Here is a 56729-nt window from a genome sequence, read left to right on the forward strand (position 1 = left end):
AAAATTGTTCAAAATCCAGTGGAAACTCACGCAGAATTGCCTTGCTATCCTGTGTTTTCAATGGCCTAATGTACACTGCCAAAGGGCAAAAAACACAGAGAAAGCGAGGAAAAAGCGCAATGCTTACAACGAGATTTGGAATCGAGGTAGAATTGACGGGGATTACAAGAAAACAAGCGGCAAAAACTGCAGCAGCTTTTCTTGGAGGGAGGGTTGAATCCAGCGGAGATTATTACGATACCCAAAAGGTTATTGCACCGGATGGACGGATATGGAAATTCATGAGCGACGGGAGCATCCGGACTCAGAAAAAGGAAAACGGCAGGATTGTGGCGGCTGGCCGGGAATATAGCGTCGAGTTGGTAAGCCCGATACTGACATACTGCGAAGACATTGAAACCCTGCAGGAATTGATAAGGAGGCTTCGCAAGGCTGGAGGTTTTGCAAACACAAGTTGTGGAATTCATATCCATATAGACGGTGCAGACCACACACCGCGAAGCATCCGTAATTTTATCAACATTATCGCCAGCAAGAATGACCTTTTCTATAAAGCATTGCAGATTGAGCCGGACAGGATGCGGTTTTGTAAAAAGATGGATGCGGCACTGGTTGAGAAGATGAATCGGCGTAAGCCCAAAACCATGGCGGCGATTGAGAGCATCTGGTACGAAGGTTACAGCGAAAGCCGAAGCACCCATTACCATAATAGCAGATACCACTTTTTGAACCTGCACAGCTTTTTTAATGGCAATGGGACAATTGAGCTTCGAGGCTTTAACAGCGAACTTCATGCGGGAAAAATTAGAAGCTACATAGTGCTTGCCCTTGCGTTAAACCATCAGGCGTTAACGCAAAAATGCGCTTCCAGCAAGAAACCACAGGTTGAAAATGAGAAGTTTGCCATGCGGACATATCTCAACCGCATAGGACTTATTGGTGATGAGTTCAAAAACTGCCGGGAGCATCTTTGCAAACACCTTGATGGTAACGCTGCATGGCGGTTTCGGGCAGCATAGATAGACAAGCGCAGGGGTGGATCTCCGCCTCTGCCTTGGTAAATACAAGGAGGATGATACGATGAGCAAAGAAAAAGGAACCATATATTTAGCATACGGAAGCAATCTGAACTTAAGGCAGATGGCATACCGCTGCCCAACGGCAAAAATGCTGGGGAGTGCAAAACTCACAGGATACCGGCTGTTATTCAGAGGAGGGAATGGCGGCGCAGTAGCGACAATAGAAAAACAAAAAGGTGAAAGTGTACCGGTAATGCTTTGGAGAATCATGCCTAATGATGAGAAGGCGCTGGACAGATATGAAGGTTATCCGCATCTATACCGGAAAGAAACGGTTAAGGTACGTTTCAAAGGGCAGTGGGTACCCGCAATGGTGTATATCATGAATGAAGGTAGACCTTTGGGAGCACCGGGTCGTTACTATTACGAGGTGATTCGGCAGGGCTATATAGATGCGGGTTTTGATATTTCGTTTCTCAATAAAGCGGTAAGAGATTCAATTTCAGCGGCAGAGAAGTCAGAGGTGTAGGACATGGGTAACGAGAATCTGATAGCTGATAAGATTTATCGGCAGATTATGGCCATACGGGACAGCGGTGCCTGTAATATGTTTGACTTGCCAAGAGTACAGGAAGAGGCATATAAAATGGGGTTTTATGAATTAGTAGTATTTCTTAATGAACACAAGAAAGAATATGCCGAGTTTATCCTGACAGGCAAACGATAACGGTTATAACGTAACAAGTTTCATAGAAATCCACTAAGGAGAGGAACTTCATCCATGAGGTTCCTTTTTTCTTGCTCAATTTTAGGAAAGGAGGCGGCAAAGCTGCGGAAGTTAAAACGATATAAACCAACCAAGTTTATGGCGGAAGGTTCTCGATATGACAAGGAAGCGGCGGATGCCGCTGTTACTTTTATAAACTGCCTGAAGCATACCAAGGGTGAATGGTATGGAATGCCTTTTGAATTAATTGACTGGCAGGAACAGATTGTCCGGGACATATTCGGAATTTTGAAACCTAATGGATACAGGCAGTTTAACACTGCTATATAGAAATTCCAAAAAAGCAGGGGAAACAGCTTGCCCTAGACACGCCTATCCCCACGCCGGACGGCAGTTCGTAGGACACTCCCGTCAAAACCGTTGAATATTCCTATTACAGACAAACCCACTTCCATATCTGGCTGTGGGAACATATCAATAAAACACTATTCTATTCAGTTTTATTGGTTTCGTCTAAATATAACTGTAATCGTTGTACCCTTTCCAGGCTTGCTCATCAATCGAATCTTTGCATTATGGAATTCGGCACTGTGCTTTACAATAGAAAGGCCCAGACCAGTTCCACCGGTTTCCCTTGAATGGGACTTGTCAATTCTATAAAAGCGTTCAAACACGCGGCTTTGGTGCTCCCTCGGAATGCCAAAGCCATTATCGGCTACGGTTAGTACAACCTGGTCGGAGAAAGTTTTTACATTTACATCAACCTTGCCGTTTTCATAATTGTATTTGATTGCGTTATCACAAAGATTATAGATCATCTCCTCCAGAATTTGTCTAACACCAAAAATGATCGCGTTATCACCGCCGACTGATAGCTTTATCCGTTTCTGCTGTGCAAGGGAAGATAATCTGCCGACTGTTTCTTTTGCCAATTCCAATAAATCAATCTCTTCAAAGGGGAGCTGAACATTTTTTTCATCCAGTCTGGAGATCCGTATCACATCTTCTATCAAGTCTATGAGATGCCTTGCTTCGTTGTATATGCGGTCGGAAAACTCGGAAATGTCTTCAGGTTTTACCATGCCGCTTTTCATAAGCTCTGCGTAACCTAAAATGGAGGTGAGAGGCGTTTTAAGTTCATGCGACACATTAGCGGCAAACTCACGGCGCATTTTTTCGGCGGATTGTTTTTCTGTTACATCCAATATAAACAGAATAACTCCTTTGACAACCACTTCATCCTTAACAGGGCTAGCCAGTAAATTAAAAGAATTTTCACCTATGGCAAATATATCCTCAAATAAATGCCCTCCCATAGCTGTCTCTATTGCCTTTTGAAGAGTTATGCTTCGATCAAGTGTTAATATATGCTTGTTAATTATATCCTGAGTACTGACATTGAATATGTCTGCGGCACTTTTGTTTATGAATAATATCAAGCCTTTGTTGTTTAAAACTATGATTCCCTCTCTAATATTCTCCGTAATTGCATTAAACTCTTCCTTCTGCTCTTTCAGTTTTTTGAACTGACTTTTAATCTGATCATTCTGCTTAGCCATGCGAGTTAGCAATGGAGATAATTCGTCATAGACATCATTGGACAACGGATCCTCCAAATTTAAGTTGTTCAAAGGAAAAATGATTTTTTTCGTCAACAGATTGGCAATGATCATAGTCAGCAAGATAACCATCAATGTAATTAAAGCGACATACGGGAAAAAACCTAAAACAGATTTAAAAACACTATTCGTTGTGGTTGATACTCTCAGTACTGTGCCGTCATTAAGTCGGACAGCCCAATAAAAGGTCTGAGTTCCTAGAGTTTTAGAAAGGTGAACTGCTTCACCAAATCCGTTTTTCAACGCATCGGCAATTTCCGGCCTATTGAGGTGATTTTCCATCTGTTCTGCATCAGTGAAATTATCAAACAAAACAGTACCGTCACTTGCTACCCAAGTGATTCTGCTGGAGTTTTCTTGATCAGCAAAGCGGGAAAAGAACTCTTGTCCGATTAGATTGTAAGCGGATGATATAAAAATGGCTTCATTCCTGATTTCTTGCTGCATCCTGAGATAGAATGCCCGGTACATCACTCCGGTTATAAGAAACGAGGTAAGTAAAATAGTTGTAAGGGCCAATACCAGCATGCTTTTATAAATACTCTTTTTCATGCCTTTCCTCCGATCTTATAGCCAACCCCTCTCACCGTCTCAATAATCGCTCCCGCTTCTCCAAGCTTCTGCCGCAGGGTACGGATATGCACATCCAAAGTACGAGTTTCGCCTTCATATTCATATCCCCATACTTCCTCCAGGAGCTTATCCCTTGTCAGCACAATGCCAGCATTTTCCATCAAATATTTCAGAAGCTCAAATTCTTTGAACGTAAGAGCAACCTCTTTCCCGTCTGCTATAACAACATGCTTGTCAATATACATCGTTAGCTGTCCAACAGATATTTCAGATGAATTACTTACATTTCCTGATCTTCTGAGAACTGCTTTGACACGGGAAAGGAACTCCATAATACCAAAAGGCTTGGTAATATAATCATCTGCTCCACTGTCCAGCCCTAAAACCTTGTCATATTCTGCGCTTTTTGCAGTAAGCATGATTACCGGAATATGCCGTAGTTTCGATGATGCCTTTAGTTTTTTCAATATTTTAATACCATCTTCGCCGGGCAACATGATATCAAGCAATACTAAATCGGGTAGCTTATTTTCCAATTCTTTATAAAATGGCTCAGCTTTGTCAAAACCAATAGCTTCATAACCAATGGATTTCAGTGCATATATGACAAGCTCCCGAATGCTTCTATCGTCCTCTACACAATAGATCATTGTTCTTCCTCCACATGCTTGCCGGTAATGGAAAATACGACCCATTCTGCGATGTTCGTAGCATGATCACCTATTCGTTCGAAGTATTTGGAAATCATTATCAGGTCAATAGCAAATTCGCCATTTTCAGTATCTTCATTAATCAGCCTAATCATATCCGCTTTTACATCATTAAACAGATTGTCTACTACATCATCGTAATCTATTACCGCTTTTGCAAGTTTTAAATTCTGTTGGACATACGCATCAATACTGTCGGTAACCATTTTTATCGTAGCCTTTGCCATGTCTGCTATATGACTTGTGTTATTTGCAGCCTTTATATTTGCAAGCATGATAATTTCTGAAATATCTGCAGCTTGGTCTCCAATTCGCTCCATATCTGTTATCATCTTTAGAGCAGAAGAAATCTGCCGCAAATCCCTGGCAACCGGCTGATACTGGAGAAGCAATTTGAGACAGATGCTTTCAATCTCCTTTTCCTTATGGTCTATGTCCTCATCTGTAGTTATTACTTTTTTGGCAAGTTCTATATCTCCGTTGATAAGCGCTTTTGTTGCACTTGCTATGGCTTCTTCGCACAATGCACCCATCTGTATCATCTGAGTCTTTAAAAGGTCCAGTTGTTCATCAAATTTATTTCTCATTACCCAACCTCCCGGTTATATAGTCCTCTGTGCGTTTATCCTGTGGCATATAGAACAGTTTCTCCGCTCTTGCATATTCTATCACTTCTCCATTTAAAAAAAATGCTACGCTATCTGCAATGCGTACAGCCTGTTGCATATTATGGGTAACTATAATAATAGTATAATCATTCTTCAACTCAACAACAAGGTCTTCGATTTTGGATGTTGAGATAGGATCCAAAGCTGACGTAGGTTCATCCATCAATAAAACTTCCGGCTGTACCGCCAATGCCCTCGCAATACAGAGTCTTTGCTGCTGACCACCAGAGAGTTCCAAAGCACTCTTTTTTAAGCGGCTCTTTAATTCATCCCATATTGCGGCCTGCCGGAGCGACCGTTCCACTATATCGTCCAGTTTAATTTTTGATTTTATGCCATGTGTACGTGGCCCGAATGCCACATTATCATACACACTCATAGGAAAAGGATTGGGCTTTTGGAAAACCATTCCCACCCGTTTTCGCAGTAGGTTGATGTCTATATCACCATAGATGTTCTCGCCGTCAAGCAGAACCTTACCAGTTATCCTGCAACCTTCAACAATGTCATTCATTCGGTTCAGGCATTTTAAAAGCGTAGATTTTCCGCAGCCTGATGGCCCGATAAAGGCTGTAATCTCATTTGCTTTTATATTCAGGTTGATTTTTTTCAGCGCTTGAAATCGCCGTAATATAAATCCAGATTTTCTATATGAATTTTGTCCATATCTTTTCCTTTTTACCTCCGTTTCTTCCGGCAATTAAAGTCTGGTATCCAGCGGCTTGTATATGATATCTGGTCCCTGGTATCAAGAATCGCCTGGTGCCTTTCAAATAGCGCCTTAGACTTTTGACAGTTTCTTTGATATAAACCCTGCGAGGCAGTTAATCAATACCACGATTATAAACAGTATTACAGCAGTTGCATAAGACTGGTCTACATACAACCCTTCGCTGGTAAGTGCGTACATATGAACCGATAATGTTCGGGTAGAATCAAACAGAAAATCGCTGCCCTTTGGTATTTCAGCTACAGTTCCAGCCGTATAGATTAACGCGGCGCTTTCTCCTACAATCCTTCCGATGCCCAGGATGACGCCGGCCAAAATGCCAGGCATTGCAGAGGGTAAAACGATTTTAAATACAGTCCTTAGCTTTCCTGCGCCCAGCCCATAACTGCCTTCCCGATACGAATTAGGAACTGCTTTTAATGCTTCCTCAGTGGTACGCATAATAAGTGGCAGAATCATGATTGACAGTGTGAATGCCCCTGCCAGGAGAGACATTCCCCAACCAAGAGCGGTTACAAAGAACAGCAAGCCAAACAGACCGTAAACGATTGACGGAATCCCTGACAGTGTTTCGGCAGTAATTCTGATTATGCTAACCAACTTGTTGCCTTTTTTTGCATATTCAACCAGATAGATAGCAGAAAAAACTCCTATAGGTGCTGCAATCAGCAGCGAAATGAGCGTCATGATAACCGTATTAATTAAAGCCGGCATCAGTGACACGTTTAAGGTGTTGTATTCCCACTGAAACAATTCAGGCTTGATATTGGGTATTCCCTTGATCATGATATACCCAATCAAAAAGAGCAAAATACCTATCGTAAGAATAGTTGATAGCATTACTAAAAGGGATAGAACCAGCGATATAGGATTTCGCTTATAAGCCTTGAGCTTTTGCATATATGATCGTTTGTTGATGGATTCCATCAGCCAGTCCTCCTTTTAAGCAATGACAGTAACAAATTTATAATAAGAATGAATACAAATAGCACAACACTTGTCGCGATCAGAGCCTCTCTATGTAACTCCGCAGCATAGCCCATTTCATTTATTATATTGGCTGTAAGTGTTCTAACGCCTTTCAACAACCCGGCAGGCATTCTTGCCTGGTTTCCTGCAACCATGATGACTGCATGGTCTCTCCTATGGCTCTGCCTATCCCTAAGACTATAGCAGCCATGATACCGGATTTTGCTGCCGGAAGAATTACAAAAAAGATGCTTCTCTCGTGACTTGCACCGAGAGCCAGCGCACCCTCATAATAACTTTGGGGTATGGCTCTGATTGCTGATTCGCTTATACCTACAATCGTAGGCAGAATCATGATGCCTAAGAGAATGGATGCCGCCAGCATGCTGTTGCCATCACCCCCAAAGGTATCGCGGATAAAGGGTACTATCACTACAAGCCCGAAAAATCCGTATACTATGGAAGGAATACCTGCGAGCAAGTTTATGGCAGGTTTCAAGATGCGGTAAAGCTTTGAGGGACAATAATGGGCCATGAATACAGCTGTTAAAATTCCTATGGGTACTCCGATGACCGCAGCGCCGGCTGTTACATAGATGCTTCCCAGGATCATGGGTAAAATACCAAATGAAGGAGGCGTATTATTCGGTTTCCATGTTGTGCCCATCAGAAAATCAAATATTCCGATCTTAGTCATAGCAGGGATACCATTTATAAATAGAAATAAACAAATAAGCGTGACAGCCAGAATGGATGTGCAGGCTGCTGCAAAAAATATTGCTTTCATTATGCTTTCTTTGTATTTTGTCATAGATACTTAACCCCTTAAAAGCCAGAATGTGCGTCTCATCCAGCAAATGCTCCGCTGGCTTGTTTTATCTTACTTAGCAACCTCATTCCAAGAGGTAATTTCTCCTTTGAAAATACCTTTAATTTGGTCACTTGTCAGATTACTTACCGGGTTTTCCTTGTTTACAATGATAGCAAGACCATCCATGGCTATAACTGTTGGCTTTAACTTCTTCAATTCGCTCTCCTTCAATTCTCTGGATGCCATACCAATATCGCATGTTCCTTCCATAGCTAATTTCATTCCCGTTGTGGAATCACTCGCCTGTATTTCAATTTCTGCATTGGTATTCACTTTCAAATAAGCCTCTTTTAACTTCTCCATGAGCGGTGTTACCGAGGAAGACCCAGCTATTACTATTTTACCGGATGGCTTCGTACTGCTGTAAGGGCCTTTTTCTGATGCAGCAATATAACTATTTTCTTCCACGACCTTTTGTCCGTCACTGCTAAGGATAAAGCTGATGAAATCCTGTGCCAGTTCGCTGATGTCATCCCTTGTTGCAATATTAAAAGGCCTGAAAACCTTGTAAGTATTGTTTTTAATATTTTCAACAGTGGGTTCTATTCCATCAACTTTAACTGCTTTGACAGTATCATTCAAAGAACCCAGGGAGATATACCCTATGGCGTTCTTATTGCCGGCTACTGTGGTCATTACGATGGAAGTACTGTTTACTACGATTGCTTCGTCTGTTGTATTATCTACCTTATTCCCATTTGCATCCTTTTCTTCAATTCCAAAAAGTTCAATAAATGCTCCTCTGGTGCCCGAACCATCTTCCCGGGAAACAACTACAATTTCATTACCACCTCCAGTTGCACAGCCTGTAAAAAAGAGTGCCAGTATGGTTACGGTCAATACAATTCTTTTCATCTTTTTCATAACGTTTTTTCTCCTTTTCCTCCAGTTTATTTACAATTCAAATATTACAGCAGAATAGTAAAATCTAAAGGCAGGTTAAGGTTAAATCTATGTAAAATTCAAAGAGAGGTTGATTACTGGCGGGCATATAAAATCCTGCAAAAGATGCTTAAAGCGGGACTAATTTCAGAGGAAGAATTCGATAAAATCGACAAGTTAAATCTTAAAACTTTTTCGCCGATGTATGCACAGCTTATGGCCTAATTGGCTTGCTATTAGCGGCACACAGAGGTAACATGTCACATACCCAAAGGAGGTGAAAACAGTGAGAAAGGTAACAAGGATTGATGGAAACAATGCTCTCCAAGCTTTCAAACCAAAGGTAAGAGTGGCAGCTTATTGCAGGGTTTCAACCGATAGTGATGAGCAAATGGCAAACCTGGAAGCGCAAAAGGACCATTATGAATCCTATATAAAAGCAAATCCTGATTGGGAATTTGCAGGGATTTACTATGATGAAGGCATTTCAGGTACAAAAAAGGAGAATCGGACTGGACTTTTAAGGCTGCTTGCAGATTGTGAAAACAAGAAAATTGACTTTATTATAACCAAGTCAGTCAGCAGATTTGCCAGAAACACAACCGACTGTATTGAGATGGTGAGAAAACTTACCGATCTCGGTGTTTTCATCTATTTCGAGAAAGAGAATATAAACACGCGGCGCATGGAAGGCGAATTGGTGCTGACAATTTTGAGCAGCCTTGCAGAAAACGAATCATTATCCATTGCAGAAAATAGTAAGTGGTCTATCAGGCGTAGGTTCCAAAACGGAACATACAAAATTTCGTACCCTCCCTATGGTTACGATTATGTGGATGGAAAGCTATTTATCAATAAAGAACAGGCTGAAATCGTAAAGCGGATTTTTTCTGAAGCTTTGGCAGGTAAAGGTACACAGAAAATTGCAGATGGGCTAAATTCGGATAAAATCCCAACAAAGAGAGGTTCATACTGGACAGCGACAACTATCCGCAGCATTTTAAGCAATGAAAAATATACTGGGGATGTCCTTCTGCAAAAAACCTATACAGATGAGAATTTTAAGCGGCATTATAATCATGGGGAAAAAGATCAATACATGATAAAAGATCATCATGAAGCCATTATATCCCATGAGGAATATGAAGCCGCCCAAGAGATATTAAAGCAAAGAGGAAAAGAAAAAGGTGTAATTAAGGGAAGCAGCAAGTATCAAAACCGCTACCCTTTCTCGGGGAAAATCAAATGCGCAGAATGTGGCAGCAGTTTTAAGCGTCGAATTCATGGCAGTGGTAATCATAAGTACATTGCCTGGTGCTGCACAAAGCATATAAAAGACGCTTCGGCTTGTTCAATGAAATTTGTCAGAGAGGATGCGATCCATCAGGCTTTTGTCGTTATGATGAATAAGCTTATTTTCGGTCATAAGTTCATTCTAAGACCATTGCTGCAAAGCTTAAAGAAAACAAATTGCTCAGATAATCTAGCGAAGATTCAAGAATTGGAAGCAAAAATCAAAGAAAATACAGAGCGGGTTCAGGTGATTATGGGACTTATGGCTAGGGGATACCTGGAACCCGCTCTTTTTAATACACAAAAAAATGAGCTGCTCAAAGAAGCAGCCATATTAAAAGAACAAAAAGAAGCCATAAAACGCGCAATCGATGGGAGTCAGACTATCCTTGTTGAGGTTGAGAAGCTTCTTAAATTTGCAACGAAAGCTGAAAAGCAGATGGATGCATTCGATAGCGAAATATTTGAGGATTTTACCCGCGAAATCATTGTGTTTTCACAAGAAGAAATAAGTTTCAAAATGAAATGCGGGTTGAACTTAAGAGAAAGGCTGGTGAAATGATGAGCCATATACCTTTTGGATATACCATTCAGAACGGTAGGGCTGTAATTAATGAAGAGGAAGCAGTTAAGATTGAGAAACTATTTGAGGCTTACCTTTCCGGGCTTTCTTTAACCGAAGCAGCCCAAAAAGCGGGCATTAAGCGCTACCACACATCTATTGCAAGAATGCTGGCAGATAAACGGTATGTTGAGGACAAATTTTATCCGCCAATTATCAGCAAGGACACATTTGAAAAAGCACAACTGGAAAGACGCAGGCGAGCTGAGGCGCTTGGCAGGATTTATGAACATAAAGGAAATGAAAAGAAATGCCTGAATTTTAAGTTTCATGCTTCAATGCCAGATAATCTATACGATGATCCATTTCAGCAGGCAGAGTATGCTTATAGTCTTATTAAGAGCGAGGTGATTTTAGATGACAACCAGGAATGTTACGGTAATTCCTGCCCGTAAGCGAATCGGGAATAGTGCAAAGGCCGAGGAATTGCCAAAGCTTCGGGTAGCAGCTTACTGTCGTGTTTCTACGGACAGCGAGGAGCAGGCAACCAGTTATGAAGCGCAAATTGAGCACTACACAAACTATATCAAAAGCAATCCCGAATGGGAGTTAGCAGGCATATTTGCAGATGAAGGTATTACCGGAACTAACACAAAAAAGCGTGAAGAATTTAACCGGATGATAGAAGAATGCATGCAGGGCAAAATCGATATGATAATTACAAAATCTATCAGCCGGTTTGCAAGAAATACGCTGGACTGCCTAAAGTACATAAGGCAGCTTAAAGAAAAAAATATTCCGGTTTACTTTGAAAAGGAAAATATAAACACATTGGATACCAAAGGGGAAATCCTGTTGACCATTATGGCATCTTTGGCACAGCAAGAAAGCCAATCGTTAAGCCAGAATGTAAAACTGGGGATTCAATACCGATACCAGCAAGGAAAAATCCATATCAATCACAACCGGTTTCTTGGCTATACAAAGGATAAGGATGGCAATTTAGTTATCGTTCCTGAAGAAGCTGAAATTGTTAAGCGCATTTACAGAGAATATCTTGAAGGATCCAGCATGCTGCAGATAGCAAGAGGTCTGGAAGCTGACGGAATTCTGACAGGTGCAGGCAATCACAGATGGCATACTAGTACTATCAATAAGATTTTGAGGAATGAAAAATATATCGGTGATGCGCTGTTGCAGAAAACCTATACGGTAGATTTTTATCGAAGAAAAGGGTACCCAATAATGGTATTGTTCCGCAATACTATGTAGAAAACAGCCATGAGCCTATAATCCCGCGCGAAATATTTATGCAGGTTCAGGAACAGCTTGTCAAAAGAAGATGTGTGCATATAAGTAAGAACGGAAAAAAGAGAAACTATAGCAATAATCATCCTTTATCACAGATGGTTTTCTGCGGCAATTGCCATGAAATATTCCGCAGGGTACATTGGAATAATCGAGGGAAGAAATCAATCGTATGGAGATGTGTTAGCCGGTTAGAAAATACCGGTTTGTTTTGTACCGCTTCCACTATACTTGAAGATACGCTTAAAGAGAAAATTGTAGAAGCCATCAATGTAGCGGTCAGCGGAAAAAACTCTTTTCTGGCCATACTGAAGAAGAATATTGAAACCGTATTAAGCGTGGATTTGGATGAGACTACAGCAGACATTGATAAAAGGCTAGAAGAACTCCAAACCGAGTTAATCCAAAAGGCAAATTCAAAGGAAGCATACGATAATATTGTCAATGAGATTTACCGACTACGTGATCTAAGGCAAGAAACCCTTTCGAGAAACGCTCTCCGCCAAGATAAGCGGGATCGGATTGCTGAGATGACTGATTTCCTTAACACGCAAACCAGTGATATTGCGGAGTTTGATGATAAACTGGTTAGGAAACTAGTTGAAAAGGCAACTGTATATGATGACAGGCTAGTGGTAGAGTTTAAGTCGGGTCTGGAAATAGAAGTGAAACTATAAGGTTGTAATAAAATAGTATTAATGGTTTAAGTCAGGAATCGATAATAATAGAAAATATAAAATGGGTTTGCCGCCGATTAAGGTGCAGTGGTATCTTAGTCGGCGTTTTTATAGTTAACTTACAACAAAATCATATTGACAACTATCGATATGTTCGTTATTATTATATCGAGAACATTCGATAACATTGATGCATATAAATATGTAGGAGGTTATTATATGAAACATTCATATGAAGATTATGTTCCTGCAATTAAGGCTATGTCAGATGAAACGCGATTAAAGATTATTGATATGTTATCGTGCGGAGAAATGTGCGCATGCGAAATATTGGAAAAATTAAGCATTTCCCAATCCACTCTTAGCTATCACATGAAGATATTATCTGAAAGCGGACTTGTAAATGCAGTACGTGATGGTGCCTGGATGAGATATACGCTTAATATGGAAAAAATAGATGAACTTAAAACTTTTTTAGTATGCATAACAAGCGACAAAGAAGATTGTATTTGTAAACTATGCAAAAAATCCAATAATCAATGTTGTTAAAGAGGATTTGGCTTTAATAGAAAATATCCGACTGTTATTGTGAGTTAGAAGGCGAGGTTTTTATTATATGCAAACATTGAAGGCAATCTGGGATTTTTTCCAAAGTCAGTTACTAGGGATGAAATGGCTAAATGATTTAATCAGCAGAGGACTTAATTTATTGGGTTTTGACACGACTAGCCGTTGGATTGGAAGCGTTCAATTTTTTATTTATGATGTTATTAAAATTACCCTACTCTTGTGTTTTTTGATTTTTATAATTAGCTACATCCAAAGTTATTTTCCGCCCGAGCGAAGCAGGAAGATATTAGGACGTTTTCATGGTATCGGAGCCAACTCGGTTGCTGCCCTGCTTGGAACGGTAACACCTTTCTGTTCATGCTCTTCAATACCGCTCTTTATCGGCTTTACATCTGCAGGCCTGCCTTTGGGCGTGACATTTTCGTTCCTGATATCATCACCTATGGTAGATCTCGGCTCGCTTGTTCTGCTTATGAGCATCTTCGGCGCAAAGGTTGCTGTCATATACGTTATTGCCGGTCTGATAATAGCTGTTATCGGCGGTACGCTTATTGAGAAGCTGCACATGGAGAAGCATGTAGAGAGCTTTATATATACTGCAGGTAGCGTAGATATAGAATCCCCCAATTTAACAAGAAAAGACCGGCTTGTTTATGCCAAAGAGCAAATGCTTTCGACATTTAAGAAGGTGTTCCCCTATATCTTGATCGGTGTTGGTATCGGGGCGGTCATTCATAACTGGATTCCTGAAGGATGGGTGTCAACTGCACTAGGAAGCAATAATCCCTTTGGGGTAATATTGGCGACATTAATCGGTGTTCCAATGTATGCGGATATATTCGGTACAATACCCGTTGCAGAAGCGTTATTTGCTAAAGGCGCACAGCTTGGAGTTATCTTGTCTTTTATGATGGCGGTAACCACGCTTTCGCTGCCTTCAATGATTATGTTGCGAAAGGCTATAAAGCCCAAACTGCTGGCTCTGTTTATTGCTATCTGTACAATTGGAATCATAATTATCGGTTATTTGTTCAATGCTTTTCAGGCACTGATAGTTTAGGAGGTAATAAAACATGGAAAACACTTACCGGACTCTGCCAAACGGAGAACTATTAGTAGAGGAATCCTGTTGCTCTCGCGAGTTCGAAACGGCATCCGCAAAGAAGATTATTGTTGAGTATCTCTATCTAGATCGCGAAACATGTGACCGTTGTGTTGGAACAGACAATGCACTTGATGAGGTTATGAAGGTACTTATCCCCACTCTGAGTATTGCTGGATTTGAAGTAGAGTATAACAAAATTGAGATGAAAACAGCAGAAATTGCAGAGCAGTACAAGTTTATTTCCTCACCTACAATTCGTGTAAACGGTCATGATATTTGCAAATCAATTGTAGAGAATAACTGCGGTTGCTGTAGTGACATTAGTGGAACCGATGTAAACTGTCGGGTGTTCGAGTATGATGGAGAACTCTATGAGGTGCCTCCGAAAGAAATGCTTGCTAAAGCCATCCTAAACGCAGTATTTGAGCAGGCTGAGATCAGTTATTCATGCGAAGAGTATGAATTACCTAAAAACCTAAAAGAATTTTATGAAGGAAAGAAAAACAAATCGAGCTGTTCTTGTGAGGATAAATGTTGCTGATGGATAAGACAGAAAACTATGATGATCTGATACTCATTCATTGAGTTTTTTTTACGTATCGTAGAAAGTTAAAAAATATAAAAAGGAGAGATTCATTATGGCGTTATTTGGAAAGAAAAATAAAAAAGAAGTAACTTCATGTTGCTGTGGTGGAAATTGTGATGTGGAAAGCATGGTAAAGGCAGAAGTCGCTAAATCCCAAGGTGCAGGAGTGAAGATACTAGGAAGCGGATGCGCCAAGTGTAACCAACTTGAGGAGGCAACAAAAGCAGCTTTGGAACAGTTGGGAATGGATACTACCATTGAACATATAACTGATTTTGCCCGGATTGCATCCTACGGCGTAATGACAACCCCTGCTCTTGTCATCGACGGTAAAGTGGTTTCATACGGCAAGGTGCTGAAAACTGAGGAGGTTGTTAAAATCCTGCAGAAGGTCAGGGGATAACAAAACGTGGCAATAGAGAGGGAAGATATCATGGGGAAAAATGACAGTGCAAAAATTGGATTTTTTGAAAAATATCTGACAATATGGGTTGTACTTTGTATGGTTATTGGAGTTTTAATCGGTATGTACTTACCAGGAATTCCAGATTTCCTCGGACGTTTCGAGTATGCAAATGTATCAATCCCTATTGCCATACTCATTTGGCTCATGATTTATCCGATGATGCTCAAAGTTGACTTCCAGAGTATCAAAAACGTTGGTAAAAATCCGAAAGGATTATTTGTTACATGGGTAACCAACTGGATGATAAAGCCTTTTACCATGTTCGGCATTGCATGGCTGTTTTTCTTTGTAATTTTTAGATCTTTAATCCCGGCAGAATTGGCACAAGACTATCTCGCGGGAGCAATACTTCTTGGAGCGGCACCGTGTACTGCGATGGTATTTGTATGGAGCTATTTGACCAAAGGCAACCCAGCTTATACCGTGGTGCAAGTGGCAACAAACGATCTTATAATTCTCATAGCATTCACGCCTATAGTTGCGTTTCTTCTAGGTGTGGGCGGTGTAACCATACCATGGGATACCCTTATTCTATCTGTAATATTGTTTGTTGTTATCCCATTGGCTGGTGGTATAATTACCCGTAATTACATCACAAAAAAGCGAGGGCTCGATTACTTTGAAAAGAGTTTTATACCGAAGTTTGGGAATATCACTACCATAGGTTTATTGCTAACATTAATAATAATCTTTTCATTCCAGGGCGATGTAATTCTGAATAATCCTCTGCACATTGTTTTAATAGCTATACCATTGATTATTCAGACTTTTCTAATCTTTTTCATTGCATATCTGGCAAGCAAGGCTATAAAGCTTCCACATGAAATAGCAGCACCTGCCGCTATGATTGGTGCCTCTAACTTTTTTGAACTGGCAGTTGCCGTTGCGATTTCTTTGTTTGGCACAGAAAGCCCGGCTGCACTTGCTACCATTGTAGGGGTGCTTACTGAAGTGCCGGTTATGTTGATACTTGTAAAGATAGCGAATAATACAAGGCACTGGTTTCCAGAAAGAAAGTAGGTATGGTCGATGAGTAATAAACCTAAAGTCGCATTTATTTGTATTCATAATTCATGCCGTAGCCAAATAGCTGAGGCGCTTGGCAAGTATTTTGCGGGAGATATATTTGAAAGCTACTCTGCCGGCACAGAAGCAAAACACAAAATCAATCAAGACGCTGTGCGCTTAATGAAAGAGCTTTATAATATAGACATGGAGAAAACCCAGTATTCAAAGCACATTGATGAAATCCCTCCGGTAGATATAGTCATTACAATGGGATGCAATGTGGAATGCCCTTACCTTCCATGTAAACATAGGGAAGATTGGGGACTGGATGATCCAACAGGTAAGAGTGATGAGGAATTTAAAAAAGTATCTCAACGATAGAGACAAAGATAAGAGAGCTAAAAGACAGACTAAAGTCATAATAATTATAACGTCAACTACAAATATAGTGGTTGGCGTTATAATTATTATGTCGATATGTTACCATGAACATTGGTTTTCAGAAAAAATGCAAAAAACTCATTGACATGTTCCCGTAAACGAAAGGTGCAAAAAATCAGCCAAGACATCAATCCAAGAAGCTCATTCCACGTAGAGTGCGTAGTATTGATGTCGCGGCTGTAAGCCTTTATTTTACTAGGTTTCCGGAAGTACATCCAAGTTGTCTACTCAACCTAAAGGTCCAAAATACGTACATGGGAACATATCGAGGGGGTATTTTTTGAGTGAAATTTAACTCAAAATAGATAGGGTTGAGTTGACAGAATAGATAACGAGTATTTTTCATAGGGTTGAGGAGACAGGATGGATGTAAAGTATATAAATATTTTTTCTCTTGTCTAGCATGTTTTATATGTTTTTAAAGCTTCAAATTACCAATATTAAATTTTAGTATTGACATATTAAAATTTATTGATACACTACTATTAGTGGAAGGTTTTCACATATTGATAGAAAGGAGGAAAAACGTGAATACATCAATAGATTACTTTATTAATTTGTTTACCATTCGCGGTATAACCTCCAGAGAGCAATTATTAAACGAAATGCTGCGTGTTAAACTTACAGCGAAAGCAATGAAATCTCAGAAAAAATCCAATCAGGATGAAGAGCAGCTTTTTGAATTAATGAAGCAGTCTACAGAAAATACAATACTGGGATACTTTCCGGGAGACAGGGATTTTTTCTCTACTGTTTATAAAGTTGCTCATAATATAGATCTTATTGAGTTCACTCTTAAACTTTATCAAAATGACCGCTTTGGCCAGGTATTCTCTCCTGCCTATTTGACGGAATATATTTGTAGCATGGCAGAGGAAGTAAATGCTCGGACGATTCTTATTACCGAAGCAGAGAAAAGCCTTTCAGGTCTTAAAAACTTTGTGGATAAACATAAGTCAAGCAACATAGTATTTACCACCTCAAATGCACTAATGTTTATGTTGCTTAAGATGGGATTTGAAGAATACAAGAATGTCAGCATACTTAATCAATCTATATACCAGGAGCTTCTCATTGACACATGTTTTGACTTTATTTATTCCCTGCCTGATTTTGGTGGGAAAATTGAATCTTTAAACAACAATTTCATGTCTTCAAGACCAGATATTATTGCAACACAAAATTTACTTAGACAATTATCGGAAAAAGGTACACTCGTGACTGTGCTACCAGCAAAGATAACATTTTCAAGTGGTTCAGAAGCTAAGCTGCGCGAGCATATTATGACCAATTATCAATTGGAGGGCATTTACAGTCTTCCTGAAGGTACTTTCAGACCATATACCAGTATAAAGACCTGTATGCTCAGAATAGGTGTTGCGAAAAAAGAAATTGTGACTGTAGGTTATTTAGGTTATGATAACGGTCTGTATATCGATAAAGTGAAAGTGGTGGGAGGCAAAGAATTTTCAAGTCATGAGGATTGGCGTATTGAACTCATACTGGAAGATGATGACGAGAATATCAAAAAGTATAAGTCATCAAAACTTGAAAGAGTAAAACTACATGAAGTCGCTGAGGTTTTCAGGGGGAAATCAATCTTAAAAAAAGATGTGAAGCCCGGGGATATTAAGGTACTGAACATTTCAAACATTACCGATACCGGCATTGATTATTCCGATATGGACAGTATTGAAGAAGAAGAGCGAAAAATCAAACGCTATGAATTGATGGACGGAGATATAGTCCTATCTTGCAGGGGGACAGCTATTAAAACAGGTGTATTTCGCAAACAGAAAGGTATTGTTATTGCTTCAGCTAATGTTATTGTTATAAGACCAAATCATAGAATTTTAAGTGATTATCTCAGGATATTCTTTGAAAGTCCAGTGGGAATAGCGCTCATAAAAAGCTTTCAACGGGGGACAACCGTTGTAAATATAAATCATATGGACATCGCTGAAATGGAAATACCGCTTCTTAGCATGGAAGAGCAAAAAGAGTTAGTAACCCATTATGAAAAGGAAAGTTCACTGTATAGGGAGACTGTTAGTAGAGCGGAAGAGCGTTTCACCGCTGAAAAGCAAAAAATATATGAAAAATTATTATAAGAAAGGAGTAGAAGCTATGGCAATCAAAGAATTCGAGTTTATGCATGGTGGAGTTATAACAAGATTGCTAAGAAAAGACATTCCTTTGCAGATGACATTGGTAGAGACAAGTTCGAACGACAGCAAAGCCGTTTATAAAATTTTATCGCAGAACAATAGGGAGTTGACATTATACATAAAATATCGATCCCGCCCAGAACCGAGAAAAAAAGAAGGCAATACATGGTTTTTTAATTTTACACAAAAAAATCTTAATGAATTAAGCTTGTATAAAGATGGTAACTTTATGATCGCACTAGTATGTGGCAATGATGATAAATTAAATGACAGCGAAGTATGTCTGTTAGATAAACAGCAGGTCATAAGCTGTATTAACATAGATTCTGAGAGTAACCAAACTATAACTGTTAAACTTATGGGCAATAAAAGCTTTAGGGCTTATGGTACTATGACAACAGGAGATCCCTTAATCATACCAAGAAACAGGATAAACACAATTTCGATATAAAACGGAGGATCAAATATGTCTACTGTGAACTTAGGTTTTGAGAATAATCTATGGGAAATGGCCGATAAACTACGCGGCAACATAGAAGCTTCGGAGTATAAGCATGTAGTATTGGGACTCATTTTCCTTAAATACATCTCCGATGCTTTTGAAGAGAGATATAATGAGCTGGTTGCAGAAGGAGAAGGCTTTGAGGAAGATATAGATGCTTATACTGAGGTGAATGTTTTTACGTACCGAAAGAGGCCCGTTGGGATTATATAAAAGCAAATGCAAAACAGCCAACGATTGGACAGATTATTGATGAAGCCATGATAGCCATTGAGAAGGAAAACGCCTCTCTTAAAGGAGTGCTTCCTAAAAACTATGCCCGCCCGGAGATAGACAAAACCAAGCTCGGCGAGCTTATTGACCTGTTTTCCTTTAAAGTTGGCGATAAAGAAGCAAGGGCACAGGATGTTCTTGGCAGGGTTTATGAATATTTCCTTGGTAAGTTCGGTTCTTCGGAAGGTGAATTCTATACTCCGCCTCAATTGTAAAATTGCTTGTTGAAATGATAGAGCCATATAAAGGCAGGGTGTATGACCCCTGTTGCGGATCCGGCGGCATGTTTGTGCAGAGCCAGAGATTTGTAGAAGAGCATAGCGGAAGAAAAGATGATATCCACATATTTGGTCAGGAATATACCGCTACCACATGGCGTCTATGCAAGATGAACCTTGCTATCAGGGGTATTGACGGAAATCTAGGTGAACGGGATGCCGATACTTTTTCCAACGATCTTCACAAGACACTTAAGGCAGACTATATACTTGCAAATCCACCTTTTAACATCAAAGACTGGGGGGCTAACAGGCTTGTTGATGACGTTCGCTGGAAGTATGGTATGCCACCGGCAGGAAATGCTAACTATGCCTGGATACAGCATATTATATCCAAGCTTTCACCAAATGGTGTGGCAGGCTTTGTTATGGCGAATGGTGCCATGTCAACCAATACAACCAGTGAAGCTGAAATAAGAAAGAATATTATCGAGGACAAGCTGGTAGACTGTATAATCACTCTGCCACCAAATCTTTTTTATAATGTCACAATACCTGCTTGCCTGTGGTTCCTTACACGGAATAAAAAATCTGATGGCCGGGATCGCAGCAACGAAATCCTTTTTATTGATGCCCGTAAGATGGGGACAATGATTGACCGCAAGCACAGGGAACTTGACTATGAAACCGAGATAAAGTATATTGCCGATACTTATCATAAGTGGAAAAAAGGTGAAGGATACGAGGACATTAAGGGATTTTGCAAATCGGCTACCCTGGATGACGTGCGCTCCCATGAATATATTCTCACTCCCGGCAGGTATGTGGGTATTGAAGATAAGGCTGATGACGGGGAGCCTTTTGATGAAAAAATGACCAGGCTTACCGGTGAACTTGCAGAGATGTTTGCAAAGCGCAAGTCTTTGGAAGACGAAATCCGCAAAAGACTGGGGGCAATCGGTTATGACTTTTAACAATAATACTGAATTTTTAATGTACCAGACTGAAGATGGGAAAACGAAAATTGAAGTAAGAATGGAGGACGAAACAGTTTGGCTTTCATTGAATCAGATGTCCGAGCTGTTTCAGCGAGATAAGTCTGTTATTTCACGTCACATCAAGAATATTTTTTCTGAAGGTGAGTTGGACGAAAAATCAGTTGTTGCAAATTTTGCAACAACTGCTGCAGACGGAAAAACCTATAATGTGGATTATTATAACCTGGATGTCATAATCTCCGTAGGCTACCGTGTCAAGTCCCACAGAGGTACACAGTTCAGAATTTGGGCTACCCAAAGATTAAAAGAATACATAATAAAAGGTTTTACGATGAATGATGATCTGCTGAAAAGAGCAGGCGGCGGTAATTATTTTGAGGAATTATTGGAGCGTATCCGGGATATCCGCTCCAGTGAGAAAGTATTTTATCGGAAGATTTTAGACATCTATGCAACCAGTATTGACTATTCACCCGATGCGGCAATCTCACAGCAGTTTTTTCAAACGGTTCAGAATAAAATGCACTGGGCTGCCCATGGGCATACAGCAGCAGAAATAGTCTATCTGAGAGCAGATGGCAACAAGCCTTTTATGGGAATGACCAATTTTACAGGTTCAAAGCCAACTAAATCGGAAGCATTGATTGCCAAAAACTATCTTACAGAAGATGAACTGGCAATCCTTAATCGCATTGTCAATGCTTATATCGAATTTGCCGAGCTTCAGGCAATACGCAGAAAACCAATGTACATGGTTGACTGGGTAAAAAAACTGGATGAGTTTCTCAAAATGAGTGACAATGAGATTCTAACTCATGCAGGAAGAATCAGTCATCAGCAAGCTACTCAAAAGGCAATAGAAGAATATGAGAAGTATAAGGAACGGACCAAAAACGAGCTTTCAGCGGTGGAAAAGCACTTTTTGGAGAGCATAGACAAGACGGCAAAAATGCTGACAGGGAAGAAAAAGAGCAGCGGAGGTGATGGGAAGTGAGTGTAAGTGAGTGGAGAGAAGTAAGACTTGGGGATTTAGTGACATTTCAAAGAGGTCATGATTTGCCTAAAGCGGAAATGAAGGAAGGTCCATATCCAGTTGTCGGATCTAATGGTATAATTGGCTATCATTCGAAGTATACAACAGAGGCTCCATGTATAACAATTGGAAGAAGTGGTAATGTAGGTAATCCGTTTCTGTCAAAGTGCAAAACTTGGGCACACAATACAACGCTTTATATTAAAGAATTTAAGAATACTGATCCTATTTATATTTACTATTTACTGAAAACATTAGACTTGGGATATTATGCTGTGGGTAGTGCAGTTCCAACTCTAAATAGAAATCATATACATCCTATTTTGATTAGTGTGCCAGAAAGTATTGAAGAGCAACGCTCCATTGCTGCCACATTATCTGCTCTTGACGACATGATCGAGCTCAACAATCAAATCAACAAAACCCTTGAAGAAATGGCACAGGCAATTTTCAAGTCCTGGTTTGTGGATTTTGAGCCGTTTAAAGATGGAGAGTTTGAAGAAAGCGAACTTGGGTTGATACCGAAAGGGTGGAGAGTAGGGAAACTAAGTGATGTAGGTGAAATCATTGGTGGTGGTACTCCGTCAAAATCCAAACCTGAATACTACTCAGAAATAGGAATTCCTTGGATAACACCAAAAGACTTATCAATAAATAAAAATAAGTATATCAGTAGAGGGGAAATTGATATTTCAGAGTTAGGCTTAAGAGAAAGTAATGCCAGACTTATGCCTAAAGGTACAGTGTTATTTAGTTCAAGAGCACCCATAGGGTATATTGCGATAGCAAAAAACGCAGTAACAACTAATCAAGGGTTTAAATCCGTTGTTCCTTTTGAGAATATTAGCTCAGAATATATATATTTGCTGTTAAAAAATAGTATTAACGAAATTGAAAGCCGTGCTACTGGTTCAACTTTCAAAGAAATATCGGGGGGAGAGATGAAGAAAGTCCCGATTATTTTACCACCAAAAGAAATTATACGTAAATTCAATGAAATAGCTACTACACTTGGTAAAACACAAGCATCGCTTGAAGACGAGAATAACATCCTAATGTCAATCCGTGACACTCTTCTTCCCAAACTAATGAGCGGTGAAATAAGAGTGCCAGTGGAAGAGGTTGTATGAGTTGGATGCGATAGAAAGGGGGAAACCTTATGCCAAGCCATAATATATATGAGGATGAATTGGAACAGGCTGCATTGGAATGGTTTGAAGAACTTGGCTATGAAACCATTTTTGCGCCTGATATCTCGCCTGGTGGGGATTATCCTGAACGTTCTGATTATTCAGATGTTATTCTGGAAGAACGTCTTAAAGATGCTTTAAAGCGCATAAATCCTGATTTACCGCAGGAAGCTCTTGATGACGCTCTGCATCAAATACTTGTACCTCTTAATCCTGCTCTGATAGACAATAATCATCTTTTTCAGAAGATGGTCACTGATGGAGTGAATGCTACCTTCAGAGCTAATGATGGCAGGATAGTAAGTAAACAGGTCAGGATTTTTGATTTTGAGAAAGCAGAGAACAATGATTTTTTAGCTGTTAACCAGTTTACTGTGATTGAAAACAGAGTTGAAAAGCGTCCTGATGTGGTGGTGTTTGTAAATGGTATCCCCCTTGTAGTTATCGAACTGAAAAATTTGGCCAATGAGGATGTAGAAATATCCGATGCATATAATCAGATCCAGAATTATATAAGCACCATTCCATCTTTATTTACTTATAATGCTTTTGCAGTTATATCCGATGGAGTAAATGCAAGAGCAGGCACAATTACTGCTGATGAAGACCGCTTCATGATGTGGCGAACAATTGATGGGGACGAAATAGCACCTTTAAGCCGCCCGCAGCTTGAAGTCCTGATCAAAGGTATGTTTGAAAAGGAACACCTACTTGATATCATTAAGAACTTTATATTGTTCCAGACTGACGGGAAGGACACATATAAAATTCTTGCAGGTTATCATCAATATCATGCAGTTAACAAGGCGGTTGAAAGCACAATAAGAGCTGCCATCACTGAAGGGGATCGTAAAATCGGTGTTGTTTGGCATACCCAGGGAAGCGGTAAAAGCCTTTCAATGGTCTTCTATGTTGGAAAGCTTGTTTTGTCAAAAGAACTTAACAACCCTACTATAGTAGTGATTACCGACCGTAACGACCTTGACGACCAGCTGTTTTCCACCTTTGCCAAGTCAAAAGATTTGCTACGCCAGGAACCGGTTCAGGCTCAGGACAGGGCGGATCTTCGAAGGCTCCTGACAAGGGAATCGGGAGGCATTATCTTTACAACCATACACAAATTTGCTCCTGAAGAAAAAGGAGACAGTGTGCCTGTTTTAACAGATCGGGAAAATGTAATAGTTATTGCTGATGAAGCGCATCGAAGCCAATACGGATTCAGAGCAGAAATTGTGAAGGGGGGCACTGAAGCAGATGTAAAATACGGTTATGCAAAATATATGCGCGATGCCCTTCCAAATGCGTCTTTCATTGGTTTTACCGGTACACCCATATCTCTTGCTGACAAGGATACCAGAGCGGTATTTGGCGATTACATAGATATTTACGATATGACCAGGGCAGTAGAGGATGGAACAACGGTACGCATATTCTATGAAAGCAGGATAGCGAAGTTGGAACTGCCCGATGAGCTTAAGCCTGTTATTGATGATGAATACGAAGAAATCACTGAGTACCAGGAATATACCCAAAAGGAAAAGCTTAAAACCAAATGGTCAAGACTTGAAGCCATCGTTGGTGCTGAACAGAGGGTAAAAGCTATTGCCAAAGACATTGTGGAGCACTTTGAAAAGCGCCTTGCTGCTCAGGAAACTGAAGTGGGCAAGGGTATGATCGTGGTTATGTCACGTAGAATTGCAATTGACTTATATAAAGCCATTGTTGAACTGCGTCCTGAATGGCACTCAGACGACATTGACAAAGGTGTTATCAAGGTAGTCATGACCGGTAGTTCTTCTGATCCAAAGGAATGGCAGCCTTTCATCGGTACAAAAGCTACCAGGGAGCGTATTGCCAAACGAATGAAGGACAACAAGGATGAATTGAAGCTGGTCATTGTGCGTGACATGTGGCTGACCGGTTTTGATGTGCCCAGCATGCACACCATGTATATCGATAAGCCCATGCAGGGACACAATCTTATGCAGGCTATTGCCCGTGTTAACCGTGTATTCAGAGAGAAGCAGGGCGGATTGATTGTAGACTATATCGGCATTGCCGAAAATCTTAAGAATGCACTTAATGATTATACCGAAAGCGACAGAGAAAAGACTGGTGTTGACACTGAAGTGGCAGCGGCAGTCCTTGTTGAAAAGTATGAACTAATTAAGGAATTACTTCATGGTCATGATTATCAGAAATTCTTTACCGGCTCTGCTTCTGAAAGAATGTCTGCCATTGTTGAAACAATCGACTACATCATCGGATTGCGCGAGGAGCGCAAAAACGATTATCTTAAGCTGGTCAGTGAGCTGTCAAGAGCTTACTCCCTTTGCGCGACTACTGATATTGCTGAGAAACTAAATCTTGAGGTAGGTTTCCATAAAGCAGTAAAATCCGGTATTATCAAGCTTATACCTGAAAATTCCAAGAAGAAAACTGCTGCGGAAATTGAAGCACAACTTAACCAACTTGTTTCCAAATCAATATCCAGCAATGAGGTTATCGATGTCTTGGATGCCGTTGGGTTAAACAAGCCGAATATTGCCATACTCTCAGATGAGTTCCTGGAAGAAGTGCGTAATATGAAACAGCGTAACCTTGCTGTCGAACTTCTTAACAGATTACTTAAGGGCAAAATTAAGACATTCTCAAAACGGAACCTCGTTCAGTCCAGAAAATTCTCAGAGCTTTTGGAGAATGCCATCAGAAAGTATCAGAATCGCACAATAGAAACCACTCAAGTTATTCTGGAGCTTATACAGCTTGCAAAGGAAATTAATGAGGCCCATAAACGTGGAGAAAACACAGGCCTTACTGAAGATGAGCTGGCATTTTATGATGCCCTCGCTGAAAATGAATCTGCAAAAGAGGTTATGGGTGACGATATCCTCAAACAAATAGCTAGGGACTTGACCGAAGCAATACGTAAGAACTTAAGCATTGACTGGTCTATACGTGCCAGTGTGCAAGCCAAGATGAAAATGATTATAAAGAGGCTGCTTAAGCGCTATGGTTATCCTCCGGATAAAACACCAAAGGCTGTAGAAATAGTAATGGAACAGGCCAAGCTTATGTGTCAAAACGAGAGTTCCGGGGTTAGGTATCAGTACCAGCTTGAAAAAGAAGATCTGCCAAAAGTAGCGGAGGATAGTTTTGACATATAGTAATAATTATAGTTTTATGGTGAATATAAGTTAAAATTATAATTAAGAGGGGATGGTGTAAAATGTCACAGGACGATATAATCCGAATAATAGAAATTATTAAACGGTATTTTCCAAAGGATGCAACTGAAATTTCTGATGCGTTGGATTTGCTAAACCTTGCTCTGGATGGACTGATGAGCAGCACAAATAAGTCAATTGCAGAATTCCATAAGAATAAGGAATTTGACAAAGGAATGGAATTATGGGAGTTTTCTAAAACAGTGTCAACAATTCAGGAGACAATCAATGAGTATACATCTTTGCTCAACATAGATGCAGAGGCCGATGATGACGAAATTGATGAAGAACTCGACGAAATAGATGAACAGAAAACTATACCAAATTATTCGGATTATATCGTTGATTCTTCCATTCCTCATACCCTTTATGAAGATTTTACCCATAAAAAGGTGGTCGCTTTTTCATTTAATAATAATCGATATACAGCTAAAGATTGGAAGGATTTGCTGCTGCAAACATGTGAATTGTTGGCAGAGATAGATGCCACTAAGTTTAGTGAGTTTATTGATGATCCCGTTATGAAAGGAAGAAAGGTTTCTTACTTTAGCAGAAAATATGTCGATAGAAAAAATGAAAAAATGAAGAACATAGACATATATGTTTGGACTAACTTAAGTGCCAACAGTATAAGAAATCTTATCAGAAAACTTCTACGGAAATTCGATATAAAATTAACCGATTATTACGTATATCTACGAGCAGATTACACCCCTTTACATAAAAGTGATAAAGCAAATGATGAATACAATCCAGACCAAAGAGAAAACCATGACGAAACGAGAATTGGAAAATATGTTCGTCAAACCCTTAGGGAGCTATCAAACCATCAATATCGTTTTACTGATAAAGAAATAAGTGAAATGCAGTCAAAGCAATGGTCGAAAGAAGTATTGGGAATAGATTACCCGCTTCTTAAAAAGTATAAAGACAATGAAGATATTTCAGCTCAAATTAAGGATGGAATTTATGGTCGGTACTGGAAAGAAATTTTTGAGTTCAACGGGATGAAGTTTTTAGCTACGAGCCAGTGGTATGAACGACATAGAGAACCCTTTGTACGATGGATATCAAGATTGCAAAATGAAAATAAAATTATCTTTTTTTAGATTTTTTACAAGAACACCCTATGGGTGTTTTTGTTTATATAATTAAGTCTGGTTTATAGACCCTGATAAGGAGGTGATGTCTATGCTTGTACTAATATGGGTATTATGACTTCAATAACACACAAACCAATGGAGGAAATCAAAAATGATTGGAATCGAGCAATACCAAAAAATCCAGGAGTACAAAGCATTTGGACTTGCTCAGACAAAAACCGCAAAAGCACTGGGGATAACCTATTCTTCTGTCAGCAAATACTGGAATATGAGCGAAAAAGATTATGTTAAGAAAGCTGAAAAGGAAAGGTACCACATGGATAACTATCGCCAGTACATACTGGAACATTTGAAAATTTGTCCACAAATGAGGGATACAAACATCTATCTCAAATTGGTGGAGGCCTTCCCTGATTTACAAGTTAAACGAGCTACATTCTACCGCTATATGAAAGCCTTAAGAGAACAGCACGGGTATCCGCATGCCAGTAAACGTAAAACCTCACCCCGTGAAATTTCTCCACCGGGATATGAAGCGCAGGCGGATTTTGGTCAATACAAACTTAAGGATATGTACGGGCGAATTGTACGAATATATTTCTTCTGCATGGTTCTGAGTTATAGCAGAATGAAATTTGTTTATTTTTCACCGGATCCATTTACAACCAAAACAGCCATTAAAGCTCATAACTATGCATTCCAATATTTTGGAGGAAGAACACAGACTATTCTTTATGACCTTGACCGTGTCTATGTAGTCAGTGAAAATCTGGGAAATATCATATTCGTACCCGCCTTTGAGGAATATGTTAAGCGTATAGGTTACAATGTTTTGCTATGTAGACCAAGAGATCCTCAAAGTAAAGGCAAGGTTGAAGAGGTGATTGGATACATAAAGCAAAGTTTTTTTGAGGGCAGGATATACACCGGAATTGATTGCCTTAACAGTGCTGCCCTTGCATGGTTAGATAGGGAAGGCAACGGGCGAATACATACTGTGACCAGAAAAGTGCCGCGTGAAATGTTCATGGAAGAGCAAAAATACCTGTTCCATGTCAAACCTTATTCCGAAATATCAAGCACTGTTGCCTCCTTTGATAAGGATGGAGTGGTAAGTTATAAAGACAACCGTTATCAGATTAATACAGGTATGATGGATGCTCATAAACGCATTCGCATTGAAGATGATGGTGAAATGTTTTTGTTCTATGATGCTGAAACAAATGATTTATTGGCTAAATATCCAGTTACAGAAGATACCGGGCAGTTGTTCAAACCAGAAGAAAATTACAGCAGAGACAGGGTTTCTTTAACCATCATAAAACAATATTTTGCAGAATACGAAATAGCTCAGGAATTCATTCGCCGAATGGAGCAGCAACAGCCGAAATATTTTAATACACATTGCATTCGATTATACCGGATGACAAAGTTTTATACAATTGGACAATTGCTTGATGGAATAGAATACTGCATTGATACTGAACGCTGCAGTGCCTATGAGCTTTTGGCTTATCTCATGTATCAGTACGGAGAGCATATAGCTAAGAAGTTTTTGCCGAATCAGCAGTATTTTAACCATTTGGTGAGGGGTAAAGAAATAAGGAGGGAAATCGATGGCTGATATAACAGAAATCCGTGAATTGGCCCAAAAGCTCAACCTTTGGAATATCGCAAGGGGATACATTGATTTGAACGATGAGAAACTATCAAACCTTGACTATCTTAAGATGGTGTTAGAAAAAGAATTGGAGATTAGAGCCAGGCAAAAACACACCAAGCTGAGGAAGGCAAGTAAGCTTCCAAACAAAGCATTTGACGCATCGAACTCAAACAAGGGCTTAAATTGGCAGATTAAACAGTTATCCAACCTGACATAGCTTAAGGATGAGCAAAACTTAATCCTGCTGGGAACTTAATTATTATTGATGATGTCTTTTATGTGGAACCAACCATGGCAGAACTGCAGGTTTTCTACCGGGCAGTTACCTTTCTTAATGAAACCAGAAGCATTATTTTTATAACCAATCGTGAACTGTCTGCATGGATAGATGCAGCCGAAGACAAGCACCTTTTCCAAACTTTATTGGACAGGATAACGGCCAATTGTCAGATTGTTCACTTGACTGACAGATAAATTGAATACACTCACTTTGTTCTTGAAAAATTAATACCTCGTTTGAAAACAATGCCGAAAAACGGCTTAAAATAGATGCAAAAAATCTCACAAAAATCAAAGAACTGCTTAACTTTTGAGATTTTCTGTAGTTTATATGGTAGGGGGGTCTAAATCTCTACCGCTTTTTACCCGGAAACGGGTGTGGGGTCACGCGCGAAAAATCGCAGTTTCAAACGGTGGTCAGAAGACTGGTTGAAAAAGCAACGGTATATGATGACAGGTTAATGGTAGAGTTTAAGTCGGGATTAGAAATAGAAGTGAATCTATAAGATTGTAATAAGATTGCCGCCAGTTGAGGAGGAAACCTTCTTAATTGGCGGCATTTTTGCTTTATACAAATGTATGAGCAAATATAGATAAATTGCGTAATCCCCTTGACAAAGCCAGTCTAACACATTAGACTATATATAGTCTAATGTGTTAGACTGGAGGTATGGTTAATGGAGAAAGAGCTAAAGCTCAGCAATGCGGATTATCGTTTGCTTTCGATTGTATGGGATTCAGAGCCTATTGCTTCACCAGAGTTGTGCAAGTTGGCGGAATCTCAGCTCGGTTGGAAACGAACGACTACTTACACCGTGTTAAAGCGACTTTGCGATAAGGGCGTTTTGCAGAATGAGAACACAATTGTCACTTCAAAAATTAAGCGAGATCACATTCAGGAAATTGAAAGCCGTTGGATTGTCAGCCGAGTCTTTGACGGTTCATTACCGAAGTTTATTACAGCTTTTCTGGGAAAGGAAAAAATCAGTGATAACGAGGCAGAACAAATCAAACAAATTATTGATGAGTACAGGAGGCGGAAGTAATGGTAGAAGTATTTTTGAAGATACTCAATATGAGCATTACGGCTACCTATGTGTTAATCGCTATACTCATCCTGCGCTTGCTGTTGAAACGGGCACCAAAGCGGATATCCTATATGCTCTGGAGCATTCTTTTATTTAGGCTAGTCTGCCCAGTTTCATTTTCATCAGTTTTCTCTCTTTTTAATTTTCTAGATGCCCCTGTTGCAGACAGCGGAGAAATCGAATACATTTCAAAGGTCAATGGACTTACGGTTGTACCGCAGATAAGCTCTGGTGCTGATTATTTTGGTAATACGGTTAGTCCGGTGGTTAGTCAGGCTGTGGAGACAACAAGCGTTGATCCAATGCAGGTTTTCTTATCTATCGGTACCTGGGTTTGGTTTGCGGGTATTGTTATTATGTTAATATACAGTGTTGTTTCCTACCTGCGGCTCAAGAGAAGGGTTTCAACTGCAACTCAACTAAATGGCAATGTTTTTGAAACTGACGAGATATCTTCTCCTTTTGTGTGCGGTTTCTTTAAGCCGAAGATCTACTTGCCTGTTGGAATCAATGAAACGGAACGTGAATATGTTTTGCTTCATGAACGGACTCATATTCTTCGAAAGGATCATATCATCAAGCCGATAGCGTTTTTTGCCCTGTCCATTTACTGGTTTAATCCGCTTATGTGGTTGGCCTTCTGCCTGATGAGTCGCGATATGGAGATGAGCTGTGATGAACGGGTGGTGTGCGAACTTGATCGCGAGGAAAAGGCCAGGTATGGTGAGACCCTGTTGCGGCTTGCGATAAGACGTCCTATTCTGGCCGGAAGCCACTGGCTTTTGGTGAAAGCACAACGAAAAGCCGGATTAAAAATGTACTTCACTATAAAAAGCCATCGTTTTGGCTTGTATGCACAGCAGTGTTTGTAGTAGTCATTGGGACGATATTCCTGTTGACAAATCCAACCCAGTCCCTCGACCTTCCAGATGCTACTTCTGTTATGTCTGTGGAAATGGAGCAGTTTAATGAGGGGGTTAGCGTTGGACCTGTAACCTTGGCGGACAACACTGATATAGAAATGGTTTTGTCAGCTTTATCAGGAGCGAAAAAAACACTGCGTAAATCAGTAAACGATACTCCAACGCAAAAGAATTACCTCATAATAAGACTCATTCTTGAGGATGAGATGAGAAGGCTGTTTCTGTATTCGAAAGGCGGTAGCTATTATATTGAAGTGCCGTATGCTGGGGTGTATAAAAGTAATAGGTCTGCGAGTGTTGAAATATACAAAATATACAATTCAAATGGAAATATACAAGAAAATATTAAGGATGTGCAAGACAGAAAGTCGAAAGATGATGTTTTTAGCACTTTAAATGAAGAAAGTGCTGGAGATAATAATGAAAATAAAAATATACTTTCAAAAGAAGAAATTATTCAATTAGTGGAAAGTATTGATCCATATCAATTGAAACCTACAATGTCACCAAAAGAAAGATATGACTTGAGGACGGAAATATACAGCAAAATTCCTGAAGATAAAATTCATAATTTTTCTTATGCCATTCAATCCAGCGCATTACAGCTTTATGGTATTGTGTGTGATGATAGATATATTGAGCTTATTGATAAGAATCATCCAAGATGGGATGCTTATGATAAAAATAATTTATTTGGGGTAGGAACTGTATTATCAGGAGTTGAGCAATATGTGAATTATAAGCCTTTGCAGGAAGATATTGACGCTGTAAAAAAACTCTGCAATGAAGGTCTCGAGGAGCGAAATATATTAAAAATAATTGATGCAAACAGAATACTACAAGATCTGTCAAGACATTTAATAAGCGTACCATACCGTGGAGAAGGGGAAGAAAAAGTAGATTATGGTGATATCCATAACCTATACTTCAAGGCGACTAAAACGCTTGAAGGTGCTCATAATTTTTTAAGTGACAACAATATTCCTGCGAATAATAATGATTAAAATTTGAAGGAGTTAATGAAGTGAAACTGTCTGACATTCTTCAACTAAAAGGACTTACCAACAATAGAATAAAAGTAGTTAGGCACACGACCGACAGAAATGAAATCAGAAATATAATTGAAGCAGGTCATTTTGAATTATATCAATCATATCAAAAATCAAATGTTTTTAAAGATACAGAATATATAATTGTATTTCGTGCTTTAGAAGGCAGAAAGCGCTTTTACAAGGGGTTTATAAAGTGAATAAAGTGCAGAAAGTCTCAAAGCTTCCAGACGTGCTAAATCCTATTATTATTTTAGAAAATTGGGGGGCAGGACCCTTTTATTTCTATGATTTAATTAGGGACTATTCATTAAGTGAATTAGAAGAAAGGTTAGTCATCGATTGGGGCAGTTCTACGGTTTCTTGGTGTCAGAAAAAACTTGATAAAGATGTAATTGAAATTTTACCAAAGGGATTTGCAAAAACATTTTTGGGATATGAAAATGTTATTTTAATGTTCAATGAGCTAGAAAAAATAGTAAAAAACCCAGATGTGAATAGGCAGTGGAAAATGATGCTATCGAATGTTTATGGAGTATATTTAATCCTTGATACCACAAATGGGCAACAATATGTAGGTTCTGCCTATGGCAAAGACGGTATCTGGGGCAGGTGGAGCGATTATGTGCACACAAAACATGGGGGGAATAAAATACTTATTGAATTATTGACTAATGATCCTATGAGGTACAAAAAATTCCAATTTAGCATATTGAATGTCCTTCCAAATTCTTCTTTGCGCGAACAAGTGATACAACTTGAGCAAATAACAAAAACAAAATTGGGGACGAAAACGTTTGGATTGAATTCAAACTAAATTGTTGTATGCAAACTAATATTAACAATGAAGCGCTGCATATTGATATGTTCCTACGAACCTCGGTTTTATAAAACAGCCAAAAACCCATTGACATGTTCCCGTAAACGTAAGGTTCAAAAAATTAGCCCAAGACATCAATCCAAGCGGCTCAAGCCATGTGGAGACAGTCGTTCTTTTGTTCCACAAAAACTTCAAATAATTTTATCTGTGTAAAGTCTGTGTAAAGATAGAGACTATAATAGTTAATACAATCGATAGACAAAGTATGCCTTTGAAACAATGATGACAGTTATATTGAAAGAATATCCGTTAAAGATAAATGTCGATATCGCATTAACTCGTGGAGATGAGGATGGTGTTTTTATATGGCAAGTGATTTAATATTGCAGCAATGAGTGCAAAAAGCTGAGTATCCAAAGTTATTGCCATCTTCCATTCGCTCGTAAATAATGACAGCTGTGTATATATTTGATATAATAACATAGGATATCAGATTATGGCAGAGAAAATTTGATCCAAGAAAGTTCAGTAGGCTGAAAACCGGTATCATACCGGAATTGAAACCAAATCAAATTGAAGTAGGGGGCTTTTTGCTTATACCATTCTATCAGCTATGTCAGAAAAGGTTAATATGACGTTGCCGATAGGTTGAACTATGCAAAACAGATATGGAAAGGAGGCCGGTTAGATATGAGTGAAAAATATGTATGGTATGCCTGTTATGGTTCAAACATTCTGAAGGAAAGATTCATGCACTATATTAAAGGCGGTAAATGCAGATTCAACGATGCTTACTACAATGGATGCAAAGACAAATCAGACCCTTTGGATGAAAGACCATTCACTATACCGCATAAATTGTACTTCGGTATGAGCTCACGTAAGTGGGAAGATGGAGGAGTCGCATTTTTGGATCCTGAAAAGGACGATTCGATAATGACTCTTGGCAAAATATATAAGATAACATGTGACCAGTTTAAGGATATTCAAAAGCAGGAAGGCGATAGTTGGTATGACAAAATCCTTTGTCTGGGAGAAGTTGACGGGATTCCAGTTAAAACATTTACTCATTCGTATGTTGTGGATGAGAGAAAACCGTTCGACAAGTATATCAATGTTATCATGTTAGGGCTGAAAGAAACGTATCCAGAAATGCCTAATGAAGAAATAGAGCAGTATATAAAAAGGCATATAATGCCATGATGTATATTAAAGCTATAATAAACGGGAAGAACACTTTTCTTCTTATACCTGATATGAGCTTGGCCAGGAACAATGATGTTTTAATGATTTTTAATGCCAAGTATATGGAAGTGTTTAGTGAAGAAGGGAATATAAGCTTATCTCAGGATGATGTTTATAAGATGTTGACTTACAGTATAAGATTCAACTTCAACCAAATAAAATTTGTATACCCTTAAATGTTAGGAGCGACTGAAGATAAGGCTTTATTATGTGATATAAAGATTACTAAAAATGACAGTGTGCTTACTATAAAAGCAATTCAGATTGATCTTGAGAGTGATATTAAAGAGTTGGTTTCCTATATATAGGGATTTATCTCTTCCTTGCTAAGTCCACAGTTCTGATATACCTAATAGTTGTGATGTCTAGAGACATAAACACAGTATTGCAAAGATGAATTTTACCGTATAAAGGCGAACTATGTATTTGTGTCGTTTGCAGTAATTTCTATCAACTAAAGAAGGATTTTGTAATTTACTGTAGAAAACATTTTTATACGTTTATAAGCTTAGTGGGTGAATTGCTGTGGAAAATACATTCTTGAAGTGGGCAGGTGGAAAGAATTGGTTCGTAAAGTATTACAGAAATATGCTGCCGCAGAAGTACAGAAGATATATAGATCCATTTCTCAGAGGGGGATCTGTATATTTTTATCTGGAGCCTAAGAACGCTATAATTAGTGATATTAACCTGGAGTTAGTTACGACATTTATTGCGATTCGCGATAATTGGCAGAAAGTATATGAAACACTTAAGTTCCATAGTAGAAAGCATTCTGTCGGATACTACTATCGCGTCAGAAATATGAAACCAAGAACATCCGCAACGATAGCAGCTAGCGTGAGTTTATTATGAAACAGTATAAAAAATCCTGAAATACAGTTATTTCAGGCATTACAAGATAACATTAGATGTATACACCAAAGCCTTTTATTTTCATCGGGCGTTCATGCAATTTTATAATCCCTAAATCTTCAGCCAGTTTTCTTTCTGCAGGTTCCATCTCTTCAAGTTTATAGAATACTTTGGGTCTACCTTTTTTACCGGTATCTTCGATAATTGTACCAAGCCTGATGTTCCCAAGCATGTCAAGAAGTGTGTCCATAGAACCGGTGAAACCTTTTTCTCTTGCAGTTTTATAAATCAGCGATGTCATCAGGTAAGTAATCACACAGCAGAAATTGTGAACTTTTATTTTTTGATCCGTCCAATGATATTGCGGAGTAAAAGACAGGTGCCGTTTATTCTTCATATTCTTAAATGTGTACTCAATGATAGACTGCCCATGATATGCCTGGATAATTTCACATGTACTCCAATTGTGATTATTGGTCATTAAAATCCTGTAACCCATTTCCTCTTCAAGTTTTGCAAGACATTCATATTTTATTGTGTAGTCAATTCCATAACATCTTTCGTCGTCCTCAAGAATTTTATACTCAATCAAGGTTTGCATCTTGTATCTGGAAATGACGGCACTGATCAATCTTTCAAGTTCCTCTCGACTCCGTTTTTTTGCTGTTGGGATTTGAAAGCATCCGGTTAATCTTGCTTATCGCTGCATCACAGCTTGCCAAAAAAGTGTGTATCCCACGAATTTGTCCCTCCTTAAGCTTGTCTGAAATAGTGACAACAACAGTCATGTCCCGACCCCATATGTTTGTAAAGGTGCGATAAGCCATAATGGTCTTTCCGTTAACCACGGTTTCCTCAAGTCTTGTGGATGCCTCCTCTACCAAGCTTTTGTGATGGAAGGGCGTCAGAGCCCCTACATATTTCATACCAAGGGATTCTACTAATTCTATATTCTTTTTTGAGTTGATTCCACGGTCAAAAACAATAGTATGGCTCTTTGTGTCTGCTCCAATTGCTTCTAATCTATTCTTTATTTTCTCTATCACTTTTCGGAACACTTTGGCATCGTTCATGTTCCCTTCATAGGAATGGTGAAACAGGGGAATCATATCGTCTTTGGTCACAACAAGAGCCAGTCCGATTTTGCGAAGGTCCATGCGTTTTTGCTTATTCTTGCCTCTTTTTGCAATATGGCATCTGCTGTTGGTTGTGTTGATATACGTGTAGAAGTTAGTAGTGTCATAAAAAAGAGAGTCCATTTTTATGTTGTAGTGACGTAGAGTGTTTTCAAGAAGCTGACGTTCTGCACTTTCTATTGCTTCCACAGGAAAAGCATCCATAGCGTCCCAGAAATGTTGGCTGTCTACCTTTGAGAAATTCGTACGTAGCAAATACTCAAGGCTTGTTGTACGAGCCCATTGTGCCCAACCGTTTTTACTGGTAACTACACAGGCACGTCCAATTGCAACAAGCATTAGAGAGGCACCGGCGGTCATGTTATTTCTGATAGGTTTTTCTGCTGTATATTCTTTTGAAGAATGTACAAAGCCATTCAATACATTACAGATATCAAGTTCCGAAGCGACCTGAAGTAATTTGGCAACTAAGCCATGGGAATAAGATTTTAGTTTAAGAGAATCTCTGAGACCTTGAAGTCTTTTGAGGAGGTCATCGGCTTTACCAAGATATTCAAGGACGACGGGTCTTGGTTTACCGTTGACCCGACGAGATTCAACGATATACCAGTATTTATGGCCATTGGTAATTTTAGACTGAATAGTCGCCACGCTCTCACCTTCGTGTATACATAAAATGTTGGCAAAAAATACCCTCTTTTCCTTCTCTCAAGGCATTTTAGGATTTTAATTGTTTTAAAATTTAAATTTTATGATAAATTCACGCTAGGCTTTTAAAGACTTTTTCTTTATTTAAATGTCAAAAAACCGGATTGTTAAAAATTTATTTGCAATAAAGTTAATTTTTAATTGACAAACGAATTATCATATATTATATATAAAATTATATTAAAAAAAGTTGTATTTAGTATAATTACCTAAAAATAGAGGGGGTGAATAATATTGGATTTTGAAATTGATAAGTCATATCTAGAATTGAAGAAAGAATTTCGTGCTTTTGGCAATGAACTTAACAAACTGGACAAAAACTCGAGTAACTATTTTGAAGAGGCATGGAACTCTGTTCTGATTTTGGGTTATGTGGTCTTCTTGTCTCAGAGGAATACAGCGGTGCAGGATTTACTCCGATGCAAGCAGTATTTTCGATGGAAGGACTTGGTTATGGATGCGATGATGATGGTCTTTTATTTGCCATTAATAATCATTTATATTCATGTACTATGCCTATTTTAAAGCATGGAACAAAAGAACAGAAAGAACGATTTCTGCCAAAGTTAGCAACAGGAGAATACATTGGTGCACATGCAATGACTGAGCCAAATTCGGGCTCCGATTCGTTCGGCATGAATGCTTGTGCAAAAGAAAATGGGGATTCTTACATATTAAACGGAAATAAGTGTTTCATAACTAACGCTCCATTAGCTGATGTCTATATCTTTTGCAAAAACATCAACGGATAAAGAACTTAATAATGTATCCGCTTTTATTGTCGAAAAAGGAATGAAGGGGTTTTATCTTAGTGAAAATGTCGAAAAGATTGGATTAAAAAATGCTCCAATGGGTGAACTGGTATTTGATGACTGTAGGGTGCCAAAGGAGAATATGCTAGGAAAGCCTGGAGATGGTTTTTTAGTGTTTAGCACAGCCGTCGAGTGGGAAAGAAGTTGCATGTTTGCAACACATTTAGGACGAATGAAGAAACAGTTAGATGTTACAGTAGCATATGCAAAATCAAGGCAGCAGTTTCATCGTCCAATAGGAAATTTTCAATCTGTATCTAATAAAATTGCAAATATGAAAATGAATGTGGAAATTGCTGAGTTATTATTATATAAAACAGCATGGCTAAAACAGAATGGAAAAGGAAATTATTTAGAGTCTTCTATTACCAAGCTGTTTATAAGCGAGGCATATATTAAATCAAGTCTTGAACAACTACAGATTCATGGTGCAAGTGGATATCTCCTTGACTCTGGAATTGGTTCTCAAGTTGTAGATTCGTTAGCATCGACTATTTATGCCGGAACATCAGAAATTCAGCGAGGAATTATCAGTAGGTGGCTTGGTATAAAAGAACTGTAAGTAATTGCATCAACAGATGTTATGTAAAAAATACGGAAGGAATAATATATGAATAAAGTTAATTTTCGTAAAAGTTTGACACCACTTTATGTGTATCCCAAAATTTGCAAATATTCTGATATCATAGAAGATGCAGAAAGCTTTTTAAAGCCTTTGAATGATGGTGATATTGGTGAGAACAATGAACTATTAGTTTATATACATATTCCGTTTTGTAAAAATCTATGTTTATACTGTTCATACTATAAAGAACCTCTTCACCAATATACGGATAATGTAATTGAAGAACTGATTGAATCTTATATAAAAGAAATAGAGATGTATGCAAATTTTGGATTTTTCAGAAATAAAGTGCTTAAGGCAATACAAATAGGCGGAGGTACGCCGACCGATATTGATACTAAGTTGATTGTAAGATTAATTGATACTGTCAAAGCTTATTTCGGTACCAGTCAATGTGAGTTAATTGGAATGGAGGGAAATGCAGCAACTCTTCAGAACCTTGATTCTTTAAAGAATTTACAAAAAGCGGGAGTATCAAAAATAAGTTTCGGTGTTCAGACATTTAATGAGGAACTGAGAAAAAAATTAAATATTAAAACTAAAATCGATGATATTTATTCTGCCGCTTACAACATCAAACTAGCGGGTATTAATCAGATTGCAGTGGATTTGATGATCAACCTTCCTGATCAAACAGAAGAGCAGTTGTTGGAGGATGCACAAAAGATAGTAGCAATTGATCCGGATTATATTGATGTTTATGGTCTGAATGTATTCCCAAATACGAGATTTAAAAAGATATTGGATGGCAAGACATTGTTTGAGGAATTTCCTGATGATATGAGGTATTTGAAGGCTTATCAAACTATCAAAAGGGAATTGCTTAGATATGGCTATCAGCAGGTTATGGTGTTCACTTATGCTAAGCCAGGGTTGAAAGCATCGATTTATGAAAGACTGTTTTTTAGCTCTAATCTGCTTGGAATTGGTCCATCATCTAGAAGTTATCTTAGTGGAATTAGTTTCAGGAATGTTTCTTCAGTAGATGGTTACTTACAAAGTATTTCGAAAGGTAAATTTCCAATAGAGTGTGGAAACTATGCAAGTGAAAATGAGAAAGATGAGAGAAAGGTTGTATTCTTCCCCAATCTTTTAAAATGTAAGAAATATGATGGTATTGAAAAATGGGAAAAAGAATTTAACTATCTTATAAAGAAAGGTTTAGTGAAAGAATTAGATGATTGCTATGTATTAACAGATGAGGGATGTTTATGGCCGGGTAATATTTCAAGAATGTTTTTTAGTGATGAACAAATACGGAAGCATAATGTCTCGTTTTTTCAGTCAGTTATTAATAAAGATAATCCTTATAATCAAGATAAGATGGGGATTTAGTTAATATTAATGATAGTAGAATGAAAGGGTGATAAAAAATGGAAGACTATAAGGTCATAGTAAAAATTACATTAAGAATGAATTGTTAAATGGTGAAAATACAAATATTACCGAAACAACATCCTTAATTAAGGGAGGAATTATTGATTCAATCGATATCATGCGACTTATTACATTTCTTATGGAAGAATTGAATTTTGAATTAGAGAATGATGAATATACACTTGAAAATTTTGATTCGTTAGGGAAAATTTATGCATTTCTAGATAAAAAGTGCAAGTATAGAAATATATAATTAATGAAGGTGACAAGATGTATATAGAAAAATTTAAAAAAAGGCTTACGGATGTACTGTTTTATCCAAAATTATGCAAGTATGAAGATGTTATTGAAAATGTACCACAGTACTTGGAGTTGTTGAATAGACGTTCAATAAACGGTATCGATGGATTGGTTATTTATATTCATGTACCTTTCTGTAATAGATTTTGTTTTTACTGCTCTTATTTTAAGGAACCGTTGAGTCATTATGATTATTACGCAAGAAAAAAGTATTTTGAAGCAATATGTAAAGAACTGAGGATGTACAAAAACTTTGAACATTTTAAGACGAAGAAAGTTAAAGCAATTCAGTTTGGTGGAGGAACTCCGTCATTAGTAGAACCGGATTTTTTAAGGATGGTGATACAGGAAATAAAAGAGAACTTTAACTGTGCAGAATGCGAATTGATTACCATGGAAGGGAATCCTGCAAGTTTACTGAAAGATGAAAAGCTAGAGGCTTTTTATGATATTGGTGTTCAACGTCTTAGTATCGGTGTGCAGACATTTAATAAAGAACTAAGGAAAAAGCTTTTAATTGAATCAACGGTAGAACAGATATATGAAGTTACGGAAAAAATTAATAAAATTGGGTATCGAGACTATTCGATGGATCTTATGTACAATCTTCCTGGAGAAAAAGTACAACAGGTAGTAGATGATATTCAAGAAATGGTCAAACTTGGTCCTAAGTTTATTGATATATATAGCTTGAATATATTTCCAAACACCAAGTTTAAGGAAGTTATTGATAAGGGAAATTATTTTAAAGAGAAACCTAGTGAAAGAAAAAATATCCTAATGACTGCATCAGTTATAAACACATTCAAAGAATTAAAATATAATCAGGTAATGTCTTTTACTTATTCTAAAGAGGAAACAAAGGCCCCTCCTCATGTTGATTATTTCTTTAACGGCGGAAGTGTACTTGGATTGGGGCCATCTTCAAGAAGCTATCTTGATGGTGTAAATTTCCGAAATGTACCGGATGTCAAAAAGTATATGAGTATGATAGATAAAGGTGAGTATCCGATTGATTGTGGAATGCTTGTTTCTAAAGAAGAACAGGATAGAAAAAAGATGGTTTTTTTCCCGTTATATTTGGTTCAAGACAAATCTGAATTAGAGGATATACAGATATATCGTAGCACAATAGATAGGCTTAAGGAATTAGGTTATATAAGTGAAGATGATAAGTATTTGCATATTACAGAGGAAGGCAAGAAGTGGACAGGAAATATTGCAACGTGTTTCTTTAGTCAAAAAGAAAAAGCAAAACATAATATATCATTCCTTAAGTCTATGAAGGAGAACGAGAACCCGTACAACCAGGATGCAATGGGTGTTAGTATGGAAAAAAGGAGAAAGTGGAAAAATGATTGGGATTGCCTTTAGAAAAGAAGTTAGTATGGCAAATTATCAAGATTTGTTCCAAAGAATTTATTACATATCGGATGCAATCAGGAAGTTTGAGCTCATTACTCAAGAGAATAAAATCATAGGATTGACACTTGATTTTGATTCAGAAAAAGTGAGCTTTAATGAACTTGAGAAAAAGGTAAATTTGTTAATTGAGCAAGAATTCAATAAAAATCTTAGTATACCCTCTAAAGTGAAATGGAAAAGCAAAGTGCAGTCACGTACATATTTTAAGAATATATTTCAAGTTATGGAAGAACAAGGAGAAGCCTTTGAAATGGGGGAAGGTTTGGTTGCAGTTGGCCAGAAATTCATGAAGGTTTATGAATTTTTTGATCAGCAACTCAAAAGTATAGTTATGAGCAATTTCAACGCAAAAGAATATCAGTATCCAACATTGCTTTCCTATAAGGCACTTGAAAAAATAAATTATATGAATTCATTTCCACAATTTTTAATGTTTATAACACATCTGCACAATGAGATTGACACTTACTATAAGGTGCAGGATTCACAGATGGGATATGAAGAGTATATTAAAATGTCTGACGGAATAGGACACTGTCTTCCTCCAACTATGTGCTATCATACATATCAGCAGTATTCCGGAAGGCAAATCCCAAGAGAGGGCATTGTAATCACCTCTCGGGGAAAATCATTTCGATATGAATCGAAATATTATAAAAATTTAGAAAGATTATGGGATTTTACAATTCGAGAAATCGTTTTTATGGGTGATAATGATTTTGTATTCAAAAATAACCGTGAGATACTGCTACAGAAGGTAATAGAATTGTTTGATACAATAGGCTTAATCGGTGTTTGTCAGTCTGCATCCGATCCATTCTTTGCAGATGAAAGCATGTTGGACAGGAGAGCAATACAGATGCTAAAAGAGAGCAAATATGAGTTTAGACTTAATGTAGATGCAGAACACACAATTGCTGTAGGATCTTCCAATCTTCATAATGACTACTTTGGAAAGGCGTTTGATCTTAAATTTGCGGATGGAGACACAATAAAACATCATGTTTGGGATTTGGACTGGAACGTCTTACGTATGCATTTTTTTGTCAATTTGGATTAGATGAAAGCAAGTGGCCTTTATTTGTACGAAAGAGGTGGAACGTATAATGCAATTATATGAAGTAGCTGTGGACAGAGTACTCGATGTGGAGTTGAGAGATGAATTTATTGATAGACTTAATTATGTCTCTAAGGATATTGTGTCCATAGAGTTTATTGAAGAACCAAAGGTTATCTTTACCTTAGAGAAAGGTACAGAAGAGGAAAAAGATAAGATTAAGAGGATGACTGATAGGTTTTATAAATCATATAAGTTCTTTAAAAATAAAGTGTTATATGACCATAACATCGAGGTTCCAAATAAAAAGGATGTCTGGGATGAACTGGTAAGTAGTCAGGCGGTTGTTAAGGAAGAGAATGGTGTTGTGGGGATTTCAGGAGTATGCCTGGAGTTACTATCCTACTTTTCAGATCAGATTAAAAAGATGGGAGAAGAACTTGGTGCTGTAGAGTATAAATATCCGACATTGATTCCTATTAAAACCATGCAAAATATAATGTATCTATCTTCAAGACCAGAAAGTCTTAATTTCGTTTCTAGGCTTAATGAGGATATGAATTTGATTGACGATTTTTCCGAGCAGGCAAAGACAATAGAGTCAGATGTTGACATGAGTAGATTAGGAAGTCATTTTCAAACAGATATGATTAATTCTTCTGCGGTGTGTTTTCATACCTATGCCCAGTATAAAAATAGGGATTTAAATCTTACGGATAAACCGCTTATTATAGGGGCTGAAGGAAAATGTTTCAGATATGAATCCAAAAGTATGAGAACGCTTGAGAGACTCAGAGATTTTACAATGAGGGAAATCATTTGCTTAGGTACAGAGGAAATGATAAGTGAATACATAAAGAATGTAACCGAGAAGATAAAACTTTTGTTTGAAGAGATAGGAATGAACTATTACTTAGCATCCGCAAACGACCCGTTTTTTGTGGAGGAATTCTCAATTCAAAGCACATTTCAAAGAACTTTCGGATTAAAAACTGAAGTAAATGCAAGATTAAACGGGAATTCTTCCAAGGTTGCAATAGGATCGATCAACAATCACAAAGATTTCCTTGGCAGATCATTTCATATTACAAACAATGGAAAAGTGATTAATTCAAGTTGTGCAGCATTTGGTTTGGAGAGATGTGTTTATGCTTTTCTGAATCAATATGGACTAGATAAAAAACTCTGGCCCCAAATTGTACGTGAAAATGCAAATCCATAGCAACAGTTAGTAGCAAGCTGATTCGGACATTTCACACAATTCCTGGACAAAAGGAACGAATATGATGGTTAGAACTGTTGATAGATATCCATTGGCAGATAATGCAGTTGGGCATAGGGGGTGAGAAGAGGAAAAAAAGGAGGAATCAACTGGAAATGTGCCTAAAATCCGAAGGGAAGATTACAAATAAAAGTCAGGTATGACAGAACTGGAGTTATTGCTTAACTATAATCAGCTCCTGGCAAGTAGCTTTTTTATTACGTTTTGTGCCTTGAGCGAAGCGAAAGGAATGGCAAATAAAATGAAAATTTGTATTATTGGTGTTAAAGGCGGAATTTCAACAGTAACTATGACAGGAATTTTTAAAAGTAAAATTAATGGAACTCAGGTTGACGCACTACTTACCAATACAGAGTTATTTAAAGATATTCCTTTAATAGATACCAACAGTTTTGAATTTGGTGGATTTGATGTTAGAGCAGAGGGGATGGTTGAATCTGCAATTATTGGAGACCAAAATGACATTTTTCACATTCAGTATGATAAAGAAGTACAGAAGTGTTTAAGTGAAGTTCAGGTATTTAAGGGTGTATGTATTAATGGTGGAACTGCTATAGAGGATATTGGTACAAGTGAATCGAGAAAAAATTGCAACAACCTTGCGGAAGCAGTAGATCATATTAAAAAAGAATTGTTAGCATTTAAGGGAAACGATGACTGCATTATGGTTAACCTTGCTTCTACAGAAGCAACTATTCGAATGAATGAAAATCATTCATCTATTGATAATTTTAGAAGAGCCATTGAGTTAAATGAATGCAATATTACACCAGGTCAGCTTTATGCATATTGTGCAATCGATGAAGGAATTCCTTATATCAATTTTACACCATCAATTTGTGCAGATTTTCCAGCATTAGAGGAACTTGCTCTTGAAAGGAAAGTACCTATCGCGGGTAAAGATGGAAAAACCGGAGAAACATTATTAAAGACTGTATTATCAGAATTATTTAGAGTTCGTAATCTAAATGTTGAAATGTGGTATGGAACTAATATTTTAGGAAACTTAGATGGTAAAGTTTTAGATTATGGTGATAATAAAGAGACTAAGATTGCTTCTAAAAAGCAGGTATTGCAGAAATGCCTTGGTTACTCTCCGGACTGTAAAGTTAGAATCGACTATATGAAACCGATGGGAGATAATAAAGTTGCCTGGGATTATATTCTGTTCAGCGGATTTGGCGGAGCAAAGATGAATATGACATTTACTTGGCAGGGAATTGATTCCTTCCTTGCAGCACCACTGGTTATCGACTTAATTCGATTAACACAGTATGCATGGAAGAAGGAGAGTTATGGAACGCAAAGTCAATTTTCACTATTTTTCAAAACACCTCTTGGTACTGACGTAAATATGACTTCAGATCAATATAGAATTTTAAAGGATTGGTTAGAGTCGACTAAATAATAGGGACACAATTATATTAAATGATAATGAGGTTGGGGAAAATGTTTCGAATGGTTGAAATAGAGATTAATTCACAATGTAATCGTAAATGCTCTTACTGCCCAAATTCATTTATGAAAAGAAAAGAACAAGGGGAAATGGAATCAAAAGTATTTTATAAGTTACTAGAAAGCCTGAGAAAGATAAAATTTGATGGCAGAATTTCGTATCATTTCTTTGGAGAGCCTTTGCTATGTAAAAATTTAATTCCATACGTGAAAGAGACAAAAATACAATTACCCGATAGTAAAATTTTTCTATATTCCAATGGAGATTATTTGGATAGGGAAAAGTTGGTTTTACTGAATGACTATGGTGTTGATAAATTTATTATAACTAATCACCAAGGTAATGGTCATAGATTTCAAAAAGTTTATGACCATATAAGTGATAACCTTAAAGAGAAAGTTACTTATTTAACAAGTAAAGAATTGAATCTTGTGAATAGGGGAGGATTACTTGAAGGAGTTGGTGGAAATGTTATTTCGGAAAGGCCATGTATTGTTCCAAAGAATTTACTAGTTATTACTTGTAAAGGTAATGTAGTATACTGTTTTAATGATTACTGTCAGGTACATACAATGGGAAATATCATGGAACGTGATTTAATAGATATTTGGAACGATGAGGTATATGTGCGTATACGAACAGAACTGGCAGAAGGAAAGCGGTCTAATTACGAGGTATGTAAAGTATGCAATCATTATAGTGCACTGACAGAAGATGGACTGGATTTTGAATTATAGATAATGGAGAACTTGAATATGGGTCAAATTAGTGAAAAAGATTTATATGAAATGATTCATGCAATGACGATAAGAGAAAAGATTGGACAACTCCAGATGATTGAGATTCATAGATTGATGGAAGAGCCATGGGATGAAAACATGGCAGAAGAAGATTGGAATTATATAAAAAGGACTTAAATCCGAAAGCTTTAGAACGAGTATTGATTGAATATGGTGTTGGTTTTATTTTTTATGGTGGAACAGGTATATTAAAAGATAATACCATTGAGGGATGGCGTAATGTATGTGATGAACTAAAAAAATATACGGATAAAACCCGTCTTAAGATTCCTGTATTGCAAGGACTAGACGCAATACATGGTTTTAATTATTTATCCAATGCTACCATATATCCACATAATCTAGGTGTAGTATCAACATGGGATGACTCCCTTGCTTACCGGTTAGCGAAAAATGTTGAAAAGGAACTTAGATATGCGGGTATGAATTTTGTATTTGCACCAAATGGGGATATTGCGAGAGATCCAAGATGGTCTCGCGTGTATGAGAGTTGTGGTGAAGATCCATATCTCGCAGCAAAAATGACAGAACAGTATGTAAAAGGATATCAGGAAAGTAAATTATTTGGGGCGTGTGCCAAACACTTCTTAGCTTACGGAGAATCGAGCACTGGACGTGACAGGGAACCAATTGATATTTCGGAAAGGACAATAAGGGAAATTCATCTTCCATCTTTCCGAGCTGCCGTACAGGCAGGAGTCAAGATGATTATGCTCAACAGCAGTTCACTTAATGGAATTCCTGTTCATAAAAATAAATGGATTATGCAAAAATTATTGCGTGAAGAATTGGGTTTTCAGGGATTAATAGTATCAGACTGGGCCGATCTTCAAAAAATATATACAAGGCATATGACTATGGACTCTTTGAAATCAGGGATTATTGCGGCAATTAATGCCGGAATTGATTTAAACATGGTGCCGGATAATTTGGATATCATTGATATTATTATAAATGCAGTAGAGAATGGTCTCATCCCAATGAAAAGAATTAATGAATCTGTAGAAAGAGTACTGAGATTAAAGGCGGAGTTCAACCTATTCAATGGGAGAAAAGAATCAGAGGTGGTGGAAATAGGGAGTCCGGAATCTGTAGAAACCGCTTATCATATTGTGAGTGAATCAGCAGTTCTGTTAAAAAATGATCAAGTATTGCCAATAAGTGATAATCACAAAAGAATCCTTGTTGTAGGAGAGGCAGCGGACACAAGAAGACATTTATGTGGCGGATGGACTATGGGATGGAATATTATCAATGAAGAGGACATTCAGTCAGGAGATACCTTGCTGACAGCACTTAGAAAGAATTCAAAAGAGTTTTCCAAGATCGATTATGCAAAAGATGAAATAGAGCTTTCTAAATACAAAGAAACTGCTGATATGGCAATTATGGTAATTGCTGAAGAACCTTATGCAGAAGAAGGTTGCGATTTACCAGAGCTATGTGTACCACAGGAGCAGTTGGATCTCTTAAAGAAACTTAGGAAAAATCAGGAGAAAGTTGTATGTGTTTTGATATCAGGACGTCCACTGGTTATTGCAAACATACTGGAACTAGCAGATGCCATAGTATGGTGTTGCCTTCCAGGAACACAAGGAGGGACTGGAATAGCAGATATTCTTTTAGGCAAGGTCAACCCATCAGGAAAGCTTCCAATATCATTTCCTAGATCATCTAGTGATTTACCAGTCTTATATAATTCAAGAAACATGACGACCTACAATCCATTATTTCCTTTTGGCTATGGTCTTAGTTATACCAGCTTTACTTATGAGAATATTTATGTACCAGAAGAATTGGAAGCTAATCAGGATCTGATTATTACCTTGGATATTAGAAATAATGGTGATCTTGATGGAAAAGAAGTTGTGCAGGTCTGGGGGAGGCATCTATACTTTTCATGTGTTGGTCTTCGCTTAGAATTGCTTGGATACAAAAAACTCCTTGTAAGGAAGGGACAGGTAGAAAATGTTACAATAGTGATAGAAAAAGACAGATTAAAAGTCTTAAATGAGGAAAATAAGTATGTTTTTGAGGAGCATTTATTGCAGGTTCTAGTTGGCGGAAAACAATTTGATATAAGATTACATAAATAAAAGTTTAACTACCAGTCAAACTGATGGGAGAGTTGGGTGAAGAGCGATGGAGTATTCAGTTATTGTATTATATTGGAATAAGTATGATGAAATAAAACTAATTTTGTCAGCATTAGCTGTACAGAATTATCCTAAAATAGACTATGAAGTAATTATTGTTGATGATGGTTCTGCTGTAAAGCTCAATGATTTGGTGAGCAGATACAGTAAGCAGATGAATATTCAATATCTAAGAAGACCACACTGCGGCAATAGGAGTAATAACCGTAACTACGGTGCAAAACATGCAAAAGGAAAGAATTTGATATTCTTGGACGGTGATATTCTCCCAGGGAAAGACCTTATTTCCAATTTTGAGAAGCACAGAAAGGATGGACAGGTATCAGTTGGATATCGTGTATATCTGAATAAATATGAGCCAAATCAGATAAGTGAATATATTGTGCAGAACCATTTTGAAATAATCGAGAATTTGCCAGGTACACTGGATGGGAGAAAAACTCCAATGCGTTATTTCCGAGAAACGAACCAGTATTACAGGGGGGGGTGGCAGATTTTGTATTCCGCTTGCTTTAGTATAGCAAAGTGGCAGTTTGATCAAGTTAATGGATTTGATGAGCAATTTGGAGAAAATTGGGGAAATGAAGATATTGAGTTGGGATACCGCTTATGGAAAAACGGTGCTGATATAAAGATGATAGAGGATATATGCGTTTATCATTTATACCATCATATTGAATTGGCAAAAAGAGAGGAAGATTTTCAGAAAAACTCTAAATTTCTGGTAGAAAAACATCGGAACTGGATGGTCGAACTATTTACAAAGGAAGCAGAAATATGGTCAAACGAATATATCAGAATACAAGAACGCATTATAAGCAAGGAAGCAATAATAAATGAGATAAAAAATATTGAAGAAGTAAAGAAAAAAATTTCAGCAAATACCATTCTATTTGGAATTGAAAATATAGAGTTGATTAAGTGTGAACAGGTTTCTTTCGCATATGTACCAGAAACCAGACTCATGGATAATAAAGTAGTAAATATGATTGGATTTCGAACCGACTTTCAAGACCATGTATTTTCTTGCGGTATTGTATCTCAGAAATATAAAAATATCAATGAAGGACTTTTTATGGTCTTATGTGAAGAAGCATCTAGAATATGCAGAAGTGTTTGGATTATGGATGAAGAGGGCGAATTGCAGAGATATGTCAGATTCAATAGGGCAGTACTTATAAACCTTTCACCATATTATCATATGTTTAAGACACAATATTGTTTGCTGCATTTTGCAATAGCAGCGAAAAAGATGGGATATCTTGTAGGAATAAATGTTGATATTGATTTGTTTCAGGAAATTGAATTTGATAATGTGTTTCTGCTTAATGAAGATGAGAACAAACAATGGCTGAGCGAAGCGAGAAATCATACATTAAACTTTGCTGGAAATAAGATACCATGTTTTATGGATTCGATAAATGCTTGTTCTGAGCGTTCATTATCAAGCCGAATATTATGGCAGGAACAATCGTTAATCAGTCAGAAAGAACACGATGAAATAAGGAGTAGCTATCCAACCGTTTTTCAGAAAAGAAAAGAAGATTTTGCTTCATGGAATGTAAAAAAGGAATTTTTACCTGTAGGGATTGATACAGAACAGTTATATCAGTATCAATGTAAAAACAGGGACAGTAATAAAGTATTCATATTGTTGTGGGCGGATCAAACAATTAATAAGAATACAAACTTAATAGAAATAGCTGAAATTGTAAAAAACATAAAAAATATACATCTTAAAATTGTAACATATAATATAGAAGAGTATGCTAAAGATAACTTTATCTATAATGATTCATTTAATCAGTGGATTAATTCTAATATATATAACGTAGTGACAAAAAAAAGGGGCTATATGGAAAAATTAAGGGGAATTATGGCGGAAACTGATAACATAACCTTGATTGAGGGAGTATATAAGGAAAGTGATTATATCCGCCAAATTTCAGAATGTGATGCATACATTAACTTAAATTCTCTTGAAGAAATTAATCCACTTGTACTTTATTCAGTGGCACTAGGTAAGAAACCGATTATTTGGAACCGTGATACGTATATCGATTATTTTTCGGCTAATGAGATGATAAGCATTGATATGGTAAAGAAAATAGAAGTGTTGGATGATATATTTTTAGAATCGCCAGAACACGAGCAAAAGCCGCTTAGGCTCGAACTGGCGAAGCCGGATATAATTAAACTAAGTGACACTCTTAGAACATTACTGTCTCATAGGTCAGCTATAGAGATTGGTGAAGATTTTAGGAAGAAATTTTGTGCAGAATTTGATTGGAAGAGCATTGTTTCTCGTTTCGAGACAATCATAAACAATAAAGAAAAAGGGAAGAGGGTATAACGATACTATGAAGAGTACAAGAAGAAAAAAAATTGCCGATAGAAATTCAGTCTGATGTAACTACATTTCTTCATTTTAATTTTCCATTGTGTACACTTTTATGGAATAAAAATATTTATCCATGGATGAATGAACATTTTATCCAATTGTATACCATGATGCATAATACAGGTGTATGTTGGGTTGACATGCTTGAGAAGGACTACTTTTATGAAGATGTATCAGATATTATTGATATGTCTTCAGAACATATGAAGGATGTATCTGATATTGTTAAATTTGTTATTGACAATATTAATAACAATTATTATTCCACAATTTACACAAACGAATACTATTTGCCAGGACGTGCGGCATACCATAAGTATACTCATATTCACCAAACTTTATTGTATGGATATGATTTAGATAAAGAAGTGTTTTTTGGGCTTGGGTATGATGGAAGACAGCGATTTGTTGAAGCAGAATATCCATTTGAAATCTTTAGAGAAGCTTATGAAAAAGGAAAGGCAGAATATGATAATGACTTCTGTTGGGTAAAAATGCATACTGCATACTTGAACAGGGTGTTTGATTTAAAGGAACCTTATCAAGCCAGAATAGAGATTTTTCTCAAAAAATTAAATGAATATATTTATGCAATTCCAGATGAATCCTTATTAAGAAAAGATGTAGTGATTGAAATGGGGAAGAATGCAAAATACGGAATGCAAGTATATGAAAGTATTCTTGATAATTTGAAGAAATTATTAAAAGGTGAATTTAAACATGATTACCGTACATTTCATTTGCTAGCGGAGCACAAAAGAGGAATGTTAAAAAAAATAGAGTACTTTATGTCAAAAAACGGATTAGAACAAAATATAGGCATATATCTGAAAGAGTATCAGAATATAGTAAAGGGTTTTGAAAACGCTCGTTTAATTTATCTGAGGGCTGAATTGGTTGACAATAATTATGAGACAATAATTGGTCAGTTGAAAAATAAAGAAGCTATTCAGAAAGTTTATGACATTGTCAATTTTAATTCAGATAAGGAGTACCAGATTCTCTGCAATATATATAAATGTTTTGCATCTATTTAAAGTGGAGGTTAAATCATGAAAGAGAGTTCAAAAAGCAGATATGATTACTATGTAAGAAATTTAATAAGCTTTACTATGGTGAACATTTTATGGCAGATTGGTTCAACTCTGGTTCATCCGGAAACTTCTCTGATTTATTTTTTAAAGCAAGTAAATGCAAGTAATCTAGCAGTAAGTGCAGTTGTTCCTGTTTTTATGTTCTTTAATTCTGTACCATGTATTTTATGGGGGGCAGTTATACATATTAACAAGAATATGAGAAAGGTTCTTTATTTATCTTGTATATGGATTATAGTTCCATATCTGGCTATTTACTTAGTTTTGGGCAATATGAAGGGAATTGGTTTTTACTTTGTACCTTGTTTGTTTCTATTGCTGATTTGCAGTAATTTAGGATTATCATTGGAGTGTGTAGCCTATCAGAATTATGTTTCTTATGTTGTTCCTGAAGAAAAGAGGGGAACTCTTTGGGGAATTGTATTTTCCTTTGGATACATCATAAGTTTATTAGCTTATCCTCTAATGAATGCTTTGAATGAGCGATTAGATACATTTCAATACTATCGTGCCGGATTTCTGATTTTTTTCATTTTTGCACTAATAGCCACACAATTCTTTTTACTTGTAAAGGAACCAAAAGAGGAATTTCACAATGTTGCTCAAAAGATTAATTGGTATGAGTATTTTTGCTCTTGTAAAGACATTCTGGCAAAGGATAAGAATTTTAGAATTTATCTCTTATTGCAGTATCTTGCAAACTTCAGCATATGTATTACTACATTTACTTTATTATATATCATAAACCTTTTTGATATTCCGAATGAAGATACAATAAAATTTACGATTATTTATTGTATTATCTTTGGGATTGGAAATTACATAGGTGGTAGAATAGGAGATAAAAAAAGGTTTCCGCTACATCATGCTGGCAGCACTATCGATACAGATTGTTTTTACGTCCATTCTTTTGCTTAACAAGAATAAACTTCTAGTATTCATAATCTATGGGTGTATTGTTTTAGGACTTGCCATGAAGGAAGTTGCGGTAATTAATATTCCTATTGATTCTACAAGGAATATCAATAAATCTCAGTATATAGGAATTGCCAATACAGTAACGGCACCATCACTTCTAATTTCATTATTGTTTGGAAGACTTGTTGATATAGGTGTTGTGAGTATACATAATGTGTTGGTAATCTCTATTATATGTCTGATAGCATCATTTATTTTAAACAGTATCTTTTTTAAAGAACCTAGAAATAAATTTGAAATAACAAGTAGATAGAGGATATTTGCCATGAATATTGTAGTGTGTGTGAAACCAGTTCCGGATAGGGAAAAAATGTATGTGGATAAAGAAAAAGGGGTTCTAGTCAGAAATGGAGCCGATATGGTAATTAATGAGCTTGATTATTACGCTTTAGAACTTGGATTGAGATGCAAAGATATGCAAAAGGATTTCAATGTCCTAGTATTAAGTATGGCAAATCACAATTGCATTAACCTGATTAGAAGTTTGTATGGATATGGTGTGGATGATGCAGTTTTGCTGAGTGATAAAGCCTTTCAAGGTTCAGACACACTTGCAACTTCTTATGTTCTTTCTTGCGGGATTAGGAAAATAGGAGAGTGTAAGATTATTTTGTGTGGCTGTGAGAGTAGTGATGGATGTACAGCACAGGTAGGACCAAATCTTGCACAAAGACTTGGAATGAAGTTATTAGCAAATGTGTTATCAATACAATACGTTGATGAGAAAAAAATACAAGTTCAGCAGATTGATTATCAAGGTATAAAAATAGTAGAAGCGTCATTGCCAGTAGTAATAACAGCTGTAAGTTCTGAACTTAAAATACGAACTAAGAAAATTAAATTTATTCTTGAAGCACAAAATAAAGATGTTAGTGTATGGAATGCACAGGATATTCATGCAGACTGTGCACAATGCGGATTATCAGGTTCAGCAACTCAAGTGAAAAGTATGCATGTGAAAGTTGGAATACAGACTGGAGTTATGATTGACGGAGATCAGGAGGAGAAAGTAGAACAATTTATTAGTTATCTAAAAAAATGGAAAGGGATGTAATTTATATCATCAAAATTTTACGGATGAGGGGAGGACTTTATATTGGGTGAAAGTACGATTGAAGAAGGCGGAGTATGGGTCATTTCAGAACCTTCTGATTCTGATAAGTTTGATGTTATATATGAATTGAACAGCATTGGAAGAAAACTTGCAGATAGGAATAATAACACGCTAACATTAGTACTAATAGGATATGCGTTACAGGAGAAAATTGAAGAAATAAAAAGGTTTTCCTATGACTACATCCTTTATGCAGAAAATAAAATGTTTGAATACTATGATTTGGAAACTATGCGAACACGTTAGTGGAGATGATTAGAAAGTATAAGCCAGGTGTGGTGCTTTTAGGTAGTACGCTATATGGAAGAACAATTGCCCCATGGATTGCGTCAGCACTGAAAACTGGATTGACAGCAGATTGCATTTGGTTAGACATGAATGAGGGTACATTAATTCAGGTACGTCCCGCTTTTGGAGATAATATAGAAGCAGAGATTATATGTCCAAGAAGAAAACCACAGATGGCTACAGTGAGACCACATGTTTTTCCGCTAGCGGAATGTAGAGATAATGACGGTACGTGTAAATTGGTCAGATATGATGTAACGAATTTCAAAACCGACTTCTTAACACTGTTGGATCGTATCAAAGTTCTGGAAAATAGTCAGTCATTAGAAAAGGCACAAATTATTTTTGCTGTCGGGAGAGGAATAAAAAGCAAGAAAAATTTAGATATGGTTTTTGAACTCGCAGTACTTTATGGTGCTCAGGTAGGTGCTACAAGAGCATTAGTTGATATGGGAATGATTGATAGAAAATATCAAATTGGACAGACAGGGGTGACTGTGAAGCCAAAGTTATACATTGCTTTTGGAATATCTGGTTGTATACAACATATGTCGGGAGTGTTATGTAATGAAATCTGGGCAGTTAATAATGATGAAAATGCACAAATTTTTAAAAAAGCTACGTTAGGATGTGTTGCAGATATTAATGTATTTTTACCGTTATTATTAAATAAAATGAAGGAATGAGTTTATAAACTATAAGTCAGGTCAGCATGGAGTTACATTTAATTTATATATAAAAAGGAAGGGGAATGATTATGCAAAGAAAAAAAAGTATAGAATGGCCAATTGCTGACGAAGGATTAATATCAGCATTAAAAGGGGTAATTGATAATAACAGATGGTCATTATCCGGTTATTGGACAGGACAGGATAGCTACAATGCAAAATTTGAAAAGGAATTTGCAAAAAAGAATAAGGTATCCTACTGTGTAACTGTTTCAAGTGGTTCTACTGCCTTAATTTGTGCTTTGGAGGCACTCGGAATTGGTGAAGGAGACCAGGTTATTGTACCGGCATTAAGTTGGGTAGCTACTGCAACTGCAGTATTACAAGTAAATGCAGAACCCGTTCTTGTAGATGTTTGTGAGCAGAACTACTGCATAGATCCAGAAAAAATTGAGTCTGCTATAACAGATAGAACGAAAGCAATTATAGCGGTTCATTTGTGTGGTGCTATGGCACAGATGGATCGTATTATGGAGATTGCGAATAAGTACAACTTAAAAGTAATTGAAGATAATGCACAGACACATTTTTCTATGTGGAAAGATAAGTATGCGGGGACGATTGCAGATATTGGAACATTTAGTTTTCAGCAGGGTAAAATTCTTACTTGTGGTGAAGGAGGAGCTGTTGTTACCGATGATTATGAATTGTATAAGAAAATCCAGCAGCTAAGATGTGATGGGAGAGCTTATGTAGAAGAAACAGCAAAAAAATATGGTTTTATGGAAATTGAGGCACTAGGAGAAATTCACGGAACGAATTATAATTTGAGTGAATTTCAGGCAGCTATTCTTCTTCACAATATGGAAAAGATTGATGAACAAAATGAGTTACGTCAGAAAAATGTAGAATATTTGGTTGAAAAATTAAGTGAAATAGATGGTATTAAAATAGTTAAACCATATGAAAATAATTCATATAGGACATATTATGGCTATATCATTCCATTTGACAAATCTAAATTTAACAATATGAATGCTAAAGAAGTTATCGAAAGGTTAAGTAGAAAGCTAAATATCGGTTCATTCTATATACATCCATTATATCCGGCAATACATAAGAGTCCGTTATTCTGCCCTTGGACAAATAAGAGATATCTAAAAGATGTTGCAAAGACAGAAGAATTTTGGAGAAACCAGAGTCATCCAGTCGCAGAATCTGCTAATGAAAATGTAATATTTTTACTTCATTCACTATTGTTAAGTGGAACAGCTTTTATTGATGACTGATAGAAGAATTGATTAAAATTCAAGGATAGAGATGTTTTATGATATCGACTTGAGAAAGGATTATTTCAAGCTGGATGTACCTGTCTACTTCTTCCTGGGACGGCATGATGTCAACGCTCCCACCGTACTGGCTGAGGAATACGAGTGGATACTGGATGAACCAATAAGCAGATTGTGTAGTTTGAACATTCTGCTCACAGCCTATGGATTAATGAACAGAATAGATTTTTGGCGAAAGTCTTGGCATGCTTTTTAGAAGATGGTCAAAAAATCGGGTAGGAGCTAATCATTATTTGATTAGCCGTCCCCCCACACCACCGTACGTGTCACCGCCGGAGTATAATT

The 56729-nt window shown here is 37.4% G+C and carries 53 protein-coding genes and 7 pseudogenes; 51 read left to right on the top strand and 9 right to left on the bottom strand.

Annotated features, from left to right (window positions below; translation table 11 throughout):
- The first annotated feature begins 119 nt into the window (after positions 1-119).
- The 4 genes and pseudogenes from JCM21531_RS06730 to JCM21531_RS06745 form a co-directional block, all read left to right on the top strand.
- Positions 120-1019: an amidoligase family protein gene (locus tag JCM21531_RS06730; protein ID WP_038288581.1), complete on the top strand. Its 900-nt coding sequence runs from the start codon at positions 120-122 to the stop codon at positions 1017-1019.
- A gap of 61 nt (positions 1020-1080) precedes the next feature.
- On the top strand, positions 1081-1548 hold the full coding sequence (locus tag JCM21531_RS06735) for a gamma-glutamylcyclotransferase family protein (protein WP_038288525.1): 468 nt from the start codon (positions 1081-1083) through the stop codon (positions 1546-1548).
- A gap of 3 nt (positions 1549-1551) precedes the next feature.
- A complete protein-coding gene (locus tag JCM21531_RS06740; RefSeq protein ID WP_004464027.1) occupies positions 1552-1746 on the top strand; it encodes a DUF5049 domain-containing protein in 195 nt (64 codons plus the stop codon).
- Between the two features lie 54 nt (positions 1747-1800).
- Positions 1801-2099: pseudogene (locus JCM21531_RS06745) on the top strand (terminase large subunit); the annotation flags it as partial.
- 147 nt (positions 2100-2246) lie between these two features.
- On the opposite strand, the gene JCM21531_RS06750 reads toward JCM21531_RS06745, so the two are convergent.
- The 7 genes and pseudogenes from JCM21531_RS06750 to JCM21531_RS06780 all read right to left on the bottom strand — a co-directional run bounded on the left by JCM21531_RS06750 (position 2247) and on the right by JCM21531_RS06780 (position 8750).
- Complete coding sequence (locus tag JCM21531_RS06750; protein ID WP_038288529.1) at positions 2247-3917, bottom strand: sensor histidine kinase; 1671 nt, start codon at positions 3915-3917, stop codon at positions 2247-2249.
- Entirely contained in the window at positions 3914-4588 is a 675-nt protein-coding gene (locus tag JCM21531_RS06755) for a response regulator transcription factor (protein WP_027621472.1), read from the bottom strand. Before JCM21531_RS06755 ends, JCM21531_RS06750 begins: the two co-directional genes overlap by 4 nt.
- The gene (gene phoU, locus JCM21531_RS06760; protein WP_027621471.1) at positions 4585-5235 is read right to left on the bottom strand and encodes a phosphate signaling complex protein PhoU; all 651 of its coding nucleotides are present in this window, start codon (positions 5233-5235) and stop codon (positions 4585-4587) included. Before phoU ends, JCM21531_RS06755 begins: the two co-directional genes overlap by 4 nt.
- Positions 5225-5982: pseudogene (pstB, locus tag JCM21531_RS06765) on the bottom strand (phosphate ABC transporter ATP-binding protein PstB). Before pstB ends, phoU begins: the two are co-directional and overlap by 11 nt.
- Before the next feature lie 115 nt (positions 5983-6097).
- On the bottom strand, positions 6098-6973 hold the full coding sequence (gene pstA / locus JCM21531_RS06770) for a phosphate ABC transporter permease PstA (RefSeq protein WP_034837359.1): 876 nt from the start codon (positions 6971-6973) through the stop codon (positions 6098-6100).
- A pseudogene (pstC, locus tag JCM21531_RS06775) lies at positions 6973-7826 on the bottom strand (phosphate ABC transporter permease subunit PstC). The gene pstA and the pseudogene pstC overlap by 1 nt, the downstream one beginning before the upstream one ends.
- Before the next feature lie 69 nt (positions 7827-7895).
- The gene (locus tag JCM21531_RS06780) at positions 7896-8750 is read right to left on the bottom strand and encodes a substrate-binding domain-containing protein (protein WP_014254906.1); all 855 of its coding nucleotides are present in this window, start codon (positions 8748-8750) and stop codon (positions 7896-7898) included.
- 54 nt (positions 8751-8804) lie between these two features.
- Between JCM21531_RS06780 and JCM21531_RS24365 the strand changes: the two genes are divergently transcribed.
- The 29 genes and pseudogenes from JCM21531_RS24365 (at position 8805) to JCM21531_RS24370 (ending at position 35418) form a co-directional block, all read left to right on the top strand.
- Positions 8805-8993 (top strand): SHOCT domain-containing protein, encoded by a 189-nt coding sequence (locus JCM21531_RS24365; protein ID WP_423774229.1) that lies wholly within the window; start codon positions 8805-8807, stop codon positions 8991-8993.
- A gap of 61 nt (positions 8994-9054) precedes the next feature.
- The gene (locus JCM21531_RS06785; RefSeq protein ID WP_038288535.1) at positions 9055-10623 is read left to right on the top strand and encodes a recombinase family protein; all 1569 of its coding nucleotides are present in this window, start codon (positions 9055-9057) and stop codon (positions 10621-10623) included.
- The gene (locus tag JCM21531_RS06790; RefSeq protein WP_080547382.1) at positions 10587-11078 is read left to right on the top strand and encodes a recombinase family protein; all 492 of its coding nucleotides are present in this window, start codon (positions 10587-10589) and stop codon (positions 11076-11078) included. The genes JCM21531_RS06785 and JCM21531_RS06790 overlap by 37 nt, the downstream gene beginning before the upstream one ends.
- Positions 11041-12608: pseudogene (locus JCM21531_RS06795) on the top strand (recombinase family protein). Before JCM21531_RS06790 ends, JCM21531_RS06795 begins: the two are co-directional and overlap by 38 nt.
- A 219-nt stretch (positions 12609-12827) precedes the next feature.
- Complete coding sequence (locus JCM21531_RS06800) at positions 12828-13157, top strand: ArsR/SmtB family transcription factor (protein WP_038288537.1); 330 nt, start codon at positions 12828-12830, stop codon at positions 13155-13157.
- A 67-nt stretch (positions 13158-13224) separates the two neighbouring features.
- Positions 13225-14238, top strand: a complete 1014-nt coding sequence (locus JCM21531_RS06805; RefSeq protein ID WP_038288539.1) for a permease — start codon at positions 13225-13227, stop codon at positions 14236-14238.
- A 13-nt stretch (positions 14239-14251) separates the two neighbouring features.
- Positions 14252-14824 carry a DUF2703 domain-containing protein gene (locus tag JCM21531_RS06810; protein ID WP_094184752.1) on the top strand — a complete coding sequence of 191 codons (573 nt, stop codon included), beginning with the start codon at positions 14252-14254 and terminating at the stop codon, positions 14822-14824.
- A gap of 97 nt (positions 14825-14921) precedes the next feature.
- Positions 14922-15272 carry a thioredoxin family protein gene (locus JCM21531_RS06815; RefSeq protein WP_038288542.1) on the top strand — a complete coding sequence of 117 codons (351 nt, stop codon included), beginning with the start codon at positions 14922-14924 and terminating at the stop codon, positions 15270-15272.
- A 30-nt stretch (positions 15273-15302) separates the two neighbouring features.
- On the top strand, positions 15303-16355 hold the full coding sequence (gene arsB, locus JCM21531_RS06820) for an ACR3 family arsenite efflux transporter (protein ID WP_038288584.1): 1053 nt from the start codon (positions 15303-15305) through the stop codon (positions 16353-16355).
- A 9-nt stretch (positions 16356-16364) separates the two neighbouring features.
- Positions 16365-16765, top strand: a pseudogene (locus JCM21531_RS06825) (arsenate reductase ArsC).
- 546 nt (positions 16766-17311) lie between these two features.
- Positions 17312-18895, top strand: a complete 1584-nt coding sequence (locus JCM21531_RS06830) for a restriction endonuclease subunit S (protein WP_038288544.1) — start codon at positions 17312-17314, stop codon at positions 18893-18895.
- A 16-nt stretch (positions 18896-18911) separates the two neighbouring features.
- Positions 18912-19403: a hypothetical protein gene (locus tag JCM21531_RS06835; RefSeq protein ID WP_131464419.1), complete on the top strand. Its 492-nt coding sequence runs from the start codon at positions 18912-18914 to the stop codon at positions 19401-19403.
- 15 nt (positions 19404-19418) lie between these two features.
- Positions 19419-20919, top strand: a pseudogene (locus JCM21531_RS06840) (type I restriction-modification system subunit M).
- Complete coding sequence (locus tag JCM21531_RS06845) at positions 20909-21937, top strand: virulence RhuM family protein (protein ID WP_038288550.1); 1029 nt, start codon at positions 20909-20911, stop codon at positions 21935-21937. The pseudogene JCM21531_RS06840 and the gene JCM21531_RS06845 overlap by 11 nt, the downstream one beginning before the upstream one ends.
- A complete protein-coding gene (locus tag JCM21531_RS06850) occupies positions 21934-23106 on the top strand; it encodes a restriction endonuclease subunit S (RefSeq protein ID WP_038288552.1) in 1173 nt (390 codons plus the stop codon). The genes JCM21531_RS06845 and JCM21531_RS06850 overlap by 4 nt, the downstream gene beginning before the upstream one ends.
- A 29-nt stretch (positions 23107-23135) precedes the next feature.
- Positions 23136-26333 carry a type I restriction endonuclease subunit R gene (locus tag JCM21531_RS06855; RefSeq protein WP_038288555.1) on the top strand — a complete coding sequence of 1066 codons (3198 nt, stop codon included), beginning with the start codon at positions 23136-23138 and terminating at the stop codon, positions 26331-26333.
- 62 nt (positions 26334-26395) lie between these two features.
- Positions 26396-27502 carry a hypothetical protein gene (locus JCM21531_RS06860; protein ID WP_054847027.1) on the top strand — a complete coding sequence of 369 codons (1107 nt, stop codon included), beginning with the start codon at positions 26396-26398 and terminating at the stop codon, positions 27500-27502.
- A gap of 145 nt (positions 27503-27647) precedes the next feature.
- Positions 27648-29120 (top strand): IS21 family transposase, encoded by a 1473-nt coding sequence (gene istA, locus JCM21531_RS06865; RefSeq protein WP_038288558.1) that lies wholly within the window; start codon positions 27648-27650, stop codon positions 29118-29120.
- Complete coding sequence (locus JCM21531_RS21125) at positions 29113-29376, top strand: hypothetical protein (protein WP_243467350.1); 264 nt, start codon at positions 29113-29115, stop codon at positions 29374-29376. The genes istA and JCM21531_RS21125 overlap by 8 nt, the downstream gene beginning before the upstream one ends.
- A gap of 74 nt (positions 29377-29450) precedes the next feature.
- Positions 29451-29633 carry an ATP-binding protein gene (locus JCM21531_RS21130; protein WP_243467351.1) on the top strand — a complete coding sequence of 61 codons (183 nt, stop codon included), beginning with the start codon at positions 29451-29453 and terminating at the stop codon, positions 29631-29633.
- Positions 29634-29851: 218 nt separating this feature from the next.
- Positions 29852-29944 (top strand): annotated as a pseudogene (locus tag JCM21531_RS25060) (DNA recombinase); the annotation flags it as partial.
- A gap of 171 nt (positions 29945-30115) precedes the next feature.
- On the top strand, positions 30116-30484 hold the full coding sequence (locus JCM21531_RS06875; RefSeq protein ID WP_038288560.1) for a BlaI/MecI/CopY family transcriptional regulator: 369 nt from the start codon (positions 30116-30118) through the stop codon (positions 30482-30484).
- The gene (locus JCM21531_RS06880; RefSeq protein WP_054847028.1) at positions 30484-31398 is read left to right on the top strand and encodes a M56 family metallopeptidase; all 915 of its coding nucleotides are present in this window, start codon (positions 30484-30486) and stop codon (positions 31396-31398) included. The genes JCM21531_RS06875 and JCM21531_RS06880 overlap by 1 nt, the downstream gene beginning before the upstream one ends.
- A 23-nt stretch (positions 31399-31421) precedes the next feature.
- Positions 31422-32453 carry a DUF5301 domain-containing protein gene (locus tag JCM21531_RS17645; protein WP_054847029.1) on the top strand — a complete coding sequence of 344 codons (1032 nt, stop codon included), beginning with the start codon at positions 31422-31424 and terminating at the stop codon, positions 32451-32453.
- Between the two features lie 20 nt (positions 32454-32473).
- Entirely contained in the window at positions 32474-32698 is a 225-nt protein-coding gene (locus JCM21531_RS19505; protein WP_054847030.1) for a hypothetical protein, read from the top strand.
- Positions 32695-33315 (top strand): GIY-YIG nuclease family protein, encoded by a 621-nt coding sequence (locus tag JCM21531_RS06885; RefSeq protein ID WP_054847031.1) that lies wholly within the window; start codon positions 32695-32697, stop codon positions 33313-33315. Before JCM21531_RS19505 ends, JCM21531_RS06885 begins: the two co-directional genes overlap by 4 nt.
- Before the next feature lie 693 nt (positions 33316-34008).
- Entirely contained in the window at positions 34009-34521 is a 513-nt protein-coding gene (locus tag JCM21531_RS06890; RefSeq protein ID WP_051411156.1) for a hypothetical protein, read from the top strand.
- A complete protein-coding gene (locus tag JCM21531_RS06895; protein ID WP_027621440.1) occupies positions 34518-34739 on the top strand; it encodes a 5-methylcytosine restriction system specificity protein McrC in 222 nt (73 codons plus the stop codon). The genes JCM21531_RS06890 and JCM21531_RS06895 overlap by 4 nt, the downstream gene beginning before the upstream one ends.
- Positions 34740-35088: 349 nt before the next feature.
- Positions 35089-35418, top strand: a complete 330-nt coding sequence (locus JCM21531_RS24370; protein ID WP_054847032.1) for a DNA adenine methylase — start codon at positions 35089-35091, stop codon at positions 35416-35418.
- Positions 35419-35470: 52 nt separating this feature from the next.
- Here the strand turns inward: JCM21531_RS24370 and JCM21531_RS06905 are convergent, their stop codons facing one another.
- A complete protein-coding gene (locus tag JCM21531_RS06905; RefSeq protein ID WP_038288563.1) occupies positions 35471-36049 on the bottom strand; it encodes a hypothetical protein in 579 nt (192 codons plus the stop codon).
- Positions 36050-36053: 4 nt separating this feature from the next.
- A complete protein-coding gene (locus JCM21531_RS06910) occupies positions 36054-37205 on the bottom strand; it encodes an IS1634 family transposase (RefSeq protein ID WP_038288566.1) in 1152 nt (383 codons plus the stop codon).
- Positions 37206-37606: 401 nt separating this feature from the next.
- On the opposite strand from JCM21531_RS06910, the gene JCM21531_RS17655 reads away from it, so the two are divergent.
- The 18 genes from JCM21531_RS17655 to JCM21531_RS06985 all read left to right on the top strand — a co-directional run bounded on the left by JCM21531_RS17655 (position 37607) and on the right by JCM21531_RS06985 (position 56384).
- Positions 37607-38014, top strand: coding sequence for an acyl-CoA dehydrogenase family protein (locus JCM21531_RS17655; RefSeq protein ID WP_054847033.1), 408 nt, complete (start codon positions 37607-37609; stop codon positions 38012-38014).
- Positions 37980-38636: an acyl-CoA dehydrogenase family protein gene (locus tag JCM21531_RS17660; protein WP_054847034.1), complete on the top strand. Its 657-nt coding sequence runs from the start codon at positions 37980-37982 to the stop codon at positions 38634-38636. The genes JCM21531_RS17655 and JCM21531_RS17660 overlap by 35 nt, the downstream gene beginning before the upstream one ends.
- 48 nt (positions 38637-38684) lie before the next feature.
- Positions 38685-40034 (top strand): coproporphyrinogen-III oxidase family protein, encoded by a 1350-nt coding sequence (locus JCM21531_RS06920; RefSeq protein WP_027621445.1) that lies wholly within the window; start codon positions 38685-38687, stop codon positions 40032-40034.
- A 312-nt stretch (positions 40035-40346) separates the two neighbouring features.
- On the top strand, positions 40347-41750 hold the full coding sequence (locus JCM21531_RS06925; RefSeq protein WP_038288568.1) for a coproporphyrinogen-III oxidase family protein: 1404 nt from the start codon (positions 40347-40349) through the stop codon (positions 41748-41750).
- Positions 41698-42861: a class-II aminoacyl-tRNA synthetase family protein gene (locus JCM21531_RS06930; protein WP_162149305.1), complete on the top strand. Its 1164-nt coding sequence runs from the start codon at positions 41698-41700 to the stop codon at positions 42859-42861. The genes JCM21531_RS06925 and JCM21531_RS06930 overlap by 53 nt, the downstream gene beginning before the upstream one ends.
- A 46-nt stretch (positions 42862-42907) precedes the next feature.
- Positions 42908-44080 carry an aminoacyl--tRNA ligase-related protein gene (locus JCM21531_RS06935; protein ID WP_027621449.1) on the top strand — a complete coding sequence of 391 codons (1173 nt, stop codon included), beginning with the start codon at positions 42908-42910 and terminating at the stop codon, positions 44078-44080.
- Positions 44081-44279: 199 nt separating this feature from the next.
- Positions 44280-45548 carry an inositol-3-phosphate synthase gene (locus JCM21531_RS06940; RefSeq protein ID WP_051411157.1) on the top strand — a complete coding sequence of 423 codons (1269 nt, stop codon included), beginning with the start codon at positions 44280-44282 and terminating at the stop codon, positions 45546-45548.
- A gap of 50 nt (positions 45549-45598) precedes the next feature.
- Positions 45599-46333: a radical SAM/SPASM domain-containing protein gene (locus JCM21531_RS06945; protein WP_162149306.1), complete on the top strand. Its 735-nt coding sequence runs from the start codon at positions 45599-45601 to the stop codon at positions 46331-46333.
- A gap of 3 nt (positions 46334-46336) precedes the next feature.
- A complete protein-coding gene (locus JCM21531_RS18890; protein ID WP_157833655.1) occupies positions 46337-46513 on the top strand; it encodes a hypothetical protein in 177 nt (58 codons plus the stop codon).
- Positions 46489-48492 (top strand): glycoside hydrolase family 3 protein, encoded by a 2004-nt coding sequence (locus JCM21531_RS06950; protein WP_038288571.1) that lies wholly within the window; start codon positions 46489-46491, stop codon positions 48490-48492. Before JCM21531_RS18890 ends, JCM21531_RS06950 begins: the two co-directional genes overlap by 25 nt.
- 46 nt (positions 48493-48538) lie before the next feature.
- Entirely contained in the window at positions 48539-50905 is a 2367-nt protein-coding gene (locus JCM21531_RS06955; protein WP_038288572.1) for a glycosyltransferase, read from the top strand.
- Positions 50906-51093: 188 nt separating this feature from the next.
- Positions 51094-51990 (top strand): hypothetical protein, encoded by an 897-nt coding sequence (locus JCM21531_RS06960; RefSeq protein ID WP_131464422.1) that lies wholly within the window; start codon positions 51094-51096, stop codon positions 51988-51990.
- Between the two features lie 15 nt (positions 51991-52005).
- Positions 52006-52965, top strand: coding sequence for an MFS transporter (locus JCM21531_RS06965; protein ID WP_038288577.1), 960 nt, complete (start codon positions 52006-52008; stop codon positions 52963-52965).
- Positions 52913-53278 carry a hypothetical protein gene (locus JCM21531_RS06970; protein ID WP_131464425.1) on the top strand — a complete coding sequence of 122 codons (366 nt, stop codon included), beginning with the start codon at positions 52913-52915 and terminating at the stop codon, positions 53276-53278. Before JCM21531_RS06965 ends, JCM21531_RS06970 begins: the two co-directional genes overlap by 53 nt.
- 12 nt (positions 53279-53290) lie before the next feature.
- A complete protein-coding gene (locus tag JCM21531_RS06975; RefSeq protein ID WP_027621457.1) occupies positions 53291-54079 on the top strand; it encodes an electron transfer flavoprotein subunit beta/FixA family protein in 789 nt (262 codons plus the stop codon).
- Between the two features lie 42 nt (positions 54080-54121).
- A complete protein-coding gene (locus tag JCM21531_RS17665) occupies positions 54122-54385 on the top strand; it encodes an adenine nucleotide alpha hydrolase family protein (RefSeq protein ID WP_054847035.1) in 264 nt (87 codons plus the stop codon).
- A gap of 5 nt (positions 54386-54390) precedes the next feature.
- Positions 54391-55113, top strand: a complete 723-nt coding sequence (locus JCM21531_RS06980; protein WP_131464428.1) for an electron transfer flavoprotein subunit alpha/FixB family protein — start codon at positions 54391-54393, stop codon at positions 55111-55113.
- A gap of 71 nt (positions 55114-55184) precedes the next feature.
- Positions 55185-56384: a DegT/DnrJ/EryC1/StrS family aminotransferase gene (locus tag JCM21531_RS06985; protein ID WP_054847037.1), complete on the top strand. Its 1200-nt coding sequence runs from the start codon at positions 55185-55187 to the stop codon at positions 56382-56384.
- Positions 56385-56729: the final 345 nt, after the last annotated feature.

It is taken from the genome of Acetivibrio straminisolvens JCM 21531 (assembly GCF_000521465.1).
In the GTDB taxonomy this organism is placed as follows: domain Bacteria; phylum Bacillota; class Clostridia; order Acetivibrionales; family Acetivibrionaceae; genus Hungateiclostridium; species Hungateiclostridium straminisolvens.

Coding starts and splice junctions, on each gene's coding strand:
- JCM21531_RS06735 (WP_038288525.1), top strand. CDS start 1,081: ATGAGCAAAGAAAAAGGAACCATATATTTAGCATACGGAAGCAATCTG.
- JCM21531_RS06965 (WP_038288577.1), top strand. CDS start 52,006: ATGAAAGAGAGTTCAAAAAGCAGATATGATTACTATGTAAGAAATTTA.
- JCM21531_RS06800 (WP_038288537.1), top strand. CDS start 12,828: ATGAAACATTCATATGAAGATTATGTTCCTGCAATTAAGGCTATGTCA.
- JCM21531_RS06835 (WP_131464419.1), top strand. CDS start 18,912: ATGGCAATCAAAGAATTCGAGTTTATGCATGGTGGAGTTATAACAAGA.
- JCM21531_RS06955 (WP_038288572.1), top strand. CDS start 48,539: ATGGAGTATTCAGTTATTGTATTATATTGGAATAAGTATGATGAAATA.
- JCM21531_RS06750 (WP_038288529.1), bottom strand. CDS start 3,917: ATGAAAAAGAGTATTTATAAAAGCATGCTGGTATTGGCCCTTACAACT.
- phoU (WP_027621471.1), bottom strand. CDS start 5,235: ATGAGAAATAAATTTGATGAACAACTGGACCTTTTAAAGACTCAGATG.
- JCM21531_RS06790 (WP_080547382.1), top strand. CDS start 10,587: ATGCGGGTTGAACTTAAGAGAAAGGCTGGTGAAATGATGAGCCATATA.
- JCM21531_RS21130 (WP_243467351.1), top strand. CDS start 29,451: ATGGCAGAACTGCAGGTTTTCTACCGGGCAGTTACCTTTCTTAATGAA.
- JCM21531_RS06730 (WP_038288581.1), top strand. CDS start 120: ATGCTTACAACGAGATTTGGAATCGAGGTAGAATTGACGGGGATTACA.
- JCM21531_RS06940 (WP_051411157.1), top strand. CDS start 44,280: ATGACAGAACTGGAGTTATTGCTTAACTATAATCAGCTCCTGGCAAGT.
- JCM21531_RS06895 (WP_027621440.1), top strand. CDS start 34,518: ATGATGTATATTAAAGCTATAATAAACGGGAAGAACACTTTTCTTCTT.
- pstA (WP_034837359.1), bottom strand. CDS start 6,973: ATGGAATCCATCAACAAACGATCATATATGCAAAAGCTCAAGGCTTAT.
- JCM21531_RS06890 (WP_051411156.1), top strand. CDS start 34,009: ATGAGTGAAAAATATGTATGGTATGCCTGTTATGGTTCAAACATTCTG.
- JCM21531_RS21125 (WP_243467350.1), top strand. CDS start 29,113: ATGGCTGATATAACAGAAATCCGTGAATTGGCCCAAAAGCTCAACCTT.
- JCM21531_RS17660 (WP_054847034.1), top strand. CDS start 37,980: ATGTCTATATCTTTTGCAAAAACATCAACGGATAAAGAACTTAATAAT.
- arsB (WP_038288584.1), top strand. CDS start 15,303: ATGGGGAAAAATGACAGTGCAAAAATTGGATTTTTTGAAAAATATCTG.
- JCM21531_RS06740 (WP_004464027.1), top strand. CDS start 1,552: ATGGGTAACGAGAATCTGATAGCTGATAAGATTTATCGGCAGATTATG.
- JCM21531_RS06960 (WP_131464422.1), top strand. CDS start 51,094: ATGCTTGAGAAGGACTACTTTTATGAAGATGTATCAGATATTATTGAT.
- JCM21531_RS06945 (WP_162149306.1), top strand. CDS start 45,599: ATGGTTGAAATAGAGATTAATTCACAATGTAATCGTAAATGCTCTTAC.
- JCM21531_RS06860 (WP_054847027.1), top strand. CDS start 26,396: ATGTCACAGGACGATATAATCCGAATAATAGAAATTATTAAACGGTAT.
- JCM21531_RS06920 (WP_027621445.1), top strand. CDS start 38,685: ATGAATAAAGTTAATTTTCGTAAAAGTTTGACACCACTTTATGTGTAT.
- JCM21531_RS06780 (WP_014254906.1), bottom strand. CDS start 8,750: ATGAAAAAGATGAAAAGAATTGTATTGACCGTAACCATACTGGCACTC.
- JCM21531_RS06985 (WP_054847037.1), top strand. CDS start 55,185: ATGCAAAGAAAAAAAAGTATAGAATGGCCAATTGCTGACGAAGGATTA.
- JCM21531_RS06845 (WP_038288550.1), top strand. CDS start 20,909: ATGACTTTTAACAATAATACTGAATTTTTAATGTACCAGACTGAAGAT.
- istA (WP_038288558.1), top strand. CDS start 27,648: ATGATTGGAATCGAGCAATACCAAAAAATCCAGGAGTACAAAGCATTT.
- JCM21531_RS18890 (WP_157833655.1), top strand. CDS start 46,337: ATGGAGAACTTGAATATGGGTCAAATTAGTGAAAAAGATTTATATGAA.
- JCM21531_RS06975 (WP_027621457.1), top strand. CDS start 53,291: ATGAATATTGTAGTGTGTGTGAAACCAGTTCCGGATAGGGAAAAAATG.
- JCM21531_RS06875 (WP_038288560.1), top strand. CDS start 30,116: ATGGAGAAAGAGCTAAAGCTCAGCAATGCGGATTATCGTTTGCTTTCG.
- JCM21531_RS06815 (WP_038288542.1), top strand. CDS start 14,922: ATGGCGTTATTTGGAAAGAAAAATAAAAAAGAAGTAACTTCATGTTGC.
- JCM21531_RS06855 (WP_038288555.1), top strand. CDS start 23,136: ATGCCAAGCCATAATATATATGAGGATGAATTGGAACAGGCTGCATTG.
- JCM21531_RS06880 (WP_054847028.1), top strand. CDS start 30,484: ATGGTAGAAGTATTTTTGAAGATACTCAATATGAGCATTACGGCTACC.
- JCM21531_RS06755 (WP_027621472.1), bottom strand. CDS start 4,588: ATGATCTATTGTGTAGAGGACGATAGAAGCATTCGGGAGCTTGTCATA.
- JCM21531_RS17655 (WP_054847033.1), top strand. CDS start 37,607: ATGGAACTCTGTTCTGATTTTGGGTTATGTGGTCTTCTTGTCTCAGAG.
- JCM21531_RS06970 (WP_131464425.1), top strand. CDS start 52,913: ATGCTGGCAGCACTATCGATACAGATTGTTTTTACGTCCATTCTTTTG.
- JCM21531_RS06980 (WP_131464428.1), top strand. CDS start 54,391: ATGATTAGAAAGTATAAGCCAGGTGTGGTGCTTTTAGGTAGTACGCTA.
- JCM21531_RS06925 (WP_038288568.1), top strand. CDS start 40,347: ATGTATATAGAAAAATTTAAAAAAAGGCTTACGGATGTACTGTTTTAT.
- JCM21531_RS06805 (WP_038288539.1), top strand. CDS start 13,225: ATGCAAACATTGAAGGCAATCTGGGATTTTTTCCAAAGTCAGTTACTA.
- JCM21531_RS06935 (WP_027621449.1), top strand. CDS start 42,908: ATGCAATTATATGAAGTAGCTGTGGACAGAGTACTCGATGTGGAGTTG.
- JCM21531_RS06810 (WP_094184752.1), top strand. CDS start 14,252: ATGGAAAACACTTACCGGACTCTGCCAAACGGAGAACTATTAGTAGAG.